The organism is Sphingobium sp. (assembly GCA_023266575.1).
Taxonomy (GTDB): Bacteria; Pseudomonadota; Alphaproteobacteria; order Sphingomonadales; family Sphingomonadaceae; genus Sphingobium.
The window spans coordinates 57,672-113,851 of sequence record JAHFPV010000014.1 but is presented as its reverse complement, the minus strand read 5'-3'; the positions used below and the strand labels follow the sequence as shown (position 1 = coordinate 113,851).

54 protein-coding genes (2 of these 54 cut by a window edge) are annotated in these 56,180 nt (G+C 64.2%); 24 read left to right on the top strand and 30 right to left on the bottom strand.

The genetic code is table 11. The annotated features are described in order from the left end of the window. The 3 genes from Q0D44_RS14285 to Q0D44_RS14275 all read right to left on the bottom strand — a co-directional run. Positions 1 to 414 carry the beginning of a C40 family peptidase gene (locus Q0D44_RS14285; protein WP_294137312.1) on the bottom strand. 495 nt of this gene lie to the left of the window's left edge, so the window shows 414 of its 909 coding nt (coding positions 1–414); the start codon lies at positions 412 to 414; its stop codon lies off the left edge, out of view. After that, on the bottom strand, positions 374 to 781 hold the full coding sequence (locus Q0D44_RS14280; RefSeq protein ID WP_217672033.1) for a MarR family transcriptional regulator: 408 nt from the start codon (positions 779 to 781) through the stop codon (positions 374 to 376). Before Q0D44_RS14280 ends, Q0D44_RS14285 begins: the two co-directional genes overlap by 41 nt. Before the next feature lie 227 nt (positions 782 to 1,008). Then, positions 1,009 to 2,403, bottom strand: coding sequence for a leucyl aminopeptidase family protein (locus Q0D44_RS14275; RefSeq protein ID WP_294137310.1), 1,395 nt, complete (start codon positions 2,401 to 2,403; stop codon positions 1,009 to 1,011). A gap of 144 nt (positions 2,404 to 2,547) precedes the next feature. Between Q0D44_RS14275 and Q0D44_RS14270 the strand changes: the two genes are divergently transcribed. Both Q0D44_RS14270 and Q0D44_RS14265 read left to right on the top strand, forming a co-directional pair. After that, a complete protein-coding gene (locus Q0D44_RS14270; RefSeq protein WP_294137308.1) occupies positions 2,548 to 2,748 on the top strand; it encodes a hypothetical protein in 201 nt (66 codons plus the stop codon). Beyond that, positions 2,748 to 3,587, top strand: coding sequence for a DUF3298 and DUF4163 domain-containing protein (locus tag Q0D44_RS14265; RefSeq protein ID WP_294137307.1), 840 nt, complete (start codon positions 2,748 to 2,750; stop codon positions 3,585 to 3,587). The genes Q0D44_RS14270 and Q0D44_RS14265 overlap by 1 nt, the downstream gene beginning before the upstream one ends. A gap of 102 nt (positions 3,588 to 3,689) precedes the next feature. Here Q0D44_RS14265 and rimO read toward each other — a convergent pair whose 3' ends face one another. The 5 genes from rimO to serS form a co-directional block, all read right to left on the bottom strand. Then, a complete protein-coding gene (gene rimO, locus Q0D44_RS14260) occupies positions 3,690 to 5,072 on the bottom strand; it encodes a 30S ribosomal protein S12 methylthiotransferase RimO (RefSeq protein WP_294137335.1) in 1,383 nt (460 codons plus the stop codon). A 47-nt stretch (positions 5,073 to 5,119) separates the two neighbouring features. Then, positions 5,120 to 6,175 (bottom strand): NAD-binding protein, encoded by a 1,056-nt coding sequence (locus Q0D44_RS14255; RefSeq protein ID WP_294137305.1) that lies wholly within the window; start codon positions 6,173 to 6,175, stop codon positions 5,120 to 5,122. Then, positions 6,172 to 7,218, bottom strand: coding sequence for a M23 family metallopeptidase (locus Q0D44_RS14250; RefSeq protein ID WP_294137304.1), 1,047 nt, complete (start codon positions 7,216 to 7,218; stop codon positions 6,172 to 6,174). Before Q0D44_RS14250 ends, Q0D44_RS14255 begins: the two co-directional genes overlap by 4 nt. 45 nt (positions 7,219 to 7,263) lie before the next feature. Next, positions 7,264 to 8,028, bottom strand: a complete 765-nt coding sequence (gene surE / locus Q0D44_RS14245) for a 5'/3'-nucleotidase SurE (protein ID WP_294137302.1) — start codon at positions 8,026 to 8,028, stop codon at positions 7,264 to 7,266. A 110-nt stretch (positions 8,029 to 8,138) separates the two neighbouring features. Then, complete coding sequence (gene serS / locus Q0D44_RS14240) at positions 8,139 to 9,419, bottom strand: serine--tRNA ligase (protein ID WP_294137299.1); 1,281 nt, start codon at positions 9,417 to 9,419, stop codon at positions 8,139 to 8,141. A 93-nt stretch (positions 9,420 to 9,512) separates the two neighbouring features. Here serS and Q0D44_RS14235 point away from each other — a divergent pair, with 93 nt between their 5' ends. The 5 genes from Q0D44_RS14235 to Q0D44_RS14215 all read left to right on the top strand — a co-directional run bounded on the left by Q0D44_RS14235 (position 9,513) and on the right by Q0D44_RS14215 (position 12,630). After that, positions 9,513 to 9,953: a host attachment family protein gene (locus Q0D44_RS14235; RefSeq protein WP_119744322.1), complete on the top strand. Its 441-nt coding sequence runs from the start codon at positions 9,513 to 9,515 to the stop codon at positions 9,951 to 9,953. A 261-nt stretch (positions 9,954 to 10,214) separates the two neighbouring features. Beyond that, complete coding sequence (locus Q0D44_RS14230; RefSeq protein WP_294137297.1) at positions 10,215 to 10,613, top strand: hypothetical protein; 399 nt, start codon at positions 10,215 to 10,217, stop codon at positions 10,611 to 10,613. A 12-nt stretch (positions 10,614 to 10,625) separates the two neighbouring features. Further along, a complete protein-coding gene (locus Q0D44_RS14225) occupies positions 10,626 to 11,150 on the top strand; it encodes a hypothetical protein (protein ID WP_294137295.1) in 525 nt (174 codons plus the stop codon). Between the two features lie 572 nt (positions 11,151 to 11,722). Continuing rightward, entirely contained in the window at positions 11,723 to 12,187 is a 465-nt protein-coding gene (dksA, locus tag Q0D44_RS14220; protein ID WP_006966545.1) for an RNA polymerase-binding protein DksA, read from the top strand. A 68-nt stretch (positions 12,188 to 12,255) separates the two neighbouring features. Next, on the top strand, positions 12,256 to 12,630 hold the full coding sequence (locus tag Q0D44_RS14215; protein ID WP_294137291.1) for a PilZ domain-containing protein: 375 nt from the start codon (positions 12,256 to 12,258) through the stop codon (positions 12,628 to 12,630). Positions 12,631 to 12,793: 163 nt separating this feature from the next. Here Q0D44_RS14215 and Q0D44_RS14210 read toward each other — a convergent pair whose 3' ends face one another. After that, positions 12,794 to 12,952: a YdcH family protein gene (locus tag Q0D44_RS14210; RefSeq protein WP_006966541.1), complete on the bottom strand. Its 159-nt coding sequence runs from the start codon at positions 12,950 to 12,952 to the stop codon at positions 12,794 to 12,796. A gap of 188 nt (positions 12,953 to 13,140) precedes the next feature. Between Q0D44_RS14210 and Q0D44_RS14205 the strand changes: the two genes are divergently transcribed. From Q0D44_RS14205 to Q0D44_RS14180, 6 genes are all read left to right on the top strand, one after another. Further along, complete coding sequence (locus Q0D44_RS14205; RefSeq protein ID WP_037492337.1) at positions 13,141 to 13,320, top strand: DUF465 domain-containing protein; 180 nt, start codon at positions 13,141 to 13,143, stop codon at positions 13,318 to 13,320. 122 nt (positions 13,321 to 13,442) lie between these two features. Continuing rightward, complete coding sequence (locus Q0D44_RS14200) at positions 13,443 to 13,922, top strand: DUF1465 family protein (RefSeq protein WP_217672043.1); 480 nt, start codon at positions 13,443 to 13,445, stop codon at positions 13,920 to 13,922. Positions 13,923 to 13,999: 77 nt separating this feature from the next. Further along, positions 14,000 to 16,048, top strand: a complete 2,049-nt coding sequence (locus tag Q0D44_RS14195; RefSeq protein WP_294137279.1) for an autotransporter assembly complex family protein — start codon at positions 14,000 to 14,002, stop codon at positions 16,046 to 16,048. Continuing rightward, the gene (locus Q0D44_RS14190) at positions 16,048 to 20,226 is read left to right on the top strand and encodes a translocation/assembly module TamB domain-containing protein (protein WP_294137278.1); all 4,179 of its coding nucleotides are present in this window, start codon (positions 16,048 to 16,050) and stop codon (positions 20,224 to 20,226) included. The genes Q0D44_RS14195 and Q0D44_RS14190 overlap by 1 nt, the downstream gene beginning before the upstream one ends. 2 nt (positions 20,227 to 20,228) lie before the next feature. Then, entirely contained in the window at positions 20,229 to 21,608 is a 1,380-nt protein-coding gene (locus Q0D44_RS14185) for an L-serine ammonia-lyase (RefSeq protein ID WP_294137275.1), read from the top strand. A gap of 174 nt (positions 21,609 to 21,782) precedes the next feature. After that, entirely contained in the window at positions 21,783 to 22,436 is a 654-nt protein-coding gene (locus Q0D44_RS14180) for a porin family protein (protein WP_294137273.1), read from the top strand. A 36-nt stretch (positions 22,437 to 22,472) separates the two neighbouring features. On the opposite strand, the gene pyrF is transcribed toward Q0D44_RS14180, so the two are convergent. Genes pyrF through Q0D44_RS14150 form a run of 6 tightly spaced genes read right to left on the bottom strand, consistent with a single transcriptional unit; the run spans position 22,473 to position 27,762 of the window. After that, positions 22,473 to 23,147 (bottom strand): orotidine-5'-phosphate decarboxylase, encoded by a 675-nt coding sequence (gene pyrF / locus Q0D44_RS14175; protein ID WP_294137271.1) that lies wholly within the window; start codon positions 23,145 to 23,147, stop codon positions 22,473 to 22,475. After that, positions 23,144 to 23,482 carry a LapA family protein gene (locus Q0D44_RS14170; protein ID WP_294137270.1) on the bottom strand — a complete coding sequence of 113 codons (339 nt, stop codon included), beginning with the start codon at positions 23,480 to 23,482 and terminating at the stop codon, positions 23,144 to 23,146. Before Q0D44_RS14170 ends, pyrF begins: the two co-directional genes overlap by 4 nt. A 33-nt stretch (positions 23,483 to 23,515) precedes the next feature. Beyond that, on the bottom strand, positions 23,516 to 24,373 hold the full coding sequence (locus Q0D44_RS14165) for an aldose 1-epimerase (protein ID WP_366009601.1): 858 nt from the start codon (positions 24,371 to 24,373) through the stop codon (positions 23,516 to 23,518). A 32-nt stretch (positions 24,374 to 24,405) separates the two neighbouring features. Continuing rightward, on the bottom strand, positions 24,406 to 25,818 hold the full coding sequence (locus tag Q0D44_RS14160) for a sugar porter family MFS transporter (protein ID WP_294137266.1): 1,413 nt from the start codon (positions 25,816 to 25,818) through the stop codon (positions 24,406 to 24,408). A gap of 52 nt (positions 25,819 to 25,870) precedes the next feature. Further along, positions 25,871 to 26,629, bottom strand: a complete 759-nt coding sequence (locus Q0D44_RS14155; RefSeq protein ID WP_294137264.1) for an SDR family oxidoreductase — start codon at positions 26,627 to 26,629, stop codon at positions 25,871 to 25,873. Beyond that, entirely contained in the window at positions 26,626 to 27,762 is a 1,137-nt protein-coding gene (locus Q0D44_RS14150; protein ID WP_294137332.1) for a fumarylacetoacetate hydrolase family protein, read from the bottom strand. Before Q0D44_RS14150 ends, Q0D44_RS14155 begins: the two co-directional genes overlap by 4 nt. On the opposite strand from Q0D44_RS14150, the gene Q0D44_RS14145 reads away from it, so the two are divergent. Beyond that, positions 27,749 to 28,129 (top strand): hypothetical protein, encoded by a 381-nt coding sequence (locus Q0D44_RS14145; protein WP_294137262.1) that lies wholly within the window; start codon positions 27,749 to 27,751, stop codon positions 28,127 to 28,129. The two genes, Q0D44_RS14150 and Q0D44_RS14145, sit on opposite strands and share 14 nt — an antisense overlap. A 113-nt stretch (positions 28,130 to 28,242) precedes the next feature. Here the strand turns inward: Q0D44_RS14145 and Q0D44_RS14140 are convergent, their stop codons facing one another. Beyond that, entirely contained in the window at positions 28,243 to 28,665 is a 423-nt protein-coding gene (locus Q0D44_RS14140; RefSeq protein ID WP_294137261.1) for an EF-hand domain-containing protein, read from the bottom strand. Positions 28,666 to 28,950: 285 nt separating this feature from the next. Between Q0D44_RS14140 and purB the strand changes: the two genes are divergently transcribed. Further along, positions 28,951 to 30,267 (top strand): adenylosuccinate lyase, encoded by a 1,317-nt coding sequence (gene purB, locus Q0D44_RS14135; RefSeq protein ID WP_294137259.1) that lies wholly within the window; start codon positions 28,951 to 28,953, stop codon positions 30,265 to 30,267. A gap of 91 nt (positions 30,268 to 30,358) precedes the next feature. On the opposite strand, the gene Q0D44_RS14130 is transcribed toward purB, so the two are convergent. Further along, a complete protein-coding gene (locus Q0D44_RS14130; RefSeq protein ID WP_294137258.1) occupies positions 30,359 to 31,432 on the bottom strand; it encodes a LacI family DNA-binding transcriptional regulator in 1,074 nt (357 codons plus the stop codon). Positions 31,433 to 31,639: 207 nt separating this feature from the next. On the opposite strand from Q0D44_RS14130, the gene uxaC reads away from it, so the two are divergent. After that, positions 31,640 to 33,055, top strand: a complete 1,416-nt coding sequence (gene uxaC / locus Q0D44_RS14125; protein WP_294137257.1) for a glucuronate isomerase — start codon at positions 31,640 to 31,642, stop codon at positions 33,053 to 33,055. Continuing rightward, positions 33,052 to 34,521: a mannitol dehydrogenase family protein gene (locus tag Q0D44_RS14120; protein ID WP_294137256.1), complete on the top strand. Its 1,470-nt coding sequence runs from the start codon at positions 33,052 to 33,054 to the stop codon at positions 34,519 to 34,521. The genes uxaC and Q0D44_RS14120 overlap by 4 nt, the downstream gene beginning before the upstream one ends. 6 nt (positions 34,522 to 34,527) lie before the next feature. On the opposite strand, the gene Q0D44_RS14115 is transcribed toward Q0D44_RS14120, so the two are convergent. Then, positions 34,528 to 35,007 (bottom strand): Lrp/AsnC family transcriptional regulator, encoded by a 480-nt coding sequence (locus Q0D44_RS14115; protein WP_294137255.1) that lies wholly within the window; start codon positions 35,005 to 35,007, stop codon positions 34,528 to 34,530. A 98-nt stretch (positions 35,008 to 35,105) separates the two neighbouring features. Here Q0D44_RS14115 and putA point away from each other — a divergent pair, with 98 nt between their 5' ends. Then, complete coding sequence (gene putA / locus Q0D44_RS14110) at positions 35,106 to 38,705, top strand: trifunctional transcriptional regulator/proline dehydrogenase/L-glutamate gamma-semialdehyde dehydrogenase (protein WP_294137253.1); 3,600 nt, start codon at positions 35,106 to 35,108, stop codon at positions 38,703 to 38,705. A gap of 31 nt (positions 38,706 to 38,736) precedes the next feature. On the opposite strand, the gene Q0D44_RS14105 is transcribed toward putA, so the two are convergent. The 4 genes from Q0D44_RS14105 to Q0D44_RS14090 form a co-directional block, all read right to left on the bottom strand. Further along, positions 38,737 to 40,407: an MFS transporter gene (locus Q0D44_RS14105; protein WP_294137251.1), complete on the bottom strand. Its 1,671-nt coding sequence runs from the start codon at positions 40,405 to 40,407 to the stop codon at positions 38,737 to 38,739. A gap of 78 nt (positions 40,408 to 40,485) precedes the next feature. After that, on the bottom strand, positions 40,486 to 41,490 hold the full coding sequence (locus Q0D44_RS14100) for an NADP-dependent oxidoreductase (protein ID WP_294137245.1): 1,005 nt from the start codon (positions 41,488 to 41,490) through the stop codon (positions 40,486 to 40,488). An 8-nt stretch (positions 41,491 to 41,498) separates the two neighbouring features. Further along, positions 41,499 to 42,029, bottom strand: coding sequence for a nuclear transport factor 2 family protein (locus Q0D44_RS14095; RefSeq protein WP_294137243.1), 531 nt, complete (start codon positions 42,027 to 42,029; stop codon positions 41,499 to 41,501). Continuing rightward, positions 42,022 to 43,335 carry an aromatic ring-hydroxylating dioxygenase subunit alpha gene (locus Q0D44_RS14090; protein ID WP_294137240.1) on the bottom strand — a complete coding sequence of 438 codons (1,314 nt, stop codon included), beginning with the start codon at positions 43,333 to 43,335 and terminating at the stop codon, positions 42,022 to 42,024. The genes Q0D44_RS14095 and Q0D44_RS14090 overlap by 8 nt, the downstream gene beginning before the upstream one ends. 87 nt (positions 43,336 to 43,422) lie before the next feature. Here Q0D44_RS14090 and Q0D44_RS14085 point away from each other — a divergent pair, with 87 nt between their 5' ends. The 3 genes from Q0D44_RS14085 (at position 43,423) to Q0D44_RS14075 (ending at position 45,808) form a co-directional block, all read left to right on the top strand. Next, positions 43,423 to 44,145 (top strand): TetR family transcriptional regulator, encoded by a 723-nt coding sequence (locus Q0D44_RS14085; protein ID WP_294137236.1) that lies wholly within the window; start codon positions 43,423 to 43,425, stop codon positions 44,143 to 44,145. A gap of 74 nt (positions 44,146 to 44,219) precedes the next feature. After that, on the top strand, positions 44,220 to 45,017 hold the full coding sequence (locus Q0D44_RS14080) for an SDR family oxidoreductase (RefSeq protein ID WP_294137234.1): 798 nt from the start codon (positions 44,220 to 44,222) through the stop codon (positions 45,015 to 45,017). Beyond that, positions 45,014 to 45,808 carry a TIM barrel protein gene (locus Q0D44_RS14075; RefSeq protein WP_294137232.1) on the top strand — a complete coding sequence of 265 codons (795 nt, stop codon included), beginning with the start codon at positions 45,014 to 45,016 and terminating at the stop codon, positions 45,806 to 45,808. Before Q0D44_RS14080 ends, Q0D44_RS14075 begins: the two co-directional genes overlap by 4 nt. Before the next feature lie 9 nt (positions 45,809 to 45,817). Here the strand turns inward: Q0D44_RS14075 and Q0D44_RS14070 are convergent, their stop codons facing one another. The 8 genes from Q0D44_RS14070 to Q0D44_RS14035 all read right to left on the bottom strand — a co-directional run bounded on the left by Q0D44_RS14070 (position 45,818) and on the right by Q0D44_RS14035 (position 54,121). Then, positions 45,818 to 46,837, bottom strand: coding sequence for a hypothetical protein (locus tag Q0D44_RS14070; RefSeq protein ID WP_294137231.1), 1,020 nt, complete (start codon positions 46,835 to 46,837; stop codon positions 45,818 to 45,820). Positions 46,838 to 46,927: 90 nt separating this feature from the next. Beyond that, positions 46,928 to 47,341 (bottom strand): GFA family protein, encoded by a 414-nt coding sequence (locus Q0D44_RS14065; protein WP_294137229.1) that lies wholly within the window; start codon positions 47,339 to 47,341, stop codon positions 46,928 to 46,930. A gap of 2 nt (positions 47,342 to 47,343) precedes the next feature. After that, the gene (locus tag Q0D44_RS14060) at positions 47,344 to 48,189 is read right to left on the bottom strand and encodes a MoxR family ATPase (protein ID WP_294137228.1); all 846 of its coding nucleotides are present in this window, start codon (positions 48,187 to 48,189) and stop codon (positions 47,344 to 47,346) included. Positions 48,190 to 48,274: 85 nt separating this feature from the next. After that, entirely contained in the window at positions 48,275 to 48,955 is a 681-nt protein-coding gene (locus tag Q0D44_RS14055) for a hypothetical protein (RefSeq protein ID WP_294137227.1), read from the bottom strand. A gap of 141 nt (positions 48,956 to 49,096) precedes the next feature. Beyond that, positions 49,097 to 51,151: an RNA polymerase sigma factor RpoD gene (gene rpoD, locus Q0D44_RS14050; RefSeq protein WP_294137225.1), complete on the bottom strand. Its 2,055-nt coding sequence runs from the start codon at positions 51,149 to 51,151 to the stop codon at positions 49,097 to 49,099. A gap of 77 nt (positions 51,152 to 51,228) precedes the next feature. Beyond that, complete coding sequence (gene dnaG / locus Q0D44_RS14045; RefSeq protein WP_294137223.1) at positions 51,229 to 53,130, bottom strand: DNA primase; 1,902 nt, start codon at positions 53,128 to 53,130, stop codon at positions 51,229 to 51,231. Beyond that, a complete protein-coding gene (locus Q0D44_RS14040) occupies positions 53,127 to 53,534 on the bottom strand; it encodes a GIY-YIG nuclease family protein (RefSeq protein ID WP_294137221.1) in 408 nt (135 codons plus the stop codon). Before Q0D44_RS14040 ends, dnaG begins: the two co-directional genes overlap by 4 nt. Before the next feature lie 134 nt (positions 53,535 to 53,668). Then, positions 53,669 to 54,121, bottom strand: coding sequence for a GatB/YqeY domain-containing protein (locus Q0D44_RS14035; RefSeq protein ID WP_294137220.1), 453 nt, complete (start codon positions 54,119 to 54,121; stop codon positions 53,669 to 53,671). Positions 54,122 to 54,278: 157 nt separating this feature from the next. Here Q0D44_RS14035 and carA point away from each other — a divergent pair, with 157 nt between their 5' ends. From carA to Q0D44_RS14020, 3 genes are all read left to right on the top strand, one after another. Next, positions 54,279 to 55,541, top strand: coding sequence for a glutamine-hydrolyzing carbamoyl-phosphate synthase small subunit (gene carA / locus Q0D44_RS14030; RefSeq protein WP_294137218.1), 1,263 nt, complete (start codon positions 54,279 to 54,281; stop codon positions 55,539 to 55,541). After that, a complete protein-coding gene (locus tag Q0D44_RS14025) occupies positions 55,538 to 55,906 on the top strand; it encodes a ribonuclease E inhibitor RraB (protein ID WP_006963288.1) in 369 nt (122 codons plus the stop codon). The genes carA and Q0D44_RS14025 overlap by 4 nt, the downstream gene beginning before the upstream one ends. 76 nt (positions 55,907 to 55,982) lie before the next feature. After that, a protein-coding gene (locus Q0D44_RS14020) for a hypothetical protein (RefSeq protein ID WP_294137216.1) crosses the window boundary here: on the top strand, positions 55,983 to 56,180 show its beginning. It continues 204 nt past the right edge of the window; 198 of the gene's 402 nt are visible here — the first part of the coding sequence; it begins with the start codon at positions 55,983 to 55,985; its stop codon lies off the right edge, out of view.

Sequence of the window (56,180 nt, the reverse complement as noted above, 5' to 3'; positions counted from 1 at the left end):
GATATCGGGTGCGCGGAATAGTGGGGCGGTCTCGGCGATGATCCGGTGGCTCGGCGTTTCAAACACGTCCAGCGCTTCGCGCCTTATATAGCCGACATAGCCGTCATGCCCGCAAAAGCCCCAGGCCCAGTCGGTCATCACGTCCAGCGCATGGAAAGTCTCGCCGCGCAGCAATTCGCTGACCGCCTCGCCGCTCGCCGATGGCGCGCTCAGGATCGGCGTGCCGGGCGCAACGCAGGTGAGGGCGACGGCGCGGGCATAGTGGGCGGAAAATAATGTGCCAGCCAATGCCAGGTCGGCCAGGTCGCCGCGCGCCGCATGGATGCGGCGGTCGAGCGCGACGGAACGCCCGTCCAGCTTGAAGCGGGTTCTTTCAGGCGGTCCGTTCCGCGCGGGGCTGTTCATACCTGTCATCGCGCGCGGTTCCTGCGATGAAAAGGTGAAAGGCGTCAAGAAATTCCGCCCCTTTGGGGGTCCGAGTGATGAAAATATTGCGCCGGTCGCTCACATCGCGTTCGCGGCGGAGATAGCCGAGCGCCGATAATTTGTTCAGGGCGCGGGTGATGACGGGCTTGGACACATGCAGCGCTTCGGCCAGGCCGCGCACCGTATGCGGCCCGTCGCCAATATAGACGGTCATCATCAACGCCATCTGACGGTTGGTGAGGTCGGGTTTGCCCGACCGGACATAATCGACGAGGGTGCGCATCCAGTGGGTGAGCGGCAATATGCCGGGCCGGTCGATTGCGGGCGAAAGATCGGTGGCGGGATGAGCGTTCATGTGGGCTTAACGCATGATGCACAATCCGGTTGCGTAACGGACCCAGTGGATTGATTTTGACATTTGCATCCCCTGGCCGCTTGAATGGGTCTGCAAATGTCAAAATCGTAAAATCCACTGAAATCAAATGTTTATAGTTGTCCGAAAAGATTCTGACATTCGAGAAGGACATAGCCTCAGACGGTATCAAATGTCAGAATCGGACCACTAGACAATCTCTCGCAATATCAATCGCGCCCGTAACGCTCCTGCAACAGGCGGAAAACTGCACGCAATCCCAGCGCTTCGCCGCCCTTGGCGCGACCCGGTTTCGCTGCCGGTCGCCACGCAAAGGTGTCGAGGTGGAGCCAAGGCACATCGTCCGGCACGAAGCGCTTGAGGAACAGCGCAGCCGTGATCGCGCCTGCAAAGCCGCCTTCGCCCGCATTGTTGATGTCGGCAATGTCGGATTTGAGCATGTCGGCATAGCCATCCCACAAGGGCAGCCGCCAGGTCGGATCGTCCACCTGGACGCCCGCCGCCGCCATCTCCGCCGCGAGTTGCTCGTCATTGGCGAACAGGGCAGGCAGGTCCGGCCCTACCGCCACCCGCGCCGCGCCGGTCAGCGTGGCATAGTCGATGATCAGCTCCGGCTTCTCCTCCCCGGCGCGGGTCAGCGCGTCGCCCAGCACAAGCCGTCCTTCGGCATCGGTATTGCCAATCTCTACCGTCAACCCCTTGCGCGTGTGCAAAATGTCGCCGGGGCGGAAGGCGTTGCCGCTGATCGCATTTTCCGCCGCCGGGATCAGCAGATGCAGCCGCACCGGCAGCCGCGCCCCCATGATTAGCTGCGCCAGCGCCAGCGCATGGGCCGCGCCGCCCATATCCTTCTTCATCAGCCGCATCCCCGATGACGGCTTGATGTCGAGGCCACCGCTGTCGAAGCAGATGCCCTTGCCAACGATCGCGATGCGCGGCGCGGCGGGATCACCCCATGTCAGTTCGATGAGGCGCGGGGCGAAGCTCTTGTCCGCCGCCTTGCCCACGGCGTGGATCATCGGATAGCCCTGTTCCAGCGCATCGCCGCGCGTCGTGCTGACGCTGGCCCCGAACGCCTTGCCGACCTGCGCCACCGCCGCTTCCAGATCGACCGGTCCCATGTCGGCGGCTGGCGTATTGATCAGGTCGCGCACCAGCGCGATCGCCTGCGCCAGTTGCACGGTCGCCTCGATCCGCGCGACGTCACTGGTCAGCAGCACGCGCGGGCCAACGGCACCATCCTCCTTGCGATAACGGTCGAACCGGTAATGCGCCGTCAGCCAGCCCAATGCCGCCGCATCGGGCGAGCCTTCCGCCAGCCGGTACGTACCTTCGGGTAGAGTTTCGGCCAGCTTCGCCAGGCACCAGGGACCGGGCGCGGCCTTGCTGGCGATACCGGCCACCACCCACCAGTCGCCCGCCGCCTCGCCCGGCACGATCGCCTGTTCGCCTGGCTTCCCCTGAAATTTCTGCGCCGCCACGATCGTGCGGACCCGCTCCGGCTGGGTCGCCAACCAATCGTCATAGCCTGTCGCCTCGATCAGCTGGATCGAACGGGCGGGTTGCTTGTTGTCGGCTTTGAGCAAGGCTGAATAATCGGTCATGGATTGGGTGTAGGAGAAAGGCGCAAGTGATGGAAAGTGCGAAATTTCATCGCCCGCATCGCACAAGTCGCCCTTTCCCCATTTGCGTCCAGCGCCGGTGAGGCCTAGCTTCCTACGCATCACAAAATGCCAAGGAGAGAGACGATGATTCATTCCGATGACCGCGGCCTCCAAGCCGCCCGCGCCCGCGCTTATACGCTGGCGGAGAGCGGCCATTTCGACAATGGCCATGCTGTCGAACAGGCGCTGATCGCCGAAGGCTGGCCCAATGTGGGCCAAGCGCTGCAAAGCGACTATGCGCGCAAGGCGATCGGCGAACGCTGCCGCGCTGCACGGGCGCACTGATGCGGCAGGGGGAACTGGCCCGGTCGGCAGGGCTATTGGGTATCGCCGCGATGCTCTTGGTCGCCTGCACCCCATCGCACGAGGAGGTCAGCGGTAACGCGGCGGCCAATGTCGCGGCGTCCCGCTTTGCCGACAAGATGGCGGGTACACCGCCACCGGCTCCCCCCGCCAAACCCTTCGCGCAGACGGACAAGAGCGCCCTGCTGGAGTTCGCCTATGCCTATCCGGCACAGGCAGCCGCTATCCCCGCGCTGGTGGAGAAGTTTGGCAAGCAATTGGCGACGTCCAGGGCCGATGCGTTGAAAATGGCGAAAGAAGATAGCGCTGCGGCGAAGCAATCAGGCTTCCCCTTCCACGCGCATAGTCTGGAAACGGAGTGGAGCGTGTCCGCTGACACGCCGCGCTTCCTAGCGCTCCAGTCGCAAACCTATGTCTTTACCGGCGGCGCGCACGGCATGACCGGCTATGACAGCTTGCTATGGGACAAGACGCGCAGCCGCGAAACCAGCGTCAAGGCGGTAATGACCAGCCCCGCCGCCTTCGCCGCCGCCATCCGCGACCGCTTTTGCGCCGAACTGGACAAGCAACGCGCGGAAAAACGCGGCGCGCCGGTGGTGCGGGGTGACGATGAATTTACCCAATGCATCGACCCGATGGAGCAGGTGCTGGTGCTGACGTCAAAGGACGGCAAGCTGATCGACGGCGTGACCGTGGTGGTCGGCCCCTATAGTGCCGGGCCTTATGCGGAAGGGACGTACGAGGTCACGCTGCCGGTCGATGCCGCGACGCGCAAGGCGATCAAGACGGAGTATCAGGACGGGTTTGTGGCGGTAAATTAGCGTCCGTCATCCCAGCGAATGCTGGGATCCCGCTTTTCTTGATCCACTCGAAACAGAAGAAGGGAGATCCCGGCTTTCGCCGGGATGACGGAGCGTGTGCCCCTAAACCGGCACCCCGTACAGATCATGCTCGTCGGCATCCTCGATCATCACGTCGAACATGTCGCCGGCCTTCCGCCCTTCGCCGACATCGCGCAGGAACACATTGCCGTCGATTTCCGGCGCGTCGGCCTGTGAGCGCGCGGTCGCGCCGATCGAGCCATCTTCCTCGTCCGGCTCGCCCACGTCATCGACGATCACCGGCAGCACGCGCCCGACTTTGGCCGCGAGCTTCGCGGCGCTGATCGCGGCAGTCTTTTCCATGATCCGCTGATAGCGTTCTTCCTTGACCTCTTCGGGCAACGCGCCGGGCAGGGCGTTGGCCGCCGCGCCCTCCACTGGCTCGAAGCGGAACGCGCCGACGCGATCGAGCTGTGCCTCGTCCAGCCAGTCGAGCAGATATTGGAAATCCGCCTCCGTCTCACCGGGGAAGCCGACCACGAAGGTCGAGCGGATCGTAATGTCGGGGCAGATGCTACGCCATTTATGGATGCGATCCAGCACCTTGGCCTCGTTGGCCGGGCGCTTCATCGCCTTCAATATGCTGGGCGCGGCGTGCTGGAAGGGGATGTCGAGATAGGGCGTCAGCAGCCCGTCGGCCATCAGCGGAATGACCTGATCGACATGGGGATAGGGATAGACATAGTGCAACCGCACCCAGGGCGCGCGTCCTTCTGCTGTGCGCAGCTGCCCCAGTTCGCGCGCCATGTCGGTCATATGCGCACGCACGTCGCGGCCCTTCCACGACCGGCTTTCATGCCGCGTATCGACGCCATAGGCAGACGTATCCTGGCTGATGACCAGCAATTCCCTGGTCCCGGCGTGCACCAGCTTCTCCGCCTCGCGCAGCACCGCGTCGATCCGCCGCGACACCAGATCGCCCCGGATCGAGGGGATGATGCAGAAGGAACAGCGATGGTTGCAGCCTTCGCTGATCTTCAAATAGCTGTAATGGCGCGGCGTGAGTTTGAGGCCACCTTCCGGCACCAGATCGACAAAGGCGTTGGGGACGGGCGGCGAAGCGTCATGCACCGCGTTGACGACCTGCTCATATTGATGCGCGCCGGTGACGGCCAGAACCTGCGGGAATTTCGCGCGGATCAGCTCCGCCTCGTCACCCATGCAGCCCGTCACGATGACGCGGCCATTTTCGGCTATCGCCTCGCCAATAGCTTCCAGCGATTCTTCCTTCGCCGAATCGAGAAAGCCGCAGGTGTTGACCAGCACGACGTCGGCCCCGGCATAGTCGGGCGACATCTGATAGCCATCGGAGCGCAGCTTGGTCAGGATGCGTTCGCTATCGACCAGGTTTTTCGGACAGCCGAGCGAAACCATGCCGATCTTCGGCGCGTCAGGAAATTTGGTTGCCATGATGGTCGCGCACATAGGGATTTTTGCGCGGAATGTCACGCAGCGCTGTTCCAGCGCTCCAATCAGTCGAGTTTGCGGCTTTCTCTGACCCCATCGCCCGCGACGATCTCGATGATGAGGTCGCCGGTCTGGAGCTGCCCGGCACCTTCCTCCCAGAAACCAATGGGTCGGTCCTCCCGGTAAATCCGCACGCCAAGGCCGGTGGTAATCGCCGACAATGGCCCGCCAATCTCCTCCGGCCTGACGAACCGCTCGTTCAGCTTCACCCGCCCGCCCGATGCCGCCAGATCGGCCATATAATCGGCGATATGCTTGCCGCTGGTGCTGCCCGCCAGCAGCAGCCCGGCAAAGCTGACCGGGTTGATCACCGTGGTCGCGCCCGCCTGCCGCGCGGGCAGTTCATTATCCTCGTTACGCACGACGATGCTGATCGGCAGGCGCGGGGCCAGGTGTCGGGCGGTGAGCGTGATCAGGATCGACGTATCGTCGCGCCCGGCCGACACGATCATGCTGCGCGCGCGGTGGATCGCGACGTCCTTCAGCGTCCGGTCGCGGGTCGAATCGCCGCACAATATGTTGCACCCCTGCGCCTCGGCCAGTTCCAGCGCGGCTTCGCTGCCGTCGATCACGACGATCTCACGCGGGTCGGTGCCACGCGCCAGCAGTTCATGCACTGCTTCCTGCCCGCTGGTGCCGAACCCGGTGACGATGATGTGATTGTGCAGATCGGCTTGAATACGGGCCATGCGCCACCTGTAGAGGATGTTGCGGAGGAAAAGCGAATAGGCTGTGCCAAGGAAAATCAGCCACACGAACAGCCGGATCGGCGTGACGAACAGCGATTCGAACAGGCGCGCTTCGGGGGTCACCGGCACAATGTCGCCGTAGCCCACCGTCGTCACGGTGACGGTGGTGAAATAGAGCACATCGACAAAGCTGATATGATTGTCGAGATTGTCCTTGAGGCCATCGCGCCCGACCCAGTGGAGCAGCAGCACCAGCGCGATCAGCCCGAACACCAGCGCCACGCGCCAGCTTAAATCCACCCACATCGGCATGGACGATCGCCGCCGCAAAAAGCCTTCGGTCGATCGTGAGGCCGCCCGGTCCACCCTCATGGCGCGGTCGGCAGCTGGGGAATGGGGTTCACCGGCACCCGGTCCTTGCGCAGCTCAAAATGCAGCTTGGGCTGGCTGGCATAGCCGGTGTCGCCGGTCAGGCCGACAATCTGCCCGCGCGTGATTTTCTGCCCGCGCACCACATCGACCCGGCTGGCATGGCCATAGGCGCTCACCCAGCCGCTGCCATGGTTGATCAGGACCAGCCCGCCAAACACCGCGACCTGATCACCGGCATAGGCGACCACGCCGTCCGCCGTCGCGCGGATCGGCGTGCCGGCCGGGACAGCAATGTCGATGCCATTATTCTTCGCGCCGCTTTCGCCGGGGCCAAAGCGCGACAACAGCTTACCCTTGACCGGCCAGGCAAAACGGCCGGTAAAACTGGCGGGCTGGGCGATCGGCACATTGCTCGGCAGCGGGCGCGGCTGGGACGAGGCGACCACTACCGGCGCATTTTCCGCCGCCGCGGGCTGGCCGCCGGTCAGCACATCGTCAATGTCGATGCGGAAGGCGGCGGCGCGCTGCTCCAAATCCGGCGCGGCCACTGGCGCATCACCCGGCAACAGCAACCGTTGCCCCCGTCGCAGCATGAAGGGTTCGCTCAACCCGTTGGCCGCAACGATCCGGCTCCACGCCACGCCATAAGCGGATGCGATCGCAATCCCCGTCTCCCCCTCCGCCACCAGATGATAGCGGCCGCCGGGGATGGTCAGCTTCTGACCGACGCGAATGGCGAAGGGCGGCGTCAGCCCGTTGGCGCGCGCAATCGCTTCCGATCCCGCGCCGCTGCGATTGCCGATGCCGCGCAGCGTGTCGCCGGGCTGGACGATATAGGTGGATTTCGCCACAGTCTGCGCATTGGCCACCACCTGTTGCGCGGTCCAAACCGGTTCCGCCTCGACCAGTTCGACGGCGGACGCATCGGCGTCCAGCCGTGGGGGCGGCGTTTCGCCCCGTGGGGGCGCCGCCTCATTGGGGATGCAGGCAGCCAGCAGCATCGGGGCGAGCAGGAGGGCGAAATGAAGGAACGGGCGTTGCATCGCCGCCTGTCTATCGCATCGCGCCGCGCTTGCCACCCCCTGCCTTTATTGCCCGAAAGCCGCCGCCGTTGCCGCCATGGCGCTGTCCTGCGTCAGGTCATAATGAAGCGGCGTGACCGTGACATAGTCCTGCGCGATCGCCGCCAGATCGCTCCCCTCCGGCACCGCATCGCTGCTGCCCAGGCTGAACCAGAAATAGCGATAGCCGCGCGGGTCGGTGCCTTCGACGATTTTCGTGCGGTCTACATCATGGAAGCCCTGCCGCACGACGCGGATGCCCTTGACCGCATCGGGTTCGATCGCCGGAAAGTTCACGTTGAACAGCATCCGGCGCGATGGCGGCATGGCGATCAGCGGCGCAATCGCCTTCGCCCCCCACGCCTGCGCGGCGGCAAACGGCACCGCGTCGCCCATTCCCTCGCGCGCATAGACCTGGCTCAGCGCGATCGACCTGATCCCCGAAATCGCGCCTTCCATCGCGGCTGCGACCGTGCCGGAATAGGTGACGTCCTCCGCCAGATTGGCCCCGCGATTGACCCCGGACAGGATCAGGTCAGGCTTTGCATCCTTCATCAAATGCCCCACCGCCATCATCACCGCGTCGGTCGGCGTGCCGGTGACGCTATAATACTGTTCGCCATGTTTGCGGATACGCAAGGGCCGGGTCAGCGTCAGGCTATGCCCAGCCCCCGACTGCTCCTCGCTCGGCGCGACGATCCAGATATCGTCCGAAAATTGCCGGGCGATGGCCTCCAGCACTTTGAGGCCGGGGGCGTGAACGCCATCGTCGTTGGTGAGCAGTATGCGCATGGAATAAACAACTCCGTTCGGGCTGAGCTTGTCGAAGCCTTCCGCTGAGCGAAGCGAAGCCGCCTCGCTCGCGCTCGGCATGGCCCTTCGACTTCGCTCAGGGGGAACGGCTAAGCTTTCGGCGTCAGGCGTGTCACCCCACCCATATAGGGCGCCAGCACATCCGGCACGATCACGCTGCCATCGGCCTGCTGGTAATTTTCCAGCACCGCCACCAGCGTCCGCCCGACGGCCAGCCCCGACCCGTTCAGCGTATGCAGGAAGCGCGTCTGCTTCTCCCCTTCCGGCTTGTAGCGGGCGTTCATCCGCCGCGCCTGAAAATCGCCGCAGTTGGAAACCGAACTGATCTCGCGATAGGTGTTTTGGCTGGGCAACCACACTTCCAGATCCCATGTCTTGCGCGCGCCAAAGCCCATGTCGCCGGTGCAGAGCAGCATCTTGCGATAGGGCAGGGCGAGCGCCTCGAGGATGCCCTCCGCCGCCGCGCACATGCGTTCATGCTCGCCCTCCGATTCGTCGGGCGCGCAGATCGCGACCAGCTCGACCTTCTCGAACTGATGCTGGCGGATGAACCCGCGGGTATCACGCCCGGCGGACCCGGCTTCGGAGCGGAAGCAGGGGGTGAGCGCGGTCAGGCGGACGGGCAGGTCAGCAAGCGGCACGATCTGGTTGGCGACGAGGTTGGTGAGGCTGACTTCGGCGGTCGGGATCAGCCAGCGGCCATCGGTCGTCCTGAACAGATCCTCGGCGAATTTGGGCAACTGCCCCGTGCCGAACAAAGCCTCGTCGCGCACCAGCAGCGGCGGATTGACCTCCTCATAGCCATTCTGAGCCGTCTGCCGGTCCAGCATGAATTGCGCCAGCGCTCGGTGCAGCCGTGCCATCTGCCCGCGCAACGCAGTGAAGCGCGCGCCGGACAAAGCCGCGCCGCCCTCAAAATCCAGCCCCAGTGCCGGGCCGAAATCGGCATGGTCCTGCGGCGCAAAGTCGAACGCGCGCACCGTCCCCCAGCGGCTCACCTCCACATTGTCGGCTTCGCTGTCGCCTTGCGGCACATCGTCTGCAGGCAGGTTGGGGATCGCCGCCAGCATCGCGCCAAGCGCGTCGCCAACCTCGCGATCCTGCGCCTCCAGCACGGGCGTGCCTTCCTTGATCGCTGCGACTTCGGCCTTCAGTGCTTCCGCCTTCTCGACGTCCTTCGCCGCCATGGCCTGACCGATCAGCTTGCTCGCCTCGTTGCGACGGGCTTGCCCCACCTGCAACTGCGTCTTGAGCGCCCGGCTTTGCTCGTCCAGCGCCAATATTTCGGTGGACAGGGGTGCCAGCCCGCGCCGGGCGAGGCCAGCGTCGAAAGCAGCGGGATTTTCGCGGATGAAACGGATGTCGTGCATGGGCCAGTCCTATGCCGCCGTGCGACGGGCCACGCAACCCTGCGCGCTGTCATCCGTTAGGCAAGTATCCCGTAAAATGAAAAGGACAAGGCGATGCAGATAGACCAGGACGCGCTCATATTGGTGGCCGACGGCCGCAAGATGCTGTTTTTCCGTAACAAGGGCGACGCTGCCATTCCCAGCCTGGAAACCGAGCAGGTCGAGAAGCAGGATAATCCGGCCGGTCGCGATCAGGGGACGGACACGCCCGGTCGCGCCTTCAGCTCCGTCGGCGGACATCGCAGCGCCATGTCGGAAACCAATTTCCACGATCTGGAGGAGGATCGCTTCGCCGCCCAAGCCGCCGACATCCTCAAGCATCGCGCCTTTGCCAATGATTATGAGAAGCTGATCATCGTCGCCCCGCCCGGCACGCTGGGCGAAATGCGCAAACATTATCACAAGGAAGTCGAAAGCCGCCTGACCGGCGAGATCGCCAAGGATCTGGTCAACCATCCGATAGCCGACATCGAACGGATCATCGCCGATAATTGATTTGGAGGCGGTTTGTAGCAAGATGCGCTGGACCAGTCTGCATCTCCCCTCCCCAGCGGGGAGGGGTCGGGGGAGGGGGAGCGAGGCGAAGCCGAGCGTCCGCGCTGGCCGCAGTACACCCCCACCCAGCCTCCCCCTCAAAGGGGGAGGAGCCTTACAGATCACGATCATCGCAGTGGTGGTTCGGCATAAACGAAAAGGGCGGCCCCCGCTATCGGGAGCCGCCCTTTTCCGCGTCGCTGCCTGACGGATCAGGCGGCCTTGTCGCCTTTGCGCTCGGCAAAGCGGCGGCGGGCGACCAGTGCGACCGCGGCTGCGCCGAACAGCAGGATCATTGGCGGGGCAGGGACGTCGGTGCCGCCGCTGCTGCTCGATCCGCCGCTGGAGCTGCTGGACGAGGAGGAGCTGCTGCTGCTCGACGAGGAGGACGAACCGCTCGACCCCGAACTGCCGCTGGAGCCGGAGCTGCCGCTCGATCCGCTGCTGCCCGTGCTGCCGAAGCTGGACGAACCGCCCGAAGAGGAGGAGCTGCCCGACGACGAGGATGACGACGAACTGCTGCCGCTCGACCCGGAACTGCCCGACGATCCGCTGCTGCCGCTCGATCCCGAACTGCCGCTGGAGCCGGAGCTGCCACCCGATCCGCCGCTCGACCCGTGACCATGGCCAGGCTTGCCCGGCTTGCCGCCGCTCGATCCGCCCGAACTGCTCGATGAGGAGCTGGACGAGGAGGATGAGGACGAAGAGCTGGAGCTGGACGAGGACGAGCTGCTGCTGACATTGCCGCTGGAGGTCGAAACGTTACCGCTCGACGTGGACACGTTGCCGCTGGACGTGGAAACACCGCCCGTGGAGGTCGAGACGCCACCGGTCGATGTGGACACGCCGCCTGTGGTCGAACTGGTCGAACTGCTGATGCCGCCGGTCGAGCTGCTGGTCGAGGAGATCACAACGGACCCGCCACCGCTGCCGCCGCCACCGCCGCCGAAAAAGCCACCGACGAAGCCGCCGCCGCCAAAACCGCCGCCACCGCCCATGACCATGGGAACGGCACCGCCGCCGCCCGACATCATCGGCATTTCGGCCATCGGTGCTGGCAGGGGAATGGGGGCCTGCTGGGTGACGACCGTCACCGTGCGCGGCGTGCTGGTCGTGACCGTCCGCACCACCTTGCGCTTCACTGTCCGCACGGCATAGCGTTTGCGTGGCGCTGCCGCCTTGGTGCTTTTGCTGCTGTGGACCACTGCCGGTCGCGCATTTTCAGCGACATGCACTGCGCCACCGCCGATGATCGCCCCGCCGCAAGTGCAGGCGCACAATTTAGCCAAAGCCATCCGTACCGACATAGGGTCCACTCTTCATCTTGTTGTCCTGCAACCCGGCATTGGCGTTATCCAATGAAGGGCTGCTCGGAACTTCCTATGCGCAAGAACGCAAAAGAAAGCGTTAACTGCAACGGTGTTAACCCTGAATGTGATGGTCAAGTCGAGGGAAATCCTGCCTTCTTCCCAAGGGAAATGGTTAACGTCCCACTATGGAACGACTGGCGCGTGCCGGGTAAAAATCGCTTGGCATGTTTCGCCCCTTTGCCCGGCTGGCCGGACTCGGCAGGGCAGGCCAGCGACCTTCCGCGAAATCGGACAGAATGAAGAGGACGCGCAAGATTGCCCGCTTGTGTCGCCCTGCGCCCGTCGCTATGAGGCGCCCTCAATGAAAAGTCATGGGCGCCCGGACGTTAAGCGCCGGCGTCCTCCGAGTCGGAGAGCCAGATGGCATCGGTCCTGAATTCCGATAAAGACGGCGACAAGCCGCCCAAATCGACTGTCGAACTTCCTGCTGATTACCGGCCGTCCGCCGATGAGGAATTCATGAACCCGCTTCAGCTGGAATATTTCCGGCAGCGGCTGTGGGACTGGAAGAAGCAGATCCACGCCGAAGCGGAAGGGACGCTGGCCGTCCTCCAGAACGAACCGCTGCGCGAACCTGACCTCAACGATCGTGCATCCAGCGAGACCGACTGGTCGATCGAGCTGCGCACCCGCGACCGCCAGCGCAAGCTGATTTCCAAGATCGAGGCGGCGCTCCGCCGGATCGAGGATGGCGAATATGGCTATTGCGAAGTCACCGGCGAACCGATTTCGCTCGGCCGACTGGAAGCCCGGCCGATCGCGACGATGACGGTCGAGGCGCAGGAACGACACGAGCGGCAAGAGAAGATCTCCCGCGACGATTAACCCTTTCTCCATTCCCCCGCGACTATAATGCCCACCAATTATCTGGCATTTTATTCGCGGGTCTTGGCATGAACGACGAACAGGAATCTTCCGATCGGGGACCGGCACGCTCCGCGCCGCGTGACAGCCTGTTCCTGCTCACCAGCTTCATGACGCCCGAAGGTGCGCCGCTGGGCAAGGCCCGCGTGCGCAACCTGTCGGCCACCGGCCTGATGGCCGATTGCGAACGTGGCGTTCCTGCGGGCACCAGGGTGGAATTTGAACTGCGGGGCATCGGCAAGATGACGGGCATCGTTGCCTGGGCGCGCGCGGACAAGATTGGCCTGTCCTTTGACGAACCGATCGACCCGCAACTGGCGCGCAAGCCGGTCTCGACCGGCGCCGTGCCGCAGGCGGTGCCCGATTATCTGCGAGCGCACCAGCGCAGCATCCCGCGCCGCTGATCCAACCAGGCATTCATCGGCCAGACTGTAAAAAGCCCCGCCAACCAACGGGTTGCGGGGCGTTTTACTGTCTGAACGATAAGGGCCGGAATGATCGGGAACGGCCGGACCGGCAGTCTGCTGCCGCCGCGTCTCAACCTCCTTCCGTATCGCGCACCGCTGCTTAGTGCTGCGCTTCCAGTTCTTCCTTCAACCGCAATTTCTGCTTCTTGAGCGAAGCGACCAAAATAGCGTCGGGCATGGGCCGACTCGTCTCCGCCTTGATTCGGGCGTCGATACCTGCGTGCTTGGCAGAAAGAGCTGAAATGTGGCTGTTTTCCATAACATTCTCCAGATGAGGGGTGATGGATGACGAAGTAGATCATGAAATATTCGGCTTGTCTCGCCCTGATTCGCGCCCTGCGCCTGAATGAGAAAATTTTGCGATGGCCCGCATCCGGGCGGCGGGTTATCAGGGCATATGACGAGCATGGTTGACGGATCGGGGGCGCAGTGAGCCGGGAAGATATTATGCGCCGACTGGAGCTGTTGCGGGTGGAGCATCGCGACCTCGACAGCGCGATCGCCGTGCTGATGGCGGCAGGGGCGGGTGACCAGATGCAGATTGCCCGGTTCAAGAAACGCAAGCTGCGCCTGCGCGACGAAATCGCCCAGCTGGAGGACGCATTGGTGCCGGACATCATTGCGTAAATTCGTTTCTATGTCGGAATATTGTGGTTAACGCCGGGCTAACCGACCCTGAATGGGACAGCGCGCGCTAAAAGCGCACCGGCGGGCCTGACAAGGTTGCGATAATATGTCACTCATCCTCCATGCAAAGCGCAGCCTTTCTGGATCGTGGCCTTCACCGCCGACTGGTCGACGGCCTTTATCTCGAAGCCATGGTCATGGCTGACGAGGCGCGGTCCTATTTCGATGGCAGCACCAGCACCGACGAAGGGATGAACGATCCGCTGCGCCGCGTCTCCTTCGCCTGCGAATCGCTTAAAGTGACCACCCGCCTGATGCACATCATCGCCTGGCTGCTCAGCCAGCGGGCGTGGCAGCGTGGCGAGATTGGCGACGCGGACTTGTCGGACGAGAAATATCGGCTGGGCCGCGCGACCCAGACGGCACCTGAACTTGCTGCCGGTTTCCCCTTCATGGCTCGATCGCTGATCGACGCGAGCCAGGAATTATATGACCGGGTTGCCCGGTTGCAGGACCGGATGGACCTGATGATGGGTCCGGCCACGGTCAAGGATGCCAACCCGGCCCGCGCGCTGATCGACCGGCTGCACAGCGCCTTCTGATCGCGGTCCCGCATTTGGCCGCATTCTTCGCTTTCTAAGGCTGGCGCTTTCGCCCGCACTTGGTCTAGACCATCGCGATGATCCATGGTTTGCGGACCTTTCGCCGCCCTTCTGGCCGCCCGCACCCCGCACGGCTCCTGCTTGTTCCGATGCTGCTCGCTTGTCCGGGCGGTGCGCTGGCGCAGTCCGTCATGCCGCCAGACGCCATGCCGGACATCGACCAGTCGCTCGACACCATGCCCGACATCGGCCTGGACTGGCCCGACCTGGGGCAAGAAGATAGCGTCAAGCCGCTGCCCGACGATCCGGCTGACGTGCAGGTGGCAACGCCTGACGCTGCGCCCGATGCCAGCGCGCCGGTCGAACCGGTCGAGGAAGCTGCGACCTTCGCCGACGCAGGGGAGGAACGGCGCTATACCGTCCAGCTTACCGGCGTTGACACGATCGCCGACGCCACCTTCAAGCTGCGCTTCGACGAATTGTCCGCACTGCGGCAGGGGGAGGGCAAGGCCGCCAACCTGGCGCAGATCAACCGTCGGATCAAAGAGGATGACGAGCTGATCGACCGGCTGCTGCGCGCCAAGGGCTATTATGCCGCGCGCATCCGGGGCGCCGTCGCCGCGCCGCCCGCAGGCAGCGACCGGCTGGCGGTCAGCTTCGACATCACCCCCGGCCCGCAATATCTGCTCGAATCGGTTGACCTCACCGGTCTCGCCGAAACGGGCGACAAGGAAGCGCAACTGCGCGCCGCATTCCCGCCCAAGGTCGGCGATCCGGTCGATGCCGATGCGATCCTGGCCGGGCGCGACGCGCTGTCGGCGGTGCTGGCCGAAACCGGCTTTCCCTTCGCCAGGGTCGATGAACCCGAAGTGCGGATCGACCATGAGGAGCGCAAGGGCGACCTCGACATCATCGTCACGCCCGGCGGCTATCGCAGCTTTGGCGCGATCCGTCTGAATGACGAAAAATTGTTCAGCGCCCACCATGTTCAGGAAATCGCCCGCTTCGATCCCGGCGATCCTTACAAGGTGTCGGATGTCGAGGATTTGCGCCGCGCCATTGTCGCGACCGGCCTGGTCTCCTCGGTCAGCCTGACGCCCAAAGAGGCAGGCGATGGCACCCATGTCGATCTCGCCGTCGATGTCCGCCCTGCACCGCTGCGCACCATTGCGGGTCAGCTGGGCTATGGCACGGGCGAAGGCTATCGCGCCGAAGTCAGCTGGCAGCATCGCAACTTCTTCCCGCCCGAAGGCGCGGTGACGGTGCGCGGTGTCGTCGGCACCCAGGAACAGACCGCTTCCTTCACCTATCGGCGCAACAATTTCCACCGCCGCGACAATGTGCTGACTGGCCTGCTGTCGGTCAGCAACATCAAGCGCGACGCCTATGATGCGCGCACCATCACCCTGTCGGGCGGGCTGGAGCGGCAGACCAACATCTTGTTTCAGAAGGACTGGGTCTGGCGTTTCGGTGCGGAACTGATCGCGTCGGACGAAGCCGATGCCTTCAGCGGGGGCGCGCGCCGCACCTTCCTGATCGGCGCGATCCCCTTGAGCCTGACCTATGACGGCAGCGACGATCTGCTCAACCCCACCAAAGGCTTTCGCCTGGGTGGCCGGCTCAGCCCCGAACTCTCCTTTCAGGACAAGACCTTCGGCTATGCCAAGGTGCAGGTCGATGGCAGTATCTACCAGCCGATGGGCGAAAAGCTGGTGGTCGCGGCCCGCGCGCGCTTTGGCACCATCCTTGGCTCTACGGTCGACCAGATCGCGCCGTCGCGCCGTTTCTATGCCGGTGGCGGCGCGTCGGTGCGCGGCTATGGCTATCAGGCGATCGGCCCGCGCTTCGGCGTCGATGACGATCCGGTCGGCGGCAAGAGCCTGGCTGAATTTTCGCTGGAGGCGCGGGTGCGCTTTGGCAATTTCGGCGTCGTGCCGTTCGTGGACGCGGGTAATATCTCCACCACCTTCCTGCCGCGCTTCCGCGACCTGCGCATCGGTACCGGGCTTGGCCTACGTTACTATAGCAGCTTCGGCCCGATCCGCATCGACGTTGGCACGCCGATCAACCCGCAAAAGGGCGACCCGCGCGTCGCTGTCTATGTGTCTCTGGGGCAGGCCTTCTGATGGCGGACGACGCCCCCGCCACCAAGCCGCATCGCCGCCGCGCCTGGGACGGGCGCTGGCAGCGCTGGCTGGTCGGCATCGTCGCATCGCTGCTGCTGATAATCGTCGGCGCGCTGGCGTGGCTCGATACCTCGTCGGGCCATCGCTTCCTCATCAGCCGGATCGCGACGATCAAGCCGCCATCGGGCCTGCGCATCCAGGTCGACCGCATCGACGGCAGCATCTATCGCAAGGCGGTCCTGCACAATCTGACCCTGTCCGACCCCAGGGGCCGTTTTTTCGACGCGCCACGGGTGGAGCTGGACTGGTGGCCCTTCGCCTGGGCCTATAACCGGCTGGATATCGACCGGCTGGTCATCCCGCGCGCCACCCTGCACAAATTGCCCAAACTCAATCCCAGCCTGAAACAGGGGCCGATCCTGCCCGGTTTCGACATTCGCCTGATGCAATTTTCGGTCGGGCAGCTGACGATTGCGCCGGGCATCACGGGCCGGGTGCAGCAGGCGACGATGGCGGGCGACGCCGACATTCGCGGTGGCCGCGCGATCATTGATCTGACCGCCCGCGTCATCGACGGGCAGGACGCGCTGACCATCGCGCTCGACAGCCGCCCCGATAATGACCGCTTCCGCCTCGACGTCACCGTCAACGCGCCCAAAGGCGGCGTGCTGGCGGCCATGGCGGGCCTGAAACAGGATGCCAATCTGCGCATCGGCGGCAAGGGCGGCTGGAGCCGCTGGGACGGGCGCCTGTCCGCCACGCTCGACAGCCAGCCGCTCGCCGACTTCGTCCTCGCCGCACGCAGCGGCGCTTATTCCGCCCGTGGCTCGATCGAGGGCGGCGCGATCGCAGGCACCGGGCTGGTCCAGCGTCTCGCCGCGCCGCGCCTCGCTGTCCGCGCCAATGGCACTATGGTCGATCGGGTGATTGACGGTCGTCTCTGGCTGCGCTCCGCCGCGATCGATCTGGACGCGGACGGCGCGATCGACCTGCGCAACAGCGCGCTCGACAATATGCTGGTGCAGCTGAAGCTCGCCCGCCCGCAGGCCTTGCTCAAAACTATGCGCGGTCAGGATGTCGCGGCGAAGATCCGCCTCGACGGCCCCTTTGCGACTTTGGGCTATGAATATCTGCTCACCGCCCGCCAACTGGCCTTTGACAAGACGTTGATCAGCACTGTGCGCATGGATGGCAAGGGACGGCGGGCGGAAAATGGCCCGGCGCTGATCCCGCTGCGCCTGCGCGCCGCGCGGCTCGACGGGCAGGGCGAACTGGTCGAGGGCATCATCCGCAATTTCGCGCTCGATGGCGTCCTTCAGCTGAACGGCCAGCAGATCGTCAGCAACCCGATGGACGTGCGGTCGGACAAGCTGCGCGGCAAGCTGGTCATGCTCGCCGACCTCAAGACGGGCCGTTATGATTTCGGGCTGGATGGCCAGATCAACGGCCTTGCCATTCGCGGCCTCGGCATTGTCGACCTGACCTCCAAGCTGCGCGCGGTGCCCGGTCCCAATGGCAGCTTTGGCCTCAGCGGCAATGCGCTGGCGCGGGTGCGGCGGCTGGACAATGAATTTCTGCGCACGCTGGGCGGCGGCCTGCCGACCGTGCGCAGTGCGCTTGCGCTCCGGCCCGACGGGCAGTTGGCGCTCACCAATTTGCGGCTCGACGCGCCTTTGCTGACATTTAGCGGCAATGGCCTGCGCCACCGCGACGGCACGCTGCATCTGGAGGGGCAGGGGCGGCACGGTCAATATGGCCCGGTCAGGCTGACGCTGGATGGCAAGATCGATCGCCCGACCATCGACCTGCTGCTCGCCAGCCCGATGAAATCGCTGGGCCTGCGCGACGTGCGCGCGAAGCTGATCCCCGATGCGACCGGTTACAGCTATACCGCTGGCGGTGGATCGACCCTTGGTCCCTTCACCGGGCGCGGCATCATCCTGTTGCCGCAGGGCGGGCAGGCGGTCGTGCGCATCGTCCGGATCGACGTGTCCGGCGTCACCGCCAGCGGCGACATTCGCCCGGTGACCGGCGGGCTTGATGGGCAATTGGCCGTCAATGGTCCGGTCACCGGCTATATCAGCCTGAAGCCTGTCAATGCGATCCAGCAGGTCCAGCTCAAGCTGACCGCCAACGACGCCAGTTTCGACGGGCCGACGGTCATCGCGGTGCGTCGCGGCACGCTGGATGCGACGATGCTGCTCGATCCGTCCCGCACCACCCTGACCGCGACGGCGCAGGCGCGCGGTTTGCGTGTCGGCGGGGTGCTGCTGGGGCGCTTTGCCGCCAATGCCGATCTGGTCGATGGGCGGGGCAAGATACGCGGCAGCCTGTCGGGCCAGCGCGGCCGCATCTTCGACATACAGGGCGAAGCGCAGGTCGATGCCGACCGCATCCGCCTGACCGCTGGCGGCACGATCGACAAGCGCCCCATCCGCCTGACCCGCGCCGCCCTGCTGACCCGCACCGACGATGGCTGGAAACTGTCGCCCGCGACCATCAGCTATGCGGGCGGATCGCTGCAACTGGCGGGTGAGCTGGGCAGCACCTCCACCCATGTCGAGGCGCGGATGCAGAAATTGCCGCTCGCCCTGCTCGACATTGGCTATGACAATCTTGGGCTGGGCGGCACGGCGACCGGGTCATTAAGCTATGCCCAGCCGCGTGGCGGTGGCCTGCCCACCGGCACGGCAGAGCTGCGCATCCGTGGCCTGTCGCGGTCGGGCCTGTCATTGAGTTCCCGACCGGTCGATGTCGGCCTCAACGCCGCGCTGACTGCCGATCGCCTTGCTACCCGCATGATCTTCGTCGCCGATGGCAAGACGATCGGGCGGGCGCAGGCGTTGCTCAACCCGTTGGGTCGCGAAGGCGGTCTGGTCGAACGCTTGAACCGCGCGCCTTTCTTCGCGCAGCTGCGTTACGGTGGCACGGCGGACACGCTGTGGCGGCTGACCGGCGTGGAGATTGTCGACATTGGCGGCCCGGTCAACGTCTCCGCCGACATGCGCGGCACGCTGGGCAACCCGCAAATCACGGGATCGCTGGCGACCGACAATGCCGCGATCAACAGTCCCGTCACCGGAATGCGCCTGAAAAATGTCAAGGCGGGCGGGCGCTTTTCCGGCGACCAGCTGGTTATCTCCAGCTTCGCCGCCACCGCGCAAAATGGCGGATCGGTCAACGGCACAGGTCGCTTCACCTTCAACGGCATAGCGGGCGTCGGCATGGACCTGGCGATGCAGGCGGACAATGCCGCGCTGCTGGAGCGGGACGATATTGCCGCGACCGTCACCGGGCCTATCACCTTGCGCTCCGACGGCGTGGGCGGGACGATCGGCGGCGACCTGACCCTCAACAAGAGCCGCTTCACCCTGGGCCGTGCCGCTGCCGTTGCGCAAATCCCCGAACTCGCCGTGACCGAAATCAACCGCCGCGGCGAGGAGGTTGAGCGGGTCCGCACCAATGTCCCCTGGGCATTGGCGATCAAGGCGCGCGCGCGCAACCGCCTGACCGTCACTGGCCTTGGCCTGGACAGCGAATGGCGCGCCGATCTCGACATTGGCGGCACCGTCACCAGTCCGGCGATTGCAGGCCGGGCGGAGCTGGTGCGTGGCGGCTATGAATTTGCCGGGCGCCGGTTCGACCTGCGCGAAGGCCGCATCCAGTTTGACGGCAAGACGCCGGTCAACCCGACGCTGGACATCGACGCGCAGGCCGACGTCAGCGATCTGACCGCCACCATCCATGTCGGCGGCACGGGCCTGAAACCGGAGATCACCTTCACCAGCGTCCCCGCGCTGCCGCAGGATGAATTGCTCTCCCGCATCCTCTTCGGCACCTCCATCACCAACCTGTCCGCGCCCGAAGCCTTGCAACTCGCCTCGGCCGTCGGATCATTGCAGGGCGGCGGCGGGCTGGACCCGATCAATGCGGTGCGCAAGGCGGCGGGCCTAGACCGGCTGCGCATCATCGCTGCCGATCCGACACAGGGGCAGGGGACGTCGATCGCGGCGGGCAAATATCTGACCCGCAAAACCTATGTCGAACTGATCACCGACGGACAGGGCTATAGCGCCACTCGGATCGAATATCAGGTCACGCGCTGGCTCTCTCTGCTCGGCGCCATCTCGACCCTGGGCCGCGAAAGCGCCAACGTGCGCGTGTCGAAGGATTATTGATCGTGACCAAGTCCCGCATCGACGCTGCCGCTGCGATCAGCGTCATGGACCTGTTCACCATCGGCATCGGCCCGTCCAGCTCGCACACGGTCGGCCCGATGCGCGCGGCGCTGATGTTCATGGAATCGCTGCCCGCCCGGCCTGTCCGCGTCCGCTGTGATCTCTATGGCTCGCTCGCGCTGACCGGCCATGGCCATGCGACCGACAGCGCGATCCTGCTCGGTCTGTCCGGCTACAGCCCGGAAAGCGTCGATCCCGATGCCATCCCCGCGATCCTGCGCGCCATCCGCGACGATGGCCGCATCCGGTCGGGCGAGGACTGGATCGCATTTGAGGAAGCGCGCGACCTCATCTTCCACAAGGGCGAATTTCTCGAAGCGCACAGCAATGGAATGCGTTTTTCCGCCTGGTTCGAGGGGCAGGAAGATCCGCAGGTGCAGGATTATTACTCCATCGGCGGCGGCGCGGTCCTGCCCGGCAGCCCCCAGCCTGACGCGCCGCTCGGCCATAATATCGTCCAGCCCTATCCCTTCTCCTCCGGCGCGGAAATGCTGGCACAGGGGGAGGCGACCGGCCTCTCCATCGCCACGCTGGTCCTGCGCAACGAAGGCGCATGGCGGGTGCAGGCAGACACCGATGCCTTCCTCGACAGCGTGATCGACGCGATGAGCGCCTCGATCGATCGCGGCATGGCGCAGGAAGGGCTGCTGCCCGGTGGCCTCAAAGTCCGCCGCCGTGCCATGGCGATCCACCAGCGGCTGCGCCTGCAACAGGACGCGCTTGGCCCGGCACAGATTTTCGAATGGGTCAGCCTGTTCGCGCTGGCGGTGAATGAGGAAAATGCCGCCGGTGGCCGTGTCGTCACCGCCCCCACCAATGGCGCGGCGGGGGTGATCCCCGCAGTGCTGCATTATTATCGCCGCTTCGTCCCCGGCGCGGATCGCGATGGCGAGCGGCGCTTCCTGCTCACCGCCGCCGCCATCGGCTTCCTCTACAAGAAACGCGCGTCCATCTCGGCCGCTGAAATGGGCTGTCAGGGCGAAGTCGGCGTCGCTTGCTCCATGGCCGCAGCGGGCCTAGCCGCCGTGCTGGGCGGCACCAACGGGCAAATCGAGAACGCCGCCGAAATCGGCATGGAACATAATCTGGGCCTCACCTGCGACCCGATCGGCGGCCTCGTCCAGATCCCCTGCATCGAACGCAATACGATGGGCGCGGTCAAGGCGATCAACGCCGCCTATCTCGCGCTCCAGGGCGATGGCCGCCATATCGTCAGCCTTGACGCGGTCATCGAAACCATGCGCCAGACCGGCGAGGACATGGCCAGCCGCTACAAGGAAACATCGCTCGGCGGGCTGGCCGTCAACGTGGTGGAGTGCTGAGCGGGTTCCATCGGCTCGTCCTTTTCAGCCCACAATATCGGGACGAGACGGTCGCGACTGTGCCAATTTGGCAACATAAGTCTTTGTTTATCTTAGGTTCATGCAACCAACGGCTTTGCCCGGACTTCAACGTCTCACCCCTGCGGGGCGTGAATGACAATTGGAGTTAAGCATATGCGTAAGTTAGTGGTCGCAACCCTTTTGGCCGGAACCGCGGTCGCCTCACCTGCTCTGGCACAGGACGTCGGCCCGACCTTCACCGGTCCCCGCGTCGAAGCGATTTTGGGCTATGACCATGTCGGTGCCGGCAGCGATGTAGACAATAATAATGGCCGCGACGACCAGTCGATCGACGGCCTGCTCTACGGCGTTGGCGCTGGTTACGACATCAATCTGGGCAGCGCTGTCGTTGGCGTCGAGGGCGAATATACCGACTCCACTGCCAAGAGTGACCGTTTCGACCTGACCGACCAGTTCGGTTTCGGTCGCGTCAGCCAGGGCCGTGACCTCTATGTCGGCGCGCGCGCAGGCATTCTCGCCAACCCCAATACGCTGGTCTATGTGAAGGGCGGCTATACCAACACCAAGCTCAACGTGCTGGCTGGCGACAGCGACGAAACCACAGACACAGCGTTCAAGCTGGACGGCTGGCGCATCGGTGGCGGCGTGGAACGCGCGATCAACCAGAACACCTTTGCCAAGGTGGAATATCGCTACTCCAAATATGACAGCGCCCATATCGATTATATGGACGGTGCAACGAGCAGCGAATTCGACATCGACACCGACCGGCATCAGGTCGTGGCCAGCGTCGGCTGGCGCTTCTAAAAACAGGGCGGGGCGGGAGAAATCCTGCCCCGTTTTTTATAGCGTCGCCTCAATCTCACGCGCGGCAAGATCGGGATTTTCCGCCAGGCTGATCGGCCGTCCGACGACCAGGATGGACGCGCCGCGATCCAGCGCCTGTCGCGGCGTCACCGCGCGCTTCTGGTCGCCCATCGCGCCCCCTGCGGGTCGCACGCCCGGCACGACGAAGAAGCCGTCGGACCAATGTTTCTTGACCATCGCGACTTCCTCGCCCGAACAGACGATCCCGTCCAGCCCGGCATTTTGCGCCAGATCGGCCAGCCGCCGCACCTGATCCTCTGCCTTGCCGCCCACGCCAATCTCGAGCAGGTCGGCATCGTCCAGACTGGTCAGTACCGTCACGGCCACCACCTTGGTCTTGATGCCTGCCGCGGCCTTGGCATCCTCGAGCATAGCCCGCCCGCCCGCGGCATGGACGGTCAGGATCGCCGGTTCCAGCAGGTGCAATGCCTGCACCGCCTTGGCCACCGTATTGGGAATATCGTGCAGTTTCAGATCGAGGAAGATCGGCAGGCCGAACTTCATCATCTCATGCACGCCATGATGGCCATTAGCGCAGAAAAATTCGAGCCCCAGTTTCAGCCCGCCGACATGATGACGCACCTGCTGCGCCAGATTTTGCGCCTTGCCAAGGTCCGGCGTGTCGATCGCGACATAAAGGGGGCTGCTCATACGGGTCCTGCGGGGTTGAGGGGGGGAAGGGATGGGATGGAGGTGTCAGGCGTGATTGGCGGGGTGGTAACGGGCGGCGGCGTGGCGCTCGCCGTCACGGCCAAGGCGCGCTCGGCGCTGTCCAGCCGCCGCTTCAATCGCCAGCGCGTCGCACGTGCCATGATCCAGAAGGGCAGCGCGCCCAGCAGAAACGCGCCGATCAGCAGCACCGGCAATTTGGTTTCCATCACCATGTCGCCCCACAGGCGGACGGTCACGGGCACATAATTCGCCATGCAGAAAAAGGCGAGGGCGACGGCGATCACGACCCAGAAGGCGGTCCGCAAAAATTGCATCGGCATATCCTCTTGCTGGTCAACCGGGGCAGCTTAGGCGATCCCGTCGCTTTTCGGAAGCGTCTGATCGCTTTTGTCGATGGCGATCGTCATCGACAGCTGCGTGGAGGCGCCCGGCGCCAGCACGGCCATGCCGCCCGCCCGGTTTATCGCGTCGGGACAATGGCTCACCGGCTCGATACAGAAATCGACGGAACCGGGCGGGCGATAGACATGCAGCCAGTCCGCGCCGCTGGCGGTCAGGACGATGCGCGTGCCGTCGCCGCGTACGATCGTCGCGCATCCGTCCCAGCCGGCATAGACATTGTCGATCAGCGTATCGCCCATCACCCCGGCCCCGCGCGACCAGTCGCCCAGCGCGTCAGCCGCCACTTCCCGGTCGGGCAGCATGTCGGGCGTCGCCAGCCACAGGCTGGTCGCGGCAAACTGCAATTGCGTGCCTGCATCGGCCAGAAAATAGGGATGGAAGCCCAGCCCCGCTGGCATCGCCGTGTCGCTCCTGTTGGTCAGCATCAGGCGCATATCGATCGCGTCGGGCCGCACTTCCACATACTGCTCGGCGCGATAGGCCCATGGCCAGTCCGCCCCGCCATCATGATCCTGCACCAGCCGCACCGCGTCCGCGCTCTGTTCCACGATCTCCCAAGCCGCCTGCCATCCCGTGCCATGAATGCTGTGCGGATGATCGCCGAAATTGCATGGCAGTTGATAGTCCCGCCCGGCAAAGGCAAAGCGCCCGTGCGCGATCCGGTTGGCATAGGGGACCAGCGGAAAACTGGCCATGCCCAGCGGATCGCGGCAGTCCACCGGCGCGCGCCGCAGAACATCCAAGCCGCCATGGCGCAACCACAGCAGCGATCCGCCGCCAGCAGGGGAGAGCGCCGCTTCCAGCGCCCCCACCCGTAAAAGGACCGGCCCGCCGCTCAGCCGACCATATCCTCAAGCTCGCGGCCCTTGGTTTCCTGCACCATCTTGCGCACGAAAAAGTAGGAGATCGCCGCAAACAGGGCATAGCCGCTATAGGTCATGACCAGCCCCGGCGACACCGCCAGTGCGGGAAAGCTGACCGAAATGGCGGCATTGGCGATCCACTGGGCAAAGCCAGCGACCGCCAGCCCCGATCCGCGAATCTGGTTCGGGAACATCTCGCCCAGCATCACCCACATGATCGGTCCCCAGCTCATGTTGAAGAAGATCACATAGAGATTGGCGGCGATCAGGGCGATCAGGCCATTATGCCCCGGCAGGCTGACCCCGCCATCCGCCCCGGTGACCGCGGTGGAAAAGGCATAGGCGACGATCGCCAGCGTCACCGCCATGCCCGCCGATCCGATCAGCAGCAGCGGCTTGCGACCGATCCGGTCGATCAGCAGCATCGACCCCAGACAGGCACCGATCGACAGCACGCCCGACAAAATGTTGATCTGCAACGCATTATCTTCGGAAAAGCCGACCGCTTCCCACAAGGTCGCGCCGTAATAAAAGACAACATTGATGCCGACCAGCTGCTGGAACACGGCCAGCCCAATGCCGGTCCACACGATCGGGCGGATGTTGCCGCTGCTCTTGTCGATCAGGTCGGACAATTTGGGGCGATGATGGTCGGCGGCCAGGCTGTCGCGAATCTCCACCACCTTGCGCGCCGCTTCCTGCGCACCGAACAGTCGGGTCAGCACCGCCTGCGCTTGCGTTTCGCGCCCACGCGCGACCAGATAGCGCGGGCTTTCGGGGATGAAGAGCAAGGCGACGAAATAGATGGCTGCCGGGATTGCCTGCAACCAGAACATCCAGCGCCATGCCGTATAATCCAGCCATAGCGGCGCGGTGGAGCTGCCAGCGTAACGGGCCAGAGCGAAATTGGCGACGAACGCGCCGGTCAGGCCGGAAATGATCATGACCTGCTGTATGCTCGACAGCCGCCCGCGCACCGCCGCCGGGGTCACTTCGGAAATATAGACCGGCGAAATGACGCTCGCCGCGCCCACGCCCAGCCCGCCGATGATCCGCGCGAAGATGAAAATGGCCGACGACCCGGCTGCCCCAGCCAGCAGCGCGCTGACCAGAAACAGGATGGCGGCGAGCATCATGACGCCACGCCGCCCGATCATGTCCGCCATCCGCCCCGCACCAAAAGCACCGATGGACGACCCGACCAGAATAGCCCCGACATTGACGCCAATGCCGAGCTTGCCCAGGTCAAAGGCGCTTTCCAGCCCCTTTTGCGTGCCGTTGATGACCCCGCTGTCATAGCCGAACATGAACCCGCCAATCGTCGCTACCGCAACGATCGCGGCGATAAAGGCCATATTGACCTTCTCCGCGCTGCCCTCACTCATCCTCGTGCGTCCTTCCCGTTTTATATCGTTACGATAATCCGGTTGTGCCGCGTCAGCGCCACCCGGCATCGATAAAATAATCATGGCCGGTGCAGTAACGCGCATCGTCCGACGCCAGGAACAGCGCCAGCGCAGCAACATCGACCGGCATGATCCGCCCGTCCAGGCATTGCGCGGCGACGATCTCCGCCTCGCCTTCGGGCGTGTACCATTTCATCTGGCGCGGGGTTTTGACATTGCCCGGAATGATGGTGTTGACGCGGATATTGTCGCGCCCCAGATCGCGGGCCAGACTGCGTGTCAGCCCCTCGATCGCGGCCTTGGCGGTCTGGTACAGCACCAGATCGGGCAGGGCGAGATGCCAGCTGATCGACCCGAAATTCAGGATCACCCCGCCGCCTGCACGCTTCATCGCCGGGACGGCCGCCTGTGCCGCAAAGAACAGGTGGCGCAGGTTCACCGCCATCCGCTCGTCCCAATAGGCGGGGGTGACCTCGTTGATACTGTGCCGGTCGTCATTGGCGGCGTTGTTGATCAGGATATCGATGCCGCCAAGCTCTGCCTCCACCTGTCCGATCATCGCCTGCACGGCATCAATGTCGCGCAGGTCGATATGGTGAAAGACCGGCGCGAAGGCAGCGCCGTCCAACCGCGCGACCAGCGCCTCGCTTTCCGCCTGCGCAATATCGCAAAAGGCGACGCGCGCCCCCTGCGCAACAAAGCCCTCGACAAGTCCTTCGCCAATGCCGCTGCCGCCGCCCGAAATGAACACGCGTTTGCCCGCCAGGCTGGGATAGATGGCCCGGCTCATGCCGCGTCCCTCTTTGCCAGCAGGCCGCGCTGCGCCAGATTGGTCATCAGCGCGCTCAGCCCCCAGGTCCATGGCACGGCATCTTTTGATGTCACGACCCGATTGACCAGCCTGCCCAGACGCGGCGTCGCGATGGTGACGATATCGCCGACCTTATGGGTAAAGCCGCGCCCCGGATCGTCGCGATCCTGCACCGGCGCGAACAATGTCCCCAGGAGCAGCGCGAACCCGTCGGGATATTGATGTTCGCTCAGCGTCTGGCGCACCAGTTCCAGCGGGTCGCGGCTGATCTGGTTCATGCTGCTGCGCCCGTCCAGCCGATAGCCTTCCGGTCCGTCGATGGTCAGCCCGACCTCGGCATTGCGCACATCGTCGATCGTGAAGCTGTCGTCGAACAGGCGGATCAGCGGCCCCAGCGCGCAGGACGCATTATTATCCTTCGCCTTGCCCAGCAGCAGTGCGGAGCGCCCCTCAAAATCGCGCAGATTGACGTCATTGCCCAGCGTCGCGCCGACTGCCATGCCGCCCGCATCGACGATCAGCACGATTTCGGGTTCGGGATTGTTCCAGGTCGAATCGGACCGGATGCCGATATCCGCGCCAGCCCCAACGGTCGCCAGCACCGGCGCCTTGGTGAACACCTCAGCATCGGGGCCGATCGCGACCTCCAGATATTGCGACCACAACCCATCCTCGATCAGCGCGGCCTTGAGCGCCGCCGCTTCGCTCGATCCGGGGACGACCGCGCGGATGGAGCCGCCGACCCGCTCCTCCAGCCGGCCGCGAATGGCCGCCGCCGCGCCCGAATCACCGCGCGCCCGTTCCTCGATCACCCGCTCGATCGCTGACAGGGCGAAGGTCACGCCGCACGCCTTGACGCATTGCAGGTCGACCGGGCTGAGCAGCGGCAGGTCCAGCGCGTCGAGCGCGCCCAACGCTTCACCAGCATCCGGCGACACCGGCAGCTTCTCGATCAGCTGCGCCACGGTCGGCGCGACCCGGCTCATATCATAGGCGATGCCCTGAGCCACCAGCAGGGGGCTTGGTCCTTCGGCGCGCAGCACGCGACCGATAAACAGGCCATCGCGCCAATCGGCGGGCAGGCAATCGGACAGGCTCATGTCCACCGGCATCATCAACTCCTGGCAGTTTATACTTGATAGCGCTACCAACAATGCTGATGCACGGAAGTCAAGGGGCAGGGCAGGGGCAATCGGTGCGCAGCGACAATTGCGACCGATGGTGGTCACAAAACTGCCTTTCATCTTTTCCCCGCCGCCGCTTTACGGCATAGCTATTGATGTCATGAGCAAAATTGAAAAGACCGCGCCGGACACCGACGCCTCATCCGCCACCCCCGCAGTACCCGCTGACGACAAGAGCGATCTTGCCAGCGCGGCCCGAAAATCCGCAGGCAAGGCCGCCTGGACCGGCGCAGCTGTCGGCATCGGCTCGGCCGCGATCGTCGCGGCCCTGCTCTACACCCGCAAGCGCAGCTAAATCCCGCCGACGCAAAAAGGGCGGCATGGCCTTCGCACCATACCGCCCATTTTTGCGACCCTTACGGGCTCTTCTTCTCCGTCCTTCGCGACGGGGAGTATAACTGCGTCAACTTATCCGGCGCCACCGCTCAGATAGGTGACCAGTTCCGGCTTGCTGACCGACACGCTCTTGTCGGCGTCCGCCGTGGTGAACGCGCCATTGGCCCAAGCGGTCACCTGCTCGGCGGGCAGCGTCTTGCCTGTCGCCTTCATTTCCTGATCCTTCAGCGCGACCATCCATTTGGAAAATTCGGACTGGTCGAGCTGGCCGTCGCTATTGGCGTCATAGGCCGGAAATTCGGTATCGACGATCGACGCAACCGCATTGGTCGGGTTAGCGGGCGTCGCCGGGGTTGCCGGAGTGGCCGCTTCAGGCGTTGCTGTCTGCGCTTCCGCTGGCGCTGCAGGTGTCGCACTCTGGGGCGTTGCAGTCTGCTGCGCCATGGCGGGGGCGGCAATGGCAAGGGCGGTCGTGACTAGAAGCGTGCGGATCATGACAATCTCCTCGGTTACTTAAGCCGGAACAGTGAAAACTTGCTCTGCCCGGCGTTGAATGACGGAGGGATAATGACTGATAACCCGTCAATGTTCCTGAATATCCGTTCATGTTCAACGGCTTGTCTTGGGAATCCGCTCAATTCGACTGTCTTTGCTGTGCAAAGTGCGACCAGTTGAGGCCATTATCTTCATTTTCTTTGATGACATCGGCGCGATTTGCCCCGGCGCAAGGACGCTGCTAGGCGCGCGGCACCTTATCCCTCTCCTATGCAGGATTCGCCCATGGTCCCCCGCTATTCCCGTCCCGCAATGACCGCCCTCTGGGAACCGGAAGCCCGCTTCAAAATCTGGTTCGAGATTGAGGCGCACGCGACCGAGAAGCTGGGCGAACTGGGCGTGGTGCCGCCATCGGCGGCCAAGGCGCTGTGGGACTGGTGGGCGACCAACCCGGTTATCGACGTCGCCGCGATCGACGCGATCGAGGCGGTCACCAAGCATGATGTCATCGCCTTCCTGACCTGGGTGGCCGAACAGGTGGGCGACGAAGCCCGCTTCATGCATCAGGGCATGACCAGCTCCGACGTGCTGGACACCTGCCTTGCGGTCCAGCTCGCCCGTGCGTCGGACATCCTGATCGAGGATCTCGACCAGCTGCTGGGGGTCATCAAGCGCCGCGCCTTTGAACATAAGCTGACGCCCACCATCGGCCGCAGCCATGGCATCCATGCCGAACCCGTCACCTTCGGCCTCAAAATGGCCGAAGCCTATGCCGAGTTCAGCCGCTGCAAGGCCCGCCTGATCGCCGCCCGCGCCGAAGTTGCCACCTGCGCCATTTCCGGCGCGGTCGGCACGTTCGCCAATATCGATCCCGCCGTCGAAGAACATGTTGCCGAGAAACTCGGCCTCGCCATCGAGCCGGTCTCCACCCAGGTGATCCCGCGCGATCGCCACGCCATGTTCTTTGCGACGCTGGGCGTTATTGCCAGCTCGATCGAGCGTCTGGCCGTCGAGGTCCGCCACCTTCAGCGCACCGAAGTGCTGGAGGCGGAGGAATATTTCTCGCCCGGCCAGAAGGGCTCGTCGGCGATGCCGCACAAGCGCAATCCTGTGCTGACCGAAAACCTGACCGGCCTCGCCCGCGTCGTCCGCGCCGCTGTCGTCCCCGCGCTGGAAAATGTCGCCCTCTGGCACGAACGCGACATCAGCCATTCGTCGGTCGAGCGCTTCTTCGGCCCCGACGCGACCATCACACTCGACTTCGCGCTCGGTCGCCTGACCGGCGTGATCGACAAGCTGCTCATCTATCCTGAGCGGATGATGAAGAATCTCGACAAGATGGGCGGCCTTGTCCACTCGCAGCGCGTCCTTCTGGCCCTCACCCAGGCGGGCGTCAGCCGCGAGGACAGCTACCGCTATGTCCAGCGCAACGCGATGAAGGTGTGGGAATCGGACGGCCAGCTTTCGCTACTGGAACTGCTCAAGGCCGACACTGACGTCACCGCCGCGCTGCCGGTCGCGGAGATTGAGGACAAGTTCAACCTCGATTATCATTTCAAGCAGGTCGACACGATTTTCCGCCGGGTGTTCGGCGAAGCGTAACTATCCAACATCCGTTCGTTTCGAGCGTGTCGAGAAACGTCTGGCACAGCGCTTGGCGTTTCTCGACTTCGCTCGAAACGAACGGATGGTGTTAAACTCCACCTACTTTCGGCCGCACCCGTGGCGGTGCGTCCGACTGCCGCCGGATCAGCTGATGCTCCATCACCAGATGCGCCGGTTCTGCCTCCATTTTGCTTCGCCGCGCGCGCAGCATCTGCACCAGCACCTCCACCGCCGCGCGCGACATCGCGCTGATCGGCTGGCGAATCGTCGTCAGTTCCGGCCAGATCGTCGTCGCCAGCGACGTGTCGTCAAAGCCGCAAACGGTCAGGTCACCCGGCACGTCCAGCCCGTTCCGATGGGCAATCGCCACGGTCGCCGCTGCCATATCGTCGTTGCTGGCAAAGATCGCGGTCGGCGGCTCTGCCAGCGCCAATATCTGTTCGGCCGCGTCCAGCCCGGACCGATAGGTGAAATAGCCTTGCGCGATATATTCGTCCTGCACGGCAATACCGGCATCGCCCAGCGCCGCGACATAGCCCTCCAGCCGCCGGATGCTGGCGCTCTGGTTGGGGTGGCCCTTGATAAAGCCGATGCGGTTATGGCCCAGCGCGATCAGATGGTGGGTCATCTCATAGGCGGCCTGCCGATCGTCGATCCGCACCGCAGCCAGATTACCGCCTGATCGGCCCGTGGCGACGGCAACGGCAGCGATGTTGGCGGCAGCCAGAGCCTCCGCCATGGCGTCCAGATCGCATAGCGGCGGCGGCAGGACCACCCCGTCGATCCGCCCGCGCAACAGATGATCGATCACCGACTTGACGGCGGTTTCCTCATCCCATTTTTCGACCACCAGATGGACGCCGCTGCGGCTGGCCTGTTCCAGGCTGCCGACCAGAAATTCGCTCAGATAAGAAGCGGACGGATTGCTGTAGAGCAGGCCGATCCGCATTTCCTCGCCACCCGCCAGGCTGCGCGCCGCAGGGCTTGGCGCATAATTGAGCGCCGCAATCGCCGCATCCACTTTGGCGCGCGTCGCCGGACGAACCGCCTGTTCGCCATTGATCACACGCGATACCGTCATCGCCGACACCCCGGCATGGTGCGCCACATCATTGATCGTAGGCGCGTTGCGCTGGCGGCGGGACGCTCTGCTGTCGCTCAAAGGGTCAGGCCTTGTCGTGAGAAGTAGATCATCGTCAGGGTCGTAGCCTGATCTTCCCCCCATCGCGAAGCGTAAAATGATCCCGCTGTGACTACATCTGACCGGGGGCATTGCCGTAGAGTTGCGAGCATCGCAAAATTTCCCTGGCTTCGACGCTTTCAGTTCTTTGCCACCGCTGGCATAGCAGGCGTCAAAGGAGCCTGATTCTTGCCTAAGCCACTCGTCCTGCACCCGGATCGCCTGTTCCCGGCCGAACCGCGCACCCGCGACATCGCCCGCGCGCTCTATGCCAGCGTTAAGGATCTGCCGATCGTCTCGCCCCATGGCCATACCGATCCGCGCTGGTTCGCCTATGACGAGCCGTTCGCCAATCCGGCAGAGTTGCTGATCGTGCCGGATCATTATGTGTTCCGCATGTTGTTCAGCCAGGGCGTCGAGCTGGAAGATCTGGGCGTGCCGACCGTCGATGGCAGTCCGACCGCCAGCGATCCGCGCGCCATCTGGCACATCTTCGCCGCCAATTATCATCTGTTTCGCGGCACGCCCTCGCGCATGTGGCTCGACTGGGTGTTCGCCGAAGCGTTCGGCATCACCGTGCGGCTGGAGGCGGAGACCGCCGACCATTATTACGACATTATCGACGCGGCGCTGAAAACCCCGGCTTTCCGCCCGCGCGCCTTGTTCGATCGCTACAATATCGAAGTCATAGCCACGACCGAAGGTCCGCTCGACCCGCTCGACCATCACCGCGCGATCCGCGCCAGCGATTGGAACGGCAAGGTCGTCACCGCCTATCGCCCCGATCCGGTGCTGGACCCCGACGACCCCAAATTCATCGCCAATGTCCAGCGCTTCTGCGCCATGGCAGGCGAGGATGCCGCCAGCTTCGCCGGCTATCTGCGCGCCCATGAAAAGCGCCGCGCCGACTTCCGCGCGGCTGGCGCGACCTCGACCGACCATGGCCACCCGTCCGCCTTCACCGCCAATCTGCCCCGCGCGGAGATTGAGGCGCTCTATGCCAAAGTCACCAGCGGCCCGGTAAGCGCGGCGGAGGCCGAACTGTTCCGCGGCCATATGCTCACCGAAATGGCGCGCATGTCGATCGCCGACGGCATGGTGATGCAGCTGCATCCCGGCGTCCACCGCAACCATAATGCCGCCGTGCTGGCACGCTTCGGCAAGGATAAGGGTGCCGACATCCCGACCGCCGGGGAATTTGTGAAGGCATTGAAGCCCTTGCTCGACCTCTACGGCACCGACCCGCGCCTGACGCTGATCCTCTTCACCCTGGACGAGGATGTCTATTCGCGCGAACTCGCGCCGCTGGCGGGCCATTATCCCGCGCTCAAGCTTGGCCCGCCCTGGTGGTTCCATGACAGCCCGGAAGGGATGCGCCGCTTCCGCGAGCGTGCGACCGAGACGGGCGGCTTCTACAATACGGTCGGCTTCAACGACGACACCCGCGCCTTCCTGTCGATCCCCGCGCGCCATGACGTCGCCCGCCGCATGGATTGCGGCTGGCTGGCGCAGCTGGTCGTCGAACATCGCATGGAAGAGGATGAAGCGTTCGAAGTCGCCCGCGCGCTCGCCTATGACCTCGTCAAGCAGGCCTACAAGCTGTGAGCCGCCTGTCGAGCCAGACGCTCGCCAGTCTGCCCGCCGACGTCATCCGCCCCGGCTATGACCGCGCGCAGGTGAAGGCCGGCGTCGTCCATCTGGGCATCGGCGCGTTCCACCGCGCGCATCAGGCGGTGGTGTTCGATAATGCCCTGAACGCAGGCGATCTGCGCTGGGGCATCACCGCCGCATCGCTCCGCTCCCCGTCGGTGCGTGACCAGATGGTGCCGCAGGATGGCCTCTACACCATGCTGGTGCGCGATGGCGGGTCGGAGCAGGCGCGCATCATCGGTGCGGTGCAGGACGTCATCGTCGCCCCGCAAGACCCGCAGGCGCTCATCGCCGCGCTGGCCTCGCCTGACACCCATATCGTCACGCTCACCATCACCGAGAAGGGCTATAAGCTCGACCCGGCGACCGGCGCGCTGATCGAGGATGATGCGCAACTCGCCGCCGATCTCGTCTCGCTCGACGCCCCCCAAACCGCGCCCGGCTATCTCGTCGCGGCCTTGGCACAGCGCAAGGCGGCGGGACTTGCCCCCTTCACCGCGATCAGCTGCGACAATCTCCCCCACAATGGCACCCGCCTGCGCAACGCCGTACTGGCGCTAGCCCGCCGCCATGACGCCATGCTGGCCGACTGGATCGCGGCGGAAGGCGCTTTTCCCGAAACGATGGTGGACCGCATCGTTCCCGCGACCACGCCGGACGATATCGCCGCCCTGACCGCCCGTCTGGGTGTCGAGGATCAGGCGATGGTCAAGACCGAACCGTTCATCCAGTGGGTGATCGAGGATAAATTCTGCGGCCCGCGCCCGAATTTCGGCGCAGGGGTTCAGATCACCGCCGCCGTCGCGCCATGGGAGGAAGCCAAGCTCCGCCTGCTCAACGGCGCGCATAGCGGCATCGCCTATCTGGGTGGTCTCGCGGCGATCGACCATGTCCATGACGTCCTCGCTTTGCCAGAAGCGCGTATCTTCGTCGAAGCGCTGTGGGACGAAGCGGAAACCACCCTGTCGCCCCCGGCGGAACTGGACGTCGCCGCCTATCGCCGCGAGTTGATGGCCCGTTTCGACAATCCCACGCTGCGCCACCGCACCCGCCAGATCGCGATGGACGGATCGCAGAAACTGCCTCAGCGCCTCCTCGCCACCATCGCCGCGCGACTAGCGGCGGGGCAGGGGATCGATGCCCTTGCGCTAGCCGTCGCCGCATGGGTCCGCTGGCAGGCGGGACAGGATGATCTGGGCCAGCCCCATATCGTGGACGATCCGCTGGCGACGCCCATCGTCGCAGCCCTCGGCGCGGCAAGCACGACGCAGGATCGGGTCGCAGCCATCCTCGCCTTCGACGCGGTGGTTCCACCAGCTCTGGGCGCGAACCCGCACTTCCGCGACGCGCTGATCCGCTGGCTGACCATTCTGGAAACAGACGGCGCCCGCGCAGCGCTGGCCACCTTCCGGCCCGCCTAACGCCAGCTATTTCCGCCTGCCGCCTGCCTCCAACACCGTTTCCATCGCCACGAAGGTCGATGTGCTGGCGACATGCGGCAGGCTGGAAATCTTCTCGCCCAGCACGGTGCGATAGCGCCTGATGTCCGCCGTCCGCACCTTGAGCAGATAGTCGAAACTGCTGGCGATCATATGACATTCCTCGACTTCGGGGATGCGCCGCACAGCGTCGTTAAACTCGGCCAGCACGCTTTCGCGCGTGTCGGACAGCTTGACCTCGGCAAAGGCCACATGGTCCATCCCCAGCTTGGCCGGATCGACCATCGCCCGGAATCCCCGGATCACCCCGCTCTCCTGCAACCGTCGCAGCCGCATCTGGCAGGGCGTCTTGGACAGCCCGACTGCCCCCGCCAGATCGGTAACGGTCATCCGCCCATCCTCCACCAAAGCGGCGACGATCTTGCGATCGAAATCATCCAGATCGACTGTTTGGGTCAATTTATTCATCCACATGACCTAACATAGTTGGATTAAAAGTCATATCGCGCATGAATCACGTTTGGAAAAGTCGGATCGACTTGCGCAAATGGGATATTCTGCGCGCCATGACCGCTCAGCTCCCCTTCGCCGCCTTCGCCCCCGCCATCCGCGCGCAATCCCCCCTGCGCCAGGCGATCACTGCTGCCTATCGCCGGGACGAGGCGGAGGCGCTTGCGCCCCTGATCGAAGCTGCGACCCTTCCCGACGCGACCCGCGCCGCCGCCCGCGACACCGCCCGCACCCTCGTCACTGCCCTTCGTGCCAATCATAAGGGCAGCGGCGTCGAAGGGCTGGTGCAGGAATATGCGCTCTCCAGTCAGGAGGGCGTCGCGCTGATGTGCCTCGCCGAAGCCCTGCTGCGTATCCCTGACGCGGCCACCCGCGACGCGCTGATCCGCGACAAGATCGCCGACGGCGACTGGGGGTCGCATCTGGGGACCGACAAGTCGCTGTTCGTCAATGCCGCCACATGGGGTTTGGTCGTCACGGGCAAGCTGGTCGGCAGCGTGGACGATCGCGGCCTTGGCGCAGCGCTGGCCCGCCTCGTCGCCCGCGCGGGCGAACCGGTCATCCGGCGCGGCGTGGACCTTGCCATGCGGATGATGGGCGAACAGTTCGTCACCGGTGAAACCATCAAGGAAGCCTTGAAACGCGCAAAAGTCATGGAGGCCAAGGGGTTCGCCTATAGCTATGACATGCTGGGCGAAGCAGCGACCACCGCCGCCGACGCCGCGCGCTATTATGCCGATTATGAACAGGCGATCCACGCCATTGGCAAGGCATCGGCGGGACGCGGCATCTATGCCGGTCCCGGCATTTCGATCAAATTGTCGGCACTCCATCCCCGCTACGCCCGCGCGCAGGCCGACCGGGTCATGGCCGAACTCTTGCCCCGCGTGCAGCAACTGGCGGCCCTCGCCAAGCGCTATAATATCGGCTTCAACATCGACGCGGAGGAGGCTGACCGGCTCGAACTCTCGCTCGACCTGCTCGAAAGCCTCGCGCTCCATCCGGGGCTAATGGACTGGAACGGCCTCGGCTTTGTCGTGCAGGGCTATGGCAAGCGCTGCCCCTTCGTCATCGACTGGATCGTCGATCTCGCCCGCCGCGCCGACCGGCGGATCATGGTGCGTCTGGTCAAGGGCGCCTATTGGGACGCGGAAATCAAGCGCGCGCAGGTCGATGGCCTGGCCGACTTCCCGGTCTATACCCGCAAGCTGCACACCGACATCGCCTATATCGCCTGCGCTCGCAAACTGCTTGCCGCGCCGGACGCGGTGTTCCCGCAATTTGCGACCCATAATGCGCAGACGCTGGCGACCATCTACCAGATGGCCGGCCCGGATTTCAGCATCGGCTCCTATGAATTTCAGTGCCTCCACGGCATGGGCGAACCGCTTTACGAACAGGTGGTGGGCGCGGGCAAACTCAACCGCCCCTGCCGCATCTACGCGCCGGTCGGCACGCATGAGACACTGCTCGCCTATCTTGTCCGACGCCTGCTGGAAAATGGCGCGAACAGCAGTTTCGTCAACCGCATCGCGGACCCCGCCGTGTCGGTGGAGGAGATGATCGCCGACCCGGTGGACATGGTCCAGGCCATGCCGCACCCCGGCGCGCATCATGATCTGATCGCGCTTCCCGCGAACCTCTACCCCGACCGTCGCAACGCCGCTGGCCTCGACCTGAGCGACGAAACGACGCTGGCCAGCCTGACCCAGGCGCTCCGGCACAGCGCCACGCTCGACTGGACCGCCGCGCCAGCAGGCGGGGCAGGGGAGGCGCGCCCCGTCCGCAACCCCGCCGACCATCGCGATTGTATCGGCACCGTCATCGACGCCACGCCGCAAGAAGCCCAGGCCGCGGCTGTCCGTGCTGCCGCTTGCGTCTGGTCCAAAACCCCCGTCGCCGATCGCGCCGCTGCGCTGGATCGCGCGGCTGACGCGATGCAGGAGCGTATGCCCATCCTGCTTGGCCTCATCGTCCGTGAAGCGGGCAAGTCCATCCCCAACGCCATCGCCGAAGTGCGCGAGGCGATCGATTTCCTGCGCTATTACGCGCAGCAGGCCCGCACCCGCTTCGGCCCGCAGCAACAGCCGCTGGGCGTCGTCACCTGCATCAGCCCGTGGAACTTCCCGCTCGCCATCTTTACCGGGCAGGTCGCCGCTGCGCTGGTCGCGGGCAATGCCGTCCTCGCCAAACCTGCCGAGGAAACGCCCCTGATCGCCGCCGAAGCCGTCCGCCTGCTCCACGCAGCGGGCGTCCCGATCGATGCGCTCCATCTGGTGCCCGGCGATGGCCGCATCGGCGCAGCGCTCGTCGCCGCGCCGCAGACCGCCGCCGTCATGTTCACCGGCTCAACGCAAGTCGCCCGGCTGATCCAGCGCCAGCTAGCCACCCGCCTGTCGCCCACCGGACAGCCCATTCCCCTGATCGCCGAAACCGGCGGCCAGAATGCGATGATCGTGGACAGCAGCGCGCTGGCCGAACAGGTCGTTGCCGACGTCATCGCCTCTGCCTTCGACAGCGCGGGCCAGCGCTGCTCGGCGCTGCGTGTGTTGTGCCTGCAAGACGAAGTCGCCGACCGCACCCTGACCATGCTCAAGGGCGCATTGGCCGAACTGCGCATCGGCCGCACCGATGCGCTGAAAGTGGACATCGGCCCGGTCATCACCGCCGAAGCCCGCGATGGCATCACGTCCCATATCGACGCCATGCGCGCGCTGGGTCGCAAGGTGGAGCAACAGCCGCTCCCGCCCGAAACGAAGCATGGCACCTTCGTCGCACCGACCATCATCGAGATTGACAGCCTGACAGACCTCGACCGCGAGATTTTCGGCCCGGTCCTCCATGTCCTGCGGTTCAAACGGGACGGGCTGGACGCGCTGGTCGATGCGATCAACGCCACCGGCTACGGCCTGACCTTCGGCCTGCACACCCGCCTCGACGAAACCATCGCGCGGGTCACATCGCGGGTGAAGGTCGGCAATATCTATGTGAACCGCAACGTCATCGGCGCGATCGTCGGGGTCCAGCCTTTTGGCGGCTGCGGCCTGTCCGGCACTGGTCCCAAGGCTGGCGGCCCGCTCTATGTCGGCCGCCTCGTCACCACCCCGCCGGTCAGCGCGGCGGGGGTCACACCGCTCATCTCCCCGCTCCACAGCTTTGCCGACTGGCTCGACGCGCAGGGGGAGGGGGACGCCGCCGCCCACGCCCGCCGCATTGGCGACATGTCCGCCTTGGGGCTTGAGTTGACGCTGCCCGGCCCGGTGGGGGAGCGCAATCTCTATACGCTACACCCGCGCGGCACGATGCTGCTGCGCCCTGCGACCCGCGCGGGCCTGTTCCGCCAGATGGCCGCGATCCTCGCGACCGGCAATGACGCGCTGGTGCAGGGGATGGCGCTGCCCCCCGGTCTGCCGACGGACGTCGCTGCCCGCTTCGCCATTCCCGCCAACACGCCCATAGCCGCTGTGCTGGTCGACGGTGAGCCGGACATAGTCTCGGCCATGGTACAGGACGTCGCCAACTGGCCGGGCCGCATCGTCCCGGTCCATGCGCCGGGGCTGGACGGCTATTGCCTCGACTGGCTGATGGAGGAGGTCTCCACGTCCATCAACACCACCGCTGCGGGGGGCAATGCCAGCCTGATGATGATCGGCTGAGCGGTCGTTTCACTATGTCCGGCTCACTGTCTCACTCGTCGATATTGCGCCGGAATGTTTCGGGCAGGAACAGCAACCCGACCCCCACCGTCGCCGCCGCGATCAGCACCGGATACCAGAGGCCGTAATAGATATTCCCGGTCGCTGCGACCATCGCAAAGGCTGTCGTCGGCAGGAAGCCGCCGAACCAGCCATTGCCGATATGGTAGGGCAGCGACATCGACGTGTAGCGGATACGGCTGGGGAACAGCTCGACCAGCATCGCGGCGATCGGGCCATAGACCATCGTCACCAGCATCGCGAGCGCCCACAGGATCGCGACCACCGCGACCTTGTCGATCTGACCGCTGTCCGCCTTGGCGGGATAGCCAGCCTGCGCCAGACCGCCTTTCAGCGCATCCTGAAAGCCCGCAATCGCCGCCTTTTTGTCAGGACCAGCCAGCGTGGCCGCATCGGGCGCGGCAAAGCTGGCGCTGCCGACCTTGACCACAGCCGGACTGCCCGCTGCCGCCTCGACATTGGCGTAGCTCACCCCGGTCTTGGCCATATAGGCTTTGGCGACGTCGCAGCTTGTCCGGTCAAACTGGTTCTTGCCGACCGGATCGAACTGGAATGAACACTCCTCCCTATGGGCGACGATCGTGACCGGCGCCGCCGCCTGCGCCGCCGCCAGCGCCGGATTGGCGGCGCTCGTCAGCGCGCCGAACAGCGGGAAGTAGCTGATCGCCGCCAATGCGCAGCCGCCGAGGATGATCGGCTTGCGCCCGATCTTGTCGCTAAGCCAGCCAAAGAACACGAAGAAAGGCGTCGCCAGCGCCAGCGCGATCGCGATCAGGATATTGGCCGTCGCCCCATCCACCCGCAGCGTCTTTTCCAGAAAGAAGAGCGCATAGAATTGCCCGGCATACCAGACCACCGCCTGCCCCATCACTGCGCCCAGCAGCGCGATGATGACCCAGCGCAGATTGCCCCATTGGCCGAACGCCTCGGTCAGCGGTGCCTTCGACACCGTGCCCTCATCCTTCATCTTCTGAAAGACCGGGCTTTCATTCAGCTGCAATCGTATCCACATCGACACGCCCAGCAGCAGGATGGAAATCAGGAACGGCAGTCGCCAGCCCCAGGCGGCAAAGGCGTCCTCACCCAGTGCGAAGCGAAAGCCGATCACCACCAGCAGCGCGGCAAACAGGCCGAAGGTCGCGGTCGTCTGGATCCAGCTGGTATAGAGGCCGCGCTTCCCCTCCGGCGCATGTTCGGCCACATAGGTCGCCGCCCCGCCATATTCGCCGCCCAGCGCCAGCCCCTGCGCCAGCCGCATGATCAGCAGGATGATCGGCGCGGCGACGCCGATGCTGGCATAGCTGGGCAACAGCCCGACCGCGAAGGTCGACAGGCCCATGATCCCCATCGTCACCAGAAATGTATTCTTGCGCCCGACCATGTCGCCGATCCGCCCGAACACGATCGCCCCGAATGGCCTCACCGCAAAGCCCGCCGCAAAGGCCGCGAGCGCAAATATGAACCCGGTCGTCTCGTTCACGCCGGAGAAGAATTGCGCCGAAATATAGGTGGCCAGCAGCCCGTAGAGATAGAAATCATACCATTCGAATACCGTCCCCAGCGAGGAGGCGGCGATGACCAGCTTCTCATTCTGGGTCGCGCCATGATGTTTGGGCAGGCCGTCCTCTATGCCGGTCGCCATGACCCATTCTCCCCTGAACTCGCTATCGGTTCAGCATGGCGACAGTCGGGGCGCAAATCCAGTCGCTTGATGCCCCTGTCAGGCGAGTTTCAGGATCATCTTCCCGTCATTGCTGCCATCGAACAATCGCATGAAGGCGGGATAGGCGCGGTCGATCCCCTCCTCGATATGCTCGTCGAAGCGCAGCTTGCCCTGTGCAATCAGCGCCGCGATGGCGCGGCTGCCTTCGGGGAAGCGATCGACAAATTCCATGAGCAGATAGCCGCGCATCGTCGCGCTCTTGACGATCAACTGCCAGATATTGCGCGCGCCCTGCGGCTCACCATTATATTCGGCGATCAGCCCGCACAGGATGATCTGCGCTCGCGTGTTGATATGCAGCAGCGTCGCGTCGAGGCAGGTGCCGCCGACATTCTCATAGACATGGTCGATCCCCTGCGGGCAGGCCTCCCCAATGTCCGCCGCCAGCGCCGCGACATCCTTGCCGCGATAGTCGATCGCTGCGTCAAAGCCATAATGGTCGATCAGCCGGGCGCATTTCGCCGCGCCCCCGGCGATGCCAACCACCCGCGCGCCCTGCAATTTCGCCAGCTGCCCGACCATGGAGCCAACCGCGCCCGCCGCGCCGCTGACCAGCACGGTCTGGCCCGCCTTGGGCTTCATAATCTCGCTGACCCCGAACCAGGCCGTCAGCCCGACCGCGCCCATGGAGGACAGGTAACTCGTCACCGACGGGGCCAGCGACACGTCGATCGGATGCATGAAATCGTCCGGCGTCACGACGCTATATTGCTCGATCCGGTTCAGCCCCATCACCCAGTCGCTGGGCTGGAACCGATCGACATTGCTCGCCTCGACCGTGCCGATCGTCGATGCCCGCACCGCGTCCCCCAGCGCGACCGGCGGCAAATAGCTTGGCGCATCGTCCAGCCAGCCGCGAATGGCCGGGTCGAGCGAGGCATAATGGTTGCGGATGACGATCTGGCCGGGGCCGGGCGCGGGCAGGGGGCTATCCTCCAGCCGGAAATCGCTCTCTTTGGGCAGCCCGTCCGGTCGCGCCGCCAGAATGAATCGGCGGTTCATGGTGGCACTCATTGGCCCGGTCCTTTCCAAAGATCATGGACGGGATCGTCCGCCCCCTGCGTGCCGCGCAACGGATAGGGGGCGCGCAGCACATCGTCCGGCCCGCCCGACGGCTGGTGGATCGCCCAGTCGCTGACATAGCGGCGCGCGCTAAATTTCCACACGCCGTTCCGCCGCGCAAAGCGATCGAGATAGCGCCCGCCCGACAGCATCTGCACCGACCGGTCGGCTTTTTGGCGCGGCGTCGCCACCCCGAACACATAGGATTCGCCGACAGCCTCGTCGCTATTGACCCGGAACCACTGGTTGGTCGTCATATGCGATGTCTGGTGAAAGGCGGACTGGACGATGGCGCAAATCTCCACGGCAAAATCCGCCCCGCTGCCATTGAACACGCCGCTTTCCACGACGCTGTCCTCATGAAAGATCGACCGGAGCAGGGCGACATCCGCGCGATCCACGCCCCGGCAATAGGCCATGGTCAGTTCGGCCAACTGCTGCTTGGCGATCAGGACCGCAACAGCGTCCGCCTCAGTCATGGATGTCGCACAGGTCGTTTAGCCGCTCATGGAACATCTGCACCCGCTTTTCCTGCCCCGCCAGCATACCGCCAGTATAGCCGCGCGAATGCAGTCCCTGCTGCTGGCCGATCGCCACGCTCATATCCTGATCAGCAACATCGCCCAGGGTTTTGGTCCCGAACACCACGGTCTCGCGCTCGACCTGCTCGAACGGCGTTGGTCCCATCGGCCCGAACACGACATCGCTGCCGGGGATTTCATGCGCCATGAACCAATGGTCGAAAATGCAGCGCTCCGGGTCGGTCGGGTGCGGCTCCGACCGCAGCAGCTGGAACCCGTCCGGCCACATGGTCAGGGTGATGTTGGGAAACAGCGTGTAATGATGATAGTCGATAATCTCGCTGTCGCCCATTGCGGCATAATGGGCATAGCCCTTGGCCGCGCCCAGCTTGCGCTTCTGCGCCAATATCGCCTCGCGGGCCAAGCTGGCGCGGCCTTCGAAATCCTTGGGGTCCAGCTCCCAATAGTCCAGCGCCTGCGCCAGCGGCATTTCCAATATGTCAGCAGTCGGATAGCGGCCCGATGGCTTCAAGCCCCGCATCACCATGCAATTATGGCCTTCAGGGTTCATCTCGAAGATGGTGCCGTCCAGCGCATCGTCGATCGACCCGGCAATTTGCGGGTGGAGCGTGGGCAGATGATAGCTTTCGTTGAAATTGTCGCGAATGATCTTCCAGTTGCATGGCACATCGGACTTGAGCGCCATTACCCGCGTCATCTTGTCCATCTGCCACTGTTCCAGCTGCACGCCCGCCGCGCCCAGCCATTCGCTTAAAGGAGCCGCGTCGCGATCCATGGTGAACCACACGAACCCGCCCCACACCGTGCAGGGAATTTCCTCCAGCTTTACCTTGCCGCAGGGCGAACCGCCCGGAAAATCATCCGGGTCCTGCACATGGGCCAGCGTGCCGTCGGGCGCATATTTCCAGCCATGATAGCCGCAGGTCAGCAGCGGCGCGCCGCCCACCTCGGTCCAGGCCAGCCGATAGCCGCGATGCTTGCAGGCATTGTAAAAGGCTTTGACCGACCCATCCTCCTGACAGAGCATGACGATCGATTCCCGCCCGATCGCATGGGTCAGGAAATCGCCCGCTTCCTCCAGATCGGCCGCCATGCCGCCAATATGCCAGGTCCTGGTCCAGACATGCTGCCATTCCGCGTCCGCCCAGCGCTGCGCATAATAGCGCTCACCGGTAATGCGGTCGCCGCGGACGGGCGGATCATAGTCCGCGATACTGCGACCCAGAAAGGATTCCACCGTCATGACACGCCTCTCGTTTATTATTTGAACGATCGACTAAATATATCGGCGCGGCTTGTCGCCTGTCAATTCGTCGGGCATAGGTCTGAAATGGGCGGAAATACGTTAAAACTAGCGGAAACGTCAGGTGCTGAGACAGGTGCCAAAGCCTCGCCAAAGCCCGACCGTCGCCGTGCGCCGGAGACCGCAGCCCGCATCCTCGACGCCGCCGAGTCGCTCTTTTCGCAGCGCGGTTTCTACGGCGTCTCGCTGCGCGACATCGCCACCGAGGCGGGGGTTCAGGTCGCGCTGACCCATTATCATTTCGGGTCGAAGGATGACCTTTTCCGCGCCGTGATCGACCGCCGGGCGGGCGAACATGCCGACGGCATGACCCAGGCGCTGGCGCAGGCAGTGACGCTGGATGGCAGCCGCACCGACCGCCGCCGCGCCATCATCCGGGCCTTCATCACCCCGATCGTCGATCGATCGATGCGCGGCGGGCCGGGCTGGAAAAATTATATCCGGCTGATGGCCCTTGTCGCCAACCTGCCGCAGGGGGAGGCGTTTGTTTCCCCCTTCCGCCAGCATTTCGACGATCTGATCGCCGCCTATGTCCACGCCCTTCACGCGCTCCACCCGGAAATGAACGAAGGCGACGTCCATTGGTGCTTCTTCTTTTTTCAGGCGATGACCACGCATATATTGGTCGAAAGCGGGATGCTCGACCGGCAATCGGGCGGGCGTTTCAGCTCCAGCGATCTGGACGCCATGGTCGACCGGCTGGTCGATTTCGTCGCGGCGGGCTTCACCGGGTTGGGTGCGGATGCCTAGCACAAAGCCGAGTTGGCCCCCGGCGTTAATCCCTTCATCCAGGCAACAAAGAAGCTGCGTTGAGGGAGGATGATATGGCGCGTCTGCAAGGCAAGACGGCATTGGTGGTCGGCGCGGCTGGCAAGGACAATATGGGCCAGACCATCGCCCGCCGCTTCGCTGCCGAAGGCGCGCGCGTCGCCCTTGCCGGGCGCAGGATCGACGCCATGCAGTCTCTGGCTGACGAGATTGGCGGCGTCGCCATCCCCGGCGACATGACCGATCGCGCCAGCATCTTCGCCATGGTCGATGCCGCCGAACAGGCGCTGGGTGGCATCGACATTGCCGTCAACGCCACCGGCTGGGGGCTGCTCAAACCTTTCCTCGAAACGACGCAGGACGAACTGGACGCCATGTATGCGCTGCAACTGCGCGGGCCGTTCCAGCTGGCGCAGGCGCTGATTCCGGCGATGGAGCGGCGCGGCGGCGGATCGATCATCCAGATCAGCTCCGCGACCGCGACGATCATGTTCCATGACCATGCCGCCTATATGGCGACCAAGGCCGGGACAGATCATATGATCCGCACCGTCGCCAATGAATTTGGCCATCTGGGCATCCGCGCCAACAGCGTGTCGCCCGGCCTCACCGAAACCCCGATGACAGCCGATGCCGCCGCCGTGCCCGGCCTGATGGAGGCGTTCAAAAAAGGCTATCCACTGGGGCGCTACGGCACGTCGGCAGATATCGCGGCCAGCTGCGTATTCCTGGCCAGTGACGAATGTTTCATGACCGGCCAGAATCTCCAGGTGAGCGGTGGCCTGACCCTGCGCGCCAATCCGAGCAAGGCGGACATAGAGGCATCGGTCGCCGCCGCCATGGCCGCGGGGTGAGGCGCAACCCGATCGCCATGGCGTCGGGCATCATGCCCGAAGCAAGCCCGCTGCAACTGGTCGAGGCAGCGGCGCGGGCGGGCTTCGACTATGGCGGCATGTGGTATGATGCGGCGACCTGGTCCCCGGCAACGACGCGCGCGGTGCGCGCCGCGTTGCGGGACAGCGGGCTGCCGCTGATCGACATGGAAGTGGTGTGGATCAAGCCCGGTCCGCCTGATCCCGATCATGATCGACTGGTCGATGTCGCGCTGGAACTGGGCGCGCGCAATGTCCTGTGCGTCAGCAGCGATCCCGATGCCGGCGCGACGGCTGCAAAACTGGCCGCCTTGGCCGAGCAGGCGGGCGATGGCCTGCGCATCAATCTGGAATTCGGCCTGTTCACGCAGGTCAAAACCATCGCGCAGGCCAGCGCCATCCTGCGCCGGATAAGTCATCCCGCCATGGCGCTGCTGATTGATGCGCTGCACTGGCGACGGTCGGGTGGCACGTTGGCGGATATTGCCGCCGTGCCGCCGAGCTGGCTTAGCTATGTCCAGCTCTGTGACGCCCCCGATCCCGGCGCGGACCCGAACGATCCCGCCGCGATCCTGACCGAAGCGATCGACGGTCGCATGGCAATGGGGCAGGGCGGTCTGCCGCTATCGGCGCTCTGTGAAGCGTTGCCGCCGGGCATTCCGATCGCGATAGAAGAACGATCGAAGGCGTTGCGCGACGCCTATCCCGATCTTGACGCCCGTGCCGCCCGGATGCTGGCGACGACCCGTCAGTGGATCGCCGCACAAAGCTGATGCCGCGCGTCAGTGGCGCACCATCGTGACGACACCATTGGCGGCATAGGCGGCGGTCGCTTCGACCTTGGCGGTTTGCGGGTCTTTGCCGTCCAGGATCGCGGCGATCTGGCGCGGGCTGGGGACGCGGTCATAGATGCCATAGAGGTCGGTCTGCCCGACCATATGGATCGACAGCTTGTAACCCTTGCCGTGGGCGGCCGGATCAAACGCCAGCACCGTGCCGCTGTCATCCACCGGCACGATGATCGCGCCGTCGCTGCGCCCGGCCTGCTGGAGCATGTCATAGCTGCCATCGGCGGTGGCCACCGTGCCGCGCACGCACAGCGCGTCCTTGCCCTCACGCGGGATGCGCACATCCTGCGGAGCGGCGGTCGCAGCGTCGTCCTTCGTCAGGCGCGCATCATGGGTGTCGGCTGCGGGACAGCTGTCGAACCTGGCAGGCCCGGTCGTGTGAAGCGATGCCGGATCATCCACTGCCAGCCCCGCCAGCATCCCGTCCAGCCCCGCCAGCACCTCGGCCCGGCGTTCGGTTGGCCCGGTGACCCGGATCTTGACGATCCAGCGCCCGGCATGGACGAAGCCCGCCGCCGTGGTCAGCGCGCCATCGGCGGCATCGTCATAGACGGCGCGGATCGCGCTGTCGGCCTTGCCCGCCACCGGCGCGCTGGCATAGGCGGTGCGCCGTGTGCGCGATCCGAACCGTTCCATGATCGCCTTGTCGGTCATATAGGCGGCCAGCGATGCGTCGGCATAGGTTGGCAGATAGACGTAGAGCGTCGCTTGGATCGTGCCATCGTCCGAGAGATATTGCGCATAATTATCCACCGCGCGCCCGCCATTGGAAGCCTCGCCGCTCTTGGTCAGCGACAGGCTGGCGATCGTCTGTGGCAAGCTGATCCCTGCCGTGGTGGCGCGGATCGCGGTCTCGGTAGGCGTCCAGGCCTCAGCGTCGTCCGCAGCATAGGCGCACATAGGTGCGGCTAGGGACAGGATCGCAGAAACCAGGAATAACGCGCGCTTCGGCATGGCATCCCTCTCCAGAACAGACCATCTTGGCGCGGCCTTGAACTATGACAGTGACGCTACAGACAAAGCGCGTGCGCGCAAGAGCCTAATTCAGGCGACTGGCGGGATTTGCGCCGGATAGTGCGGCAGGTCGGGATCATGATGCGCCCAGGCGGGGGCTGCATCGGTCCAGATCACCGCCTGCGGCCCGATCAGGCCCGGATCATCCAGCGCACCGGCCCGGATGATCGTCTGGTGCGGGCGCGATTCGGCCATGCTGAAAATCGGCGTGCCACATTGCGGGCAAAAGCCGCGCCGCATCGCATTGCCGCTGTCGGCGATGCTGGCGTGCCAGCGGACCTCGCCCGTTGTCGTGACGGCATCGGTCGGAAACACGACATTCACCGTCCCCGATCCTGCGCCCAGATATTGGCACAGGCGACACCAGCATTGGCGCGCGGTGATCGGTTCCGCGTCGATCGTGATGCGGACGGCCCCGCACAGACATCCGCCCTCATGCGCCATCGTCAGCGCCCCTGCCGCCGCGCCATGAAGGCCAGCCGCTCGAACATCATCACATCCTGCTCATTCTTGAGCAGCGCGCCATGCAGCGGCGGGATTGCCTTGGTCGGATCGCTGTTCTGAAGGACGTCGAGCGGCATATCTTCATTGAGCAGCAGCTTGAGCCAGTCGAGCAACTCGCTGGTCGAGGGCTTTTTCTTGAGGCCCGGCACGTCGCGAATCTCGTAGAAAATATCCATCGCCTTGCTGACGAGTATCTTCTGGATGCCAGGGAAATGGACGTCGACAATCGCCTGCATCGTCTCGCGATCGGGGAATTTGATATAGTGGAAGAAGCAGCGGCGCAGGAAGGCGTCGGGCAATTCCTTCTCATTGTTCGACGTGATGATGACGATGGGGCGGTCCTTCGCCGCGATCGTCTCGCCCGTCTCGTAAACATGGAACGCCATGCGATCGAGTTCCTGCAACAGGTCGTTGGGAAATTCGATGTCGGCCTTGTCGATCTCGTCGATCAGCAGCACGGGCAAAGTGGGGCAGGTGAACGCCTCCCACAGCTTGCCCTTGCGGATATAGTTGGAAATGTCGTGGACGCGCTCGTCGCCCAACTGGCCGTCGCGCAGGCGGGCGACGGCGTCATACTCATACAGACCCTGATGCGCCTTGGTCGTGGACTTGACGTTCCATTCGATCAGCGGCGCGCCGAGCGCCGTCGCAATCTCCTGCGCCAGCACGGTCTTGCCCGTCCCCGGTTCCCCCTTCACCACCAGCGGGCGGCGCAGCAGCACCGCGGCATTGACCGCGACCTTCAGGTCGTCGGTGGCGACATAATCCTGGGTGCCTTCAAAACGCATATTTCTGGTCCGCCTTGCTGTCCTGCTTTCGGACTAGGCAAAGCGGGGCAGGGACGCAAGCCGCGTCGGCGTTATCGGTGAGGGGTCAGAGCTGACGCGCACGCACGTCGGCGCGGGCGGCGAGCAGATCCCACAGGCCGCGATGCTGGTTCAGCAACTGGCGCGCGCCAAACTGGATTGCCCGGTCCACCACATCATCGCCGCCGATCGCACGCGCGACCTCCAGCGTGGCGGTACGGTCGGGCAGGGTGCAGCGATGCGGCTCCAGCCCCGCGCGGATCGCCGCCATGTCCAGAATATGGCGCACCGCGCGCCAGTCCAGCACCAGCGCCATCGCTGCGCCCATGGCGCAGCCGCGCCGGTCGGACTGGGCGAGCATGTCGAGCGCATGGCGTTGCTGCCCGACGGTGGTTTCGCAATCGGCCTGGCCCGCCGTGCTGGGGGCAGGGCCGACGGCAACGGAAACCTGGGTCAGATAGGCGCGTTCGGTGGCAAAGGAATCGGCCGCCTCGATCAGCCAGGCACGGGCGGCATTGTCGGCCGATCGGGTGGCTGCATGATCGATCACACCGGGATGGCGGCCATGAAGCAGGCAAAGATAATAGGCACCATCGGCAAGGTCGCCCAGCGACAGCAGCGAATCGCGCGCCACGCTGGCACCCGCCCGATTGGCATAGGCATGGGCCGCCGTGCCATCGGCAGCGACCAGCGCCTCCAATATCCGCGATATGTCGCCAAATTGATAGCGTGGTGCCGCTTCGCTCATATGCCATTTCCTATCAACCCCGGTCCGCCAGCGGGGATTTGACGGTCAAGCTAGGGCAACGGGGTAAAGGAGCGGTTTACGGACGAGAAAAAAGGGCGGCCTGTGCAGACCGCCCTTTGATAATCACCGATAAGCCGCAGCTTACTGGTCGAGGAAACTGCGCATCTTGCGGCTGCGGCTTGGGTGCTTGAGCTTGCGCAGCGCCTTGGCCTCGATCTGGCGGATGCGTTCGCGGGTCACGCTGAACTGCTGGCCCACTTCCTCCAGCGTATGGTCGGTATTCATGCCGATGCCAAAGCGCATCCGCAGCACGCGCTCCTCGCGCGGCGTCAGTGACGCCAGCACGCGGGTGACGGTTTCCTTCAGGTTCGCCTGAATCGCGGCGTCCACCGGGATGATCGCATTCTTGTCCTCGATGAAGTCGCCCAGATGGCTGTCCTCCTCGTCGCCGATCGGCGTTTCGAGGGAGATCGGCTCCTTGGCGATCTTCATCACCTTGCGCACCTTCTCCAGCGGCATGGAGAGGCGCTCGGCCATCTCCTCCGGGGTCGGTTCGCGGCCCTGCTCGTGCAGGAACTGGCGGCTGGTGCGCACCAGCTTGTTGATCGTCTCGATCATATGGACCGGAATACGGATGGTCCGCGCCTGATCGGCGATCGACCGGGTAATAGCCTGCCGGATCCACCAGGTCGCATAGGTGCTGAACTTGTAGCCGCGGCGATATTCGAACTTATCGACCGCCTTCATCAGGCCGATATTGCCTTCCTGAATAAGATCAAGGAATTGCAGGCCACGGTTCGTATATTTTTTAGCGATGGAGATGACCAGGCGCAGGTTCGCCTCGACCATTTCCTTCTTGGCGATCCGTGCCTCGCGCTCGCCCTTCTGCACCATGTTGACGATGCGGCGGAATTCGCTGAGCGACATGCCGGTCGCCTGCGCGATTTCGCTGACTTCAGTGCGGATGCGCTCCACCGCGCGCCCTTCGGCAGCGACGAAGGCGGTCCATTTCTTGTCGAGGCCCGCGACCCGGTCCATCCAGCCATCGTCCAGCTCATGGTTCACATAGCGGTCGAGGAAATCCTTGCGCGGCACCTTGTGCCGTTCGGCCAGACGCAGCATCTGCCCGCCCAGCGCGGTCAGGCGTCGGTTATAGGCATAGAGCTGATCGACCAGATATTCGATCTTCTGCTGGTGGAACTGCACGCTTTCGACCTGCGCGGTCAGGCTTTCGCGCAGCTCGTGATAGCTGTCCTCTTGCGCCTGGCTCAGCGCGTCGCCATTGCCCATGGCCAACATGCGCGCGGCCTGGATGCTCGAAAAGGCGCGGAAAATCTCCGTGATGGTCGCAAACTTCTCCAGCGCCATCGGCTTGAGCGTTTCTTCCATCTGGGCGAGGGAGAGGGTATTGTCCTCCTCCTCTTCCTCTTCGACCCGGCGGGGGCGGCGTTCGTTGCCGTCCTCATCCTCGTCGGCGTCGGCAGACTCCTCTTCAGGCTCCTCCTCTTCCTTGAAGCTGGGACCGGCGGTCTTTTCGCTTATCTCGCCATCGTCATCCTCGGCGCCTTCCTCCAGGCTTTCAGGCGCTGGGTCCTTGGACAGCATCGCGTCGAGATCGAGGATCTCGCGCAGCTGCATTTCGCCATTGTTGAGCGCGGTCGACCATTCGATGATCGCGTTGAAGGTCGTCGGGCTTTCGCACAGCCCCAGGATCATCGTGTCGCGGCCAGCCTCGATCCGCTTGGCGATGGCGATTTCGCCCTCACGGCTGAGCAGTTCCACCGCGCCCATTTCGCGCAGATACATGCGAACGGGATCGTCGGTGCGATCGACCGTTTCCTTCTTCTTCTCGGTGATCAGCCGGGGCGAGCCGTCATCGTCCTCCGCCGCCTCATTGGCGTCGTCATTATCATCCTCGCGCTGCTGGTCCTCACCATCATCGCTGGCTTCTTCATTTTCGACGATGTTGACGCCCATGTCGTTGAGCGCGGACATGACATCTTCGATCTGCTCGGAGGACATCTGGTCCTGCGGCAGGGCGTTGTTCAGCTCGTCATAGGTGATGTAGCCGCGCTTCTTGGCACGGGCGAGCAGCTTCTTGACCGAGGCTTCGTTGAGGTCGAGCAGGGGGGCATCGCCGCCTTCATCCCCGCCATCGCCCGCACCCGCACTTTTGCTGTTCGCCTTGGTCGCCATTTATTCGCCTTAACTCCGCCGCTTCCTCTTGCGAAAGCGATCATATAAATCCCTCGTTCCATATCGGAACGACCATCTCATTCAATGTCGTCGGACTGCGCCAGTTCCGCCAGGCGGCTTTCATGATCCATTTTCAGTCGATGGACCCGTTGCTGCTCGGCATAGCTTTCCTCGTTGAGGTCATCCCTCGCCCGTCTCGTCGCCTCCGCCAGCGCAGCGTCCAGCTCCGGTCCCTGCGCCATCACCCGAATGGCCTCTTCCAGATCGCGGGTCACGCGATCGGCGTCGGTTATCATCCTGTGGGGGGTGAATGTGAACGTGTCGGCCCGAAGCATCCCCTTCGCCATATTATACACTTCACCTGGCCCCAATATGGTAAGGAGGCCATCAGTTTCAACTGTTTCTTTGCGAAAGGAAGCAGCAATCATCGCGGCGAGCAGCTGACCCAGCGCCCGATCGGCCACATGCAGGCTCGCCAGAGTCTCGCGGTGGCGGACAATCTGGTCGGGATGGCGCAGCAAACTGGCCAGAATCGCGCGGAGCAGCCGCTGTTCCATGCCGGTCGCACCGATCGCGCGCGCTTCCTGTCCGACCGGGGCGATCGGCGCTTTCCAATTGCCCTTCTTGTCGCGTTGCCACCGCCCTGCATTGTTGGTGCCTTGCCCGCGCGGGGCGCTGTTGAAGGCGGGGCGCGCGAAGAACAGCGCATCATAGCGTTCGCGAAACGCATGGGCATAATGGGCGCGCACGTCGGCATGGCCAATCGCCTCGGTGATCGCGGCCAGCCTTTGCTTGAGCGCGGCCTTCTGCTCCGGCGTGTCGAGCGGGGCGACGCTCTGTTCATGGCTCCACAGCCGATCGACCAGCGGCTGCGCGGCGTTCAGGAGGGCGTCCATGGCCGCTGGCCCTTCGGCGCGGATCAGATCGTCTGGGTCTTTCCCCGCCGGCAGCGTCGCAAAGGCCAGGCTATGGCCGGGGCGCAGCAGGGGCAGGGCGCGGATCGCCGCGCGGATCGCCGCCTTCTGCCCCGCCGAATCGCCATCGAAGCACAGGATCGGCACCTCGACCATCTTCCACAATCGCTCGATCTGATGCTCGGTCAGCGCGGTTCCCAGCGGCGCGACCGCATCGCCAAAGCCCGCCTGCGCCAGCGCGATTACGTCCATATAGCCTTCGACCACGATCACCCGGCCCGTATTGCGGCTGGCGGGGGAGGCGCGGTCGATATTGTAGAGCGTGCGTCCCTTGTCGAACAAAGGCGTGTCGGGGGAATTGAGATATTTCGGCTCTCCCGCGCCCAAAATCCGCCCGCCAAAAGCGATCACCCGCCCGCGAATGTCCCGGATCGGCAGCATCAGTCGGCCACGGAAACGGTCGTATGTGTCGCGCTTTTTGGTTTTACCGCCATCCGGCTCGGCACCGTCTGGGTTGATCAGGAGGCCCGCTTCAACGAGCATCGGCTCGCCAAATTCCTTGAGCGCAGCTTTCAGCCGCCCGCGTCCATCGGGCGAATAACCAAAGCCGAAGGTCCGCCGCGTCGCATCGCTGATCCCGCGCTTGCCCAGATAAGCCCGCGCCTCCGCGCCGTCGATCCCGCCCAGCTGCTCCTCAAAAAAGCTTTGCGCCGCTGCCATGGCATCATGCAGCCCCTTGGCCGCCTCCGCCCGCTGCGCCGCACGCGGATCGGGCGCAGGGACATCCATCCCCGCCGCCTGCGCCAATTCCTTGACCGCCTCCATGAAGGGCAGGCCGCGCTGGTCGGTCATCCAGCGGATCGCATCGCCATGCGCCCCGCAGCCGAAACAGTGGTAAAACCCCTTCTCGTCGTTGATGGTGAAGCTGGGCGTTTTCTCGTTATGGAACGGGCAGCACGCCTTATACTCGCGCCCGGCCTTCTGCACCTTCACGGTACGCCCGATCAGCGTGGACAGCGACGTGCGCGCACGCAATTCGTCGAGAAAGGCGGGTGTTAGGCTCAAAATCTCCCCTCCGGCGGCACTTCACCACCGCCGTTCGTTTCGAGCGAAGTCGAGAAACCCGCACGCGGCATTTGCGGTTTCTCGACTTCGCTCGAAACGAACGGGGTATGGGCCGGATTTCGCTCACGCGGTGGTCTGGCGAAGTGCGACACCAATGACCAGTTCCCGGCGATCAGCGCCTCTTTCTTGGCACGCGACCAGCCGCCGATGATCTGCTCCGCTTCCAATGCCTCGATCCGCGTGCCGAAAGTTTCGCTCCAGACCAGCACCACCGGACGACGTTTTCGCGTGAAGGCGCTGCCTTCACCGCATTGATGCTGGCCGATGCGCTGATCGAGATTGTCGGTATGGCCGGTATAATATCGACCGTCAGAGCATTTGAGCATGTAGGTCCAGAAAGCCATGTGCGGAATATGCCTGAACCAGTCCGAGTGTCGAGCGTCACGCCTTTCGTTTCTCGACTTCGCTCGAAACGAACGGAGGTTGTGCGGGTGACCCCTCCCGCAAGCGGGTGGGGAACCACAAGCGCCAGTTCAGTTCAGCTAAGCGCCGCCTTCACCAGCGCGCTGGCCTTGCTCATGTCCATCACCTGGCCGTGCCGTTCTTTCAGCACTGCCATCACCTTGCCCATATCCTTGACGCTCGCCGCGCCGACCTCGGCCTTGATCCCCTCGATCGCTGCCTTGGTCTCATCCTCGCTCAGCTGTTGCGGCAGGAAGCTTTCGATCACTTCCAGCTCGCTCTGTTCCTTGGCCGCCAGTTCGTCGCGCCCGCCGCTCTTGAACATGTCGATCGATTCGCGACGCTGCTTGACCATTTTCTGCAGCACTTCGACCACCACCACATCGTCGTCCGGCACATTGCTGGCCACGCGCAGTTCGATGTCGCGGTCCTTCAGCTTGGCCATGATCAGGCGCACGGCGGCCAGGCGTTCCTTATCGCCCGCCTTCATGGCTGTGATCTGGGCGCTCTTGATGGTATCGCGAATCATGGCGAAGCGAATCCTGTTTTTATCGGGAAAGAAGTAGATATAACGCCAAAAGAGATTTTTAACAGGCGTTGACCGCGACGCCGCACAGGCATAGGTGACCGGCCGTTTAACCCGCACCAGACGGGACCCCGCAAAAGCAAAAAAGGACCACCCGACCATGGCTGACGCCAAGACCCTCATTGTGCCTAAAGGAGCGACAGGGGTATTGGTTTTTGCCGATGGTTCCGCCGTATTCGGCCGTGGTTTTGGCGCTGTGGGCGAAGCGGTGGGCGAACTCTGTTTCAACACCGCGATCACCGGCTATCAGGAAATCATGACCGACCCCAGCTATGCAGGCCAGGTCGTGACCTTCACCTTCCCCCATATCGGCAATGTCGGCACCAATGCCGACGATGTCGAGGCGGACACGCCCTTCGCGCTGGGCTGCGTGGTGCGCCAGGACGTGACGGAGCCGAGCAATTTCCGCAACGTCCAGCCATTCGACGAGTGGATGCGCGACCATGGCCGCATCGGCCTGTCAGGCGTCGATACCCGCGCGCTGACCCGCATGATCCGCGAAAAGGGCGCGCCCAACATCGTCATCGCCCATAATCCCGACGGCAAGTTCGACATAGCCGCGCTGGCCGCCAAGGCTGCCGCCTGGCCGGGCTTGGAGGGCATGGACCTCGCCATCGAAGTCACGGGCAAGGACAGTCGGTTGTGGGAAGGCGGACCATGGACGCTGGGCGTGGGCTATTCTTCTCCCCTCCCGCTTGCGGGAGGGGTCGGGGGAGGGGCTGTTACAGCCGACACCCCGGACATGCCCTCCCCTAACCCCTCCCGCAAGCGGGAGGGGGATGATAGCCGCCCCCATGTCGTCGCGATCGATTATGGCGCGAAGAACAATATCTTCCGCAACCTGGTAAAGGCCGGCGCGCGCGTCACCGTGCTGCCCGCCACTGCGACCTTTGATCAGGTGTCGGCGCTTGGCCCCGACGGCGTGTTCCTTTCCAACGGTCCGGGCGATCCCGCCGCGACCGGCGCTTACGCCGTGCCGGTGATCCGGCAGGTGCTGGACGCGGACATTCCTGTGTTCGGCATCTGCCTCGGCCACCAGTTGCTCGGTCTGGCTGTGGGCGCAAAAACCATCAAGATGCATCAGGGCCATCGCGGCGCGAACCATCCGGTCAAGCGGCTGGAGGACGGGCTGGTCGAAATCACCAGCATGAACCACGGCTTTGCGGTTGATGCCGCCACGCTCCCCGCCAATGTGCGCGCGACCCATGTCTCGCTGTTCGACGGCAGCAATTGCGGCATTGCGCTGACCGACAAAAACGCCTTCTCGGTCCAGTATCACCCCGAAGCCTCGCCCGGCCCGCAGGACAGTTTCTACCTGTTCCAGCGCTTCGTCGATGGCCTTAAAAAAGCGGTGGCGGCATGAGTATCAAACTGCCCCCCGTCGATGAAGCGCGCCTGGCCGCCGAATGGGAAGCGGACCGCGAAGTCCTCGCCAACCTCGCCGCCAATGGCGACAAGGCCATGATCCCGCGCGCGGTGGACGTCAGCTTCAAGGGCAATGACAAGGATTTCGACCGCGTCCTGGAAATCGCCAGCCAGTTCGGCATGGTCGAACTCGACCGCGAAGAAGATGAGGATGGCGACCTGTTCCTGTTCCTGGAATGCGAACAGGCGGTAGATGAGGCGTCGATCCGCGCGTTGACGAAGAAATGTTTGCAGATCGAGATATTGTGCGGCGTGGAATATGACGGTTGGGGGTGCGAGGCTCGGACGGGGGCGGTGCATTGAGTACGATCACGAGCCCGACGTATTCGTATATGGTCTCTGTTGCTTGTCTATTTTGTCGGACAAAGGAATGGAGCCAGTGAAGCCAACCGCCGTTCGATTTCGCGAAGAAAGCAAAGCGCTTTTCCTACTGTTGGGATATGAAGCGCTTGCTGAAGGTCGGCACGTCGTTTCTGTGGATGGTAAAGCGCCGACAGGGCAGAAGGTGCCAACAACCATTTTGCTGGCAACGTGGGAGCGATCAGGTTGGGGACGCGCTCTTTTTGAAGATGATGGG

What these genes read in the sequence shown, in the direction of transcription:
- Q0D44_RS14100 (WP_294137245.1), bottom strand. Translation starts at nt 41,490, where the DNA reads ATGAACCGCCGATTCATTCTGGCGGCGCGACCGGACGGGCTGCCCAAA.
- Q0D44_RS14265 (WP_294137307.1), top strand. Translation starts at nt 2,748, where the DNA reads ATGCGGCAGGGGGAACTGGCCCGGTCGGCAGGGCTATTGGGTATCGCC.
- Q0D44_RS14280 (WP_217672033.1), bottom strand. Translation starts at nt 781, where the DNA reads ATGAACGCTCATCCCGCCACCGATCTTTCGCCCGCAATCGACCGGCCC.
- Q0D44_RS14235 (WP_119744322.1), top strand. Translation starts at nt 9,513, where the DNA reads ATGCAGATAGACCAGGACGCGCTCATATTGGTGGCCGACGGCCGCAAG.
- Q0D44_RS14035 (WP_294137220.1), bottom strand. Translation starts at nt 54,121, where the DNA reads ATGATTCGCGATACCATCAAGAGCGCCCAGATCACAGCCATGAAGGCG.
- Q0D44_RS14140 (WP_294137261.1), bottom strand. Translation starts at nt 28,665, where the DNA reads ATGATCCGCACGCTTCTAGTCACGACCGCCCTTGCCATTGCCGCCCCC.
- Q0D44_RS14090 (WP_294137240.1), bottom strand. Translation starts at nt 43,335, where the DNA reads ATGACGGTGGAATCCTTTCTGGGTCGCAGTATCGCGGACTATGATCCG.
- Q0D44_RS14105 (WP_294137251.1), bottom strand. Translation starts at nt 40,407, where the DNA reads ATGGCGACCGGCATAGAGGACGGCCTGCCCAAACATCATGGCGCGACC.
- serS (WP_294137299.1), bottom strand. Translation starts at nt 9,419, where the DNA reads ATGCACGACATCCGTTTCATCCGCGAAAATCCCGCTGCTTTCGACGCT.
- Q0D44_RS14170 (WP_294137270.1), bottom strand. Translation starts at nt 23,482, where the DNA reads ATGCAATTTTTGCGGACCGCCTTCTGGGTCGTGATCGCCGTCGCCCTC.
- putA (WP_294137253.1), top strand. Translation starts at nt 35,106, where the DNA reads ATGACCGCTCAGCTCCCCTTCGCCGCCTTCGCCCCCGCCATCCGCGCG.
- Q0D44_RS14040 (WP_294137221.1), bottom strand. Translation starts at nt 53,534, where the DNA reads ATGGCTTTCTGGACCTACATGCTCAAATGCTCTGACGGTCGATATTAT.
- Q0D44_RS14205 (WP_037492337.1), top strand. Translation starts at nt 13,141, where the DNA reads ATGCGCCGACTGGAGCTGTTGCGGGTGGAGCATCGCGACCTCGACAGC.
- carA (WP_294137218.1), top strand. Translation starts at nt 54,279, where the DNA reads ATGGCTGACGCCAAGACCCTCATTGTGCCTAAAGGAGCGACAGGGGTA.
- Q0D44_RS14025 (WP_006963288.1), top strand. Translation starts at nt 55,538, where the DNA reads ATGAGTATCAAACTGCCCCCCGTCGATGAAGCGCGCCTGGCCGCCGAA.
- Q0D44_RS14180 (WP_294137273.1), top strand. Translation starts at nt 21,783, where the DNA reads ATGCGTAAGTTAGTGGTCGCAACCCTTTTGGCCGGAACCGCGGTCGCC.
- Q0D44_RS14190 (WP_294137278.1), top strand. Translation starts at nt 16,048, where the DNA reads ATGGCGGACGACGCCCCCGCCACCAAGCCGCATCGCCGCCGCGCCTGG.
- Q0D44_RS14215 (WP_294137291.1), top strand. Translation starts at nt 12,256, where the DNA reads ATGAACGACGAACAGGAATCTTCCGATCGGGGACCGGCACGCTCCGCG.
- Q0D44_RS14275 (WP_294137310.1), bottom strand. Translation starts at nt 2,403, where the DNA reads ATGACCGATTATTCAGCCTTGCTCAAAGCCGACAACAAGCAACCCGCC.
- purB (WP_294137259.1), top strand. Translation starts at nt 28,951, where the DNA reads ATGGTCCCCCGCTATTCCCGTCCCGCAATGACCGCCCTCTGGGAACCG.
- Q0D44_RS14155 (WP_294137264.1), bottom strand. Translation starts at nt 26,629, where the DNA reads ATGAGCCGGGCCATCTATCCCAGCCTGGCGGGCAAACGCGTGTTCATT.
- Q0D44_RS14270 (WP_294137308.1), top strand. Translation starts at nt 2,548, where the DNA reads ATGATTCATTCCGATGACCGCGGCCTCCAAGCCGCCCGCGCCCGCGCT.
- rimO (WP_294137335.1), bottom strand. Translation starts at nt 5,072, where the DNA reads ATGTGCGCGACCATCATGGCAACCAAATTTCCTGACGCGCCGAAGATC.
- Q0D44_RS14060 (WP_294137228.1), bottom strand. Translation starts at nt 48,189, where the DNA reads ATGCGTTTTGAAGGCACCCAGGATTATGTCGCCACCGACGACCTGAAG.
- Q0D44_RS14250 (WP_294137304.1), bottom strand. Translation starts at nt 7,218, where the DNA reads ATGCAACGCCCGTTCCTTCATTTCGCCCTCCTGCTCGCCCCGATGCTG.
- Q0D44_RS14160 (WP_294137266.1), bottom strand. Translation starts at nt 25,818, where the DNA reads ATGAGTGAGGGCAGCGCGGAGAAGGTCAATATGGCCTTTATCGCCGCG.
- Q0D44_RS14150 (WP_294137332.1), bottom strand. Translation starts at nt 27,762, where the DNA reads ATGCCGGTGGACATGAGCCTGTCCGATTGCCTGCCCGCCGATTGGCGC.
- rpoD (WP_294137225.1), bottom strand. Translation starts at nt 51,151, where the DNA reads ATGGCGACCAAGGCGAACAGCAAAAGTGCGGGTGCGGGCGATGGCGGG.
- Q0D44_RS14195 (WP_294137279.1), top strand. Translation starts at nt 14,000, where the DNA reads ATGATCCATGGTTTGCGGACCTTTCGCCGCCCTTCTGGCCGCCCGCAC.
- surE (WP_294137302.1), bottom strand. Translation starts at nt 8,028, where the DNA reads ATGCGCATACTGCTCACCAACGACGATGGCGTTCACGCCCCCGGCCTC.
- Q0D44_RS14255 (WP_294137305.1), bottom strand. Translation starts at nt 6,175, where the DNA reads ATGAGGGTGGACCGGGCGGCCTCACGATCGACCGAAGGCTTTTTGCGG.
- Q0D44_RS14095 (WP_294137243.1), bottom strand. Translation starts at nt 42,029, where the DNA reads ATGACTGAGGCGGACGCTGTTGCGGTCCTGATCGCCAAGCAGCAGTTG.
- pyrF (WP_294137271.1), bottom strand. Translation starts at nt 23,147, where the DNA reads ATGAGCAGCCCCCTTTATGTCGCGATCGACACGCCGGACCTTGGCAAG.
- Q0D44_RS14085 (WP_294137236.1), top strand. Translation starts at nt 43,423, where the DNA reads ATGGGCGGAAATACGTTAAAACTAGCGGAAACGTCAGGTGCTGAGACA.
- dksA (WP_006966545.1), top strand. Translation starts at nt 11,723, where the DNA reads ATGGCATCGGTCCTGAATTCCGATAAAGACGGCGACAAGCCGCCCAAA.
- Q0D44_RS14145 (WP_294137262.1), top strand. Translation starts at nt 27,749, where the DNA reads ATGTCCACCGGCATCATCAACTCCTGGCAGTTTATACTTGATAGCGCT.
- Q0D44_RS14200 (WP_217672043.1), top strand. Translation starts at nt 13,443, where the DNA reads ATGCAAAGCGCAGCCTTTCTGGATCGTGGCCTTCACCGCCGACTGGTC.
- Q0D44_RS14070 (WP_294137231.1), bottom strand. Translation starts at nt 46,837, where the DNA reads ATGCCGAAGCGCGCGTTATTCCTGGTTTCTGCGATCCTGTCCCTAGCC.
- Q0D44_RS14065 (WP_294137229.1), bottom strand. Translation starts at nt 47,341, where the DNA reads ATGGCGCATGAGGGCGGATGTCTGTGCGGGGCCGTCCGCATCACGATC.
- Q0D44_RS14080 (WP_294137234.1), top strand. Translation starts at nt 44,220, where the DNA reads ATGGCGCGTCTGCAAGGCAAGACGGCATTGGTGGTCGGCGCGGCTGGC.
- Q0D44_RS14055 (WP_294137227.1), bottom strand. Translation starts at nt 48,955, where the DNA reads ATGAGCGAAGCGGCACCACGCTATCAATTTGGCGACATATCGCGGATA.
- Q0D44_RS14115 (WP_294137255.1), bottom strand. Translation starts at nt 35,007, where the DNA reads ATGAATAAATTGACCCAAACAGTCGATCTGGATGATTTCGATCGCAAG.
- Q0D44_RS14210 (WP_006966541.1), bottom strand. Translation starts at nt 12,952, where the DNA reads ATGGAAAACAGCCACATTTCAGCTCTTTCTGCCAAGCACGCAGGTATC.